At 67.7% G+C, this 55819-nt stretch carries 50 protein-coding genes, 2 tRNA genes and 3 pseudogenes (1 of these 55 cut by a window edge); 30 read left to right on the top strand and 25 right to left on the bottom strand.

Annotated elements, in window-relative coordinates; translation table 11 throughout:
• A protein-coding gene (locus tag OX89_RS02415; protein WP_234305475.1) for a DUF5666 domain-containing protein crosses the window boundary here: on the top strand, positions 1-1136 show its 3' portion. The gene continues 7 nt to the left of window position 1, outside the view; only the last 1136 of its 1143 coding nucleotides appear in the window; the start codon falls outside the window, past its left edge; it ends in the stop codon at positions 1134-1136.
• 74 nt (positions 1137-1210) lie between these two features.
• Positions 1211-2920 (top strand): MFS transporter, encoded by a 1710-nt coding sequence (locus tag OX89_RS02410; RefSeq protein WP_047349415.1) that lies wholly within the window; start codon positions 1211-1213, stop codon positions 2918-2920.
• A gap of 108 nt (positions 2921-3028) precedes the next feature.
• Here the strand turns inward: OX89_RS02410 and OX89_RS02405 are convergent, their stop codons facing one another.
• On the bottom strand, positions 3029-4237 hold the full coding sequence (locus OX89_RS02405; RefSeq protein WP_162844526.1) for a murein transglycosylase A: 1209 nt from the start codon (positions 4235-4237) through the stop codon (positions 3029-3031).
• On the opposite strand from OX89_RS02405, the gene OX89_RS18795 reads away from it, so the two are divergent.
• Positions 4170-4316 carry a hypothetical protein gene (locus OX89_RS18795; RefSeq protein WP_172208921.1) on the top strand — a complete coding sequence of 49 codons (147 nt, stop codon included), beginning with the start codon at positions 4170-4172 and terminating at the stop codon, positions 4314-4316. The two genes, OX89_RS02405 and OX89_RS18795, sit on opposite strands and share 68 nt — an antisense overlap.
• 190 nt (positions 4317-4506) lie before the next feature.
• Positions 4507-5157 (top strand): OmpA family protein, encoded by a 651-nt coding sequence (locus OX89_RS02400; RefSeq protein WP_011807097.1) that lies wholly within the window; start codon positions 4507-4509, stop codon positions 5155-5157.
• Positions 5158-5247: 90 nt separating this feature from the next.
• Here the strand turns inward: OX89_RS02400 and OX89_RS02395 are convergent, their stop codons facing one another.
• The 4 genes from OX89_RS02395 to OX89_RS02380 are packed head-to-tail and all read right to left on the bottom strand — an operon-like array spanning position 5248 to position 12978.
• Positions 5248-5898: a response regulator transcription factor gene (locus tag OX89_RS02395; RefSeq protein ID WP_047349414.1), complete on the bottom strand. Its 651-nt coding sequence runs from the start codon at positions 5896-5898 to the stop codon at positions 5248-5250.
• On the bottom strand, positions 5898-8048 hold the full coding sequence (locus OX89_RS02390) for a nitrogen regulation protein NR(II) (RefSeq protein WP_047349413.1): 2151 nt from the start codon (positions 8046-8048) through the stop codon (positions 5898-5900). The genes OX89_RS02395 and OX89_RS02390 overlap by 1 nt, the downstream gene beginning before the upstream one ends.
• Positions 8048-8863 (bottom strand): carbon-nitrogen hydrolase family protein, encoded by an 816-nt coding sequence (locus OX89_RS02385; RefSeq protein ID WP_047349412.1) that lies wholly within the window; start codon positions 8861-8863, stop codon positions 8048-8050. The genes OX89_RS02390 and OX89_RS02385 overlap by 1 nt, the downstream gene beginning before the upstream one ends.
• Positions 8860-12978 (bottom strand): YhdP family protein, encoded by a 4119-nt coding sequence (locus OX89_RS02380; RefSeq protein WP_047349411.1) that lies wholly within the window; start codon positions 12976-12978, stop codon positions 8860-8862. Before OX89_RS02380 ends, OX89_RS02385 begins: the two co-directional genes overlap by 4 nt.
• A 122-nt stretch (positions 12979-13100) precedes the next feature.
• Here OX89_RS02380 and glnE point away from each other — a divergent pair, with 122 nt between their 5' ends.
• The 6 genes from glnE (at position 13101) to OX89_RS02350 (ending at position 23580) form a co-directional block, all read left to right on the top strand.
• Positions 13101-15839 (top strand): bifunctional [glutamate--ammonia ligase]-adenylyl-L-tyrosine phosphorylase/[glutamate--ammonia-ligase] adenylyltransferase, encoded by a 2739-nt coding sequence (glnE, locus tag OX89_RS02375; protein ID WP_047349410.1) that lies wholly within the window; start codon positions 13101-13103, stop codon positions 15837-15839.
• 240 nt (positions 15840-16079) lie between these two features.
• Positions 16080-16766, top strand: coding sequence for a CerR family C-terminal domain-containing protein (locus tag OX89_RS02370; protein WP_052952225.1), 687 nt, complete (start codon positions 16080-16082; stop codon positions 16764-16766).
• Positions 16763-18217, top strand: coding sequence for an efflux transporter outer membrane subunit (locus tag OX89_RS02365; protein ID WP_047349409.1), 1455 nt, complete (start codon positions 16763-16765; stop codon positions 18215-18217). The genes OX89_RS02370 and OX89_RS02365 overlap by 4 nt, the downstream gene beginning before the upstream one ends.
• 16 nt (positions 18218-18233) lie before the next feature.
• Positions 18234-19406 (top strand): efflux RND transporter periplasmic adaptor subunit, encoded by a 1173-nt coding sequence (locus OX89_RS02360; protein ID WP_047349408.1) that lies wholly within the window; start codon positions 18234-18236, stop codon positions 19404-19406.
• 9 nt (positions 19407-19415) lie between these two features.
• Positions 19416-22511, top strand: a complete 3096-nt coding sequence (locus OX89_RS02355) for an efflux RND transporter permease subunit (protein WP_047349407.1) — start codon at positions 19416-19418, stop codon at positions 22509-22511.
• A 481-nt stretch (positions 22512-22992) separates the two neighbouring features.
• Positions 22993-23580, top strand: coding sequence for a glutathione peroxidase (locus tag OX89_RS02350; RefSeq protein WP_047349406.1), 588 nt, complete (start codon positions 22993-22995; stop codon positions 23578-23580).
• Positions 23581-23872: 292 nt separating this feature from the next.
• Here the strand turns inward: OX89_RS02350 and OX89_RS02345 are convergent, their stop codons facing one another.
• Positions 23873-24487: a glutathione S-transferase family protein gene (locus OX89_RS02345; RefSeq protein WP_047349405.1), complete on the bottom strand. Its 615-nt coding sequence runs from the start codon at positions 24485-24487 to the stop codon at positions 23873-23875.
• A gap of 117 nt (positions 24488-24604) precedes the next feature.
• On the opposite strand from OX89_RS02345, the gene purB reads away from it, so the two are divergent.
• Both purB and OX89_RS02335 read left to right on the top strand, forming a co-directional pair.
• Positions 24605-25984 carry an adenylosuccinate lyase gene (purB, locus tag OX89_RS02340; protein ID WP_047349404.1) on the top strand — a complete coding sequence of 460 codons (1380 nt, stop codon included), beginning with the start codon at positions 24605-24607 and terminating at the stop codon, positions 25982-25984.
• Between the two features lie 76 nt (positions 25985-26060).
• A complete protein-coding gene (locus tag OX89_RS02335; RefSeq protein WP_011807110.1) occupies positions 26061-26621 on the top strand; it encodes a YaeQ family protein in 561 nt (186 codons plus the stop codon).
• Positions 26622-26694: 73 nt separating this feature from the next.
• On the opposite strand, the gene OX89_RS02330 is transcribed toward OX89_RS02335, so the two are convergent.
• Complete coding sequence (locus OX89_RS02330) at positions 26695-27000, bottom strand: putative signal transducing protein (protein WP_011807111.1); 306 nt, start codon at positions 26998-27000, stop codon at positions 26695-26697.
• A gap of 40 nt (positions 27001-27040) precedes the next feature.
• Positions 27041-27484: a DUF3717 domain-containing protein gene (locus OX89_RS02325; RefSeq protein WP_047349420.1), complete on the bottom strand. Its 444-nt coding sequence runs from the start codon at positions 27482-27484 to the stop codon at positions 27041-27043.
• 514 nt (positions 27485-27998) lie between these two features.
• Here OX89_RS02325 and OX89_RS02320 point away from each other — a divergent pair.
• The 3 genes from OX89_RS02320 (at position 27999) to OX89_RS02310 (ending at position 29750) form a co-directional block, all read left to right on the top strand.
• Positions 27999-28730 carry a TerC family protein gene (locus OX89_RS02320; RefSeq protein WP_011807113.1) on the top strand — a complete coding sequence of 244 codons (732 nt, stop codon included), beginning with the start codon at positions 27999-28001 and terminating at the stop codon, positions 28728-28730.
• A gap of 48 nt (positions 28731-28778) precedes the next feature.
• Positions 28779-29252 (top strand): hypothetical protein, encoded by a 474-nt coding sequence (locus OX89_RS02315; RefSeq protein ID WP_047349403.1) that lies wholly within the window; start codon positions 28779-28781, stop codon positions 29250-29252.
• A 141-nt stretch (positions 29253-29393) separates the two neighbouring features.
• Positions 29394-29750, top strand: a complete 357-nt coding sequence (locus tag OX89_RS02310) for a phage holin family protein (protein ID WP_041836445.1) — start codon at positions 29394-29396, stop codon at positions 29748-29750.
• Here OX89_RS02310 and OX89_RS02305 read toward each other — a convergent pair.
• Positions 29718-31053, bottom strand: a pseudogene (locus OX89_RS02305) (M48 family metallopeptidase); the annotation flags it as partial. The gene OX89_RS02310 and the pseudogene OX89_RS02305 sit on opposite strands and share 33 nt — an antisense overlap.
• A gap of 210 nt (positions 31054-31263) precedes the next feature.
• Here OX89_RS02305 and moaC (OX89_RS02300) point away from each other — a divergent pair.
• Both moaC (OX89_RS02300) and OX89_RS02295 read left to right on the top strand, forming a co-directional pair.
• Positions 31264-31764 carry a cyclic pyranopterin monophosphate synthase MoaC gene (moaC, locus tag OX89_RS02300; RefSeq protein ID WP_047349402.1) on the top strand — a complete coding sequence of 167 codons (501 nt, stop codon included), beginning with the start codon at positions 31264-31266 and terminating at the stop codon, positions 31762-31764.
• Between the two features lie 60 nt (positions 31765-31824).
• Positions 31825-32430, top strand: a complete 606-nt coding sequence (locus OX89_RS02295; RefSeq protein WP_047349401.1) for a Uma2 family endonuclease — start codon at positions 31825-31827, stop codon at positions 32428-32430.
• Here the strand turns inward: OX89_RS02295 and OX89_RS02290 are convergent.
• Positions 32387-33172, bottom strand: a complete 786-nt coding sequence (locus OX89_RS02290; protein ID WP_084001966.1) for a Wzy polymerase domain-containing protein — start codon at positions 33170-33172, stop codon at positions 32387-32389. The genes OX89_RS02295 and OX89_RS02290 overlap by 44 nt on opposite strands.
• A gap of 118 nt (positions 33173-33290) precedes the next feature.
• Here OX89_RS02290 and moaC (OX89_RS02285) point away from each other — a divergent pair, with 118 nt between their 5' ends.
• Positions 33291-33776: a cyclic pyranopterin monophosphate synthase MoaC gene (moaC, locus tag OX89_RS02285; protein WP_047349400.1), complete on the top strand. Its 486-nt coding sequence runs from the start codon at positions 33291-33293 to the stop codon at positions 33774-33776.
• A gap of 25 nt (positions 33777-33801) precedes the next feature.
• Here the strand turns inward: moaC (OX89_RS02285) and OX89_RS02280 are convergent.
• From OX89_RS02280 to OX89_RS02265, 4 genes and pseudogenes are all read right to left on the bottom strand, one after another.
• Positions 33802-33878 (bottom strand) — tRNA-Arg (locus tag OX89_RS02280).
• A gap of 59 nt (positions 33879-33937) precedes the next feature.
• A complete protein-coding gene (locus OX89_RS02275; RefSeq protein WP_011807118.1) occupies positions 33938-34249 on the bottom strand; it encodes a nucleotidyltransferase family protein in 312 nt (103 codons plus the stop codon).
• Entirely contained in the window at positions 34246-34695 is a 450-nt protein-coding gene (locus OX89_RS17890; protein WP_011807119.1) for an HI0074 family nucleotidyltransferase substrate-binding subunit, read from the bottom strand. The genes OX89_RS02275 and OX89_RS17890 overlap by 4 nt, the downstream gene beginning before the upstream one ends.
• 260 nt (positions 34696-34955) lie before the next feature.
• Positions 34956-35203, bottom strand: a pseudogene (locus OX89_RS02265) (peptidase M48); the annotation flags it as partial.
• A gap of 1 nt (position 35204) precedes the next feature.
• On the opposite strand from OX89_RS02265, the gene moaC (OX89_RS02260) reads away from it, so the two are divergent.
• The coding region (gene moaC / locus OX89_RS02260; protein ID WP_234305474.1) for a cyclic pyranopterin monophosphate synthase MoaC at positions 35205-35707 on the top strand (503 nt) is incomplete at its 5' end.
• A 62-nt stretch (positions 35708-35769) separates the two neighbouring features.
• Here the strand turns inward: moaC (OX89_RS02260) and OX89_RS02255 are convergent.
• The 8 genes from OX89_RS02255 to sucC form a co-directional block, all read right to left on the bottom strand.
• Positions 35770-35841, bottom strand: a tRNA-Arg gene (locus OX89_RS02255).
• A gap of 353 nt (positions 35842-36194) precedes the next feature.
• A complete protein-coding gene (gene tfpZ / locus OX89_RS02250) occupies positions 36195-36986 on the bottom strand; it encodes a TfpX/TfpZ family type IV pilin accessory protein (RefSeq protein WP_047349397.1) in 792 nt (263 codons plus the stop codon).
• A gap of 60 nt (positions 36987-37046) precedes the next feature.
• A complete protein-coding gene (locus OX89_RS02245) occupies positions 37047-37634 on the bottom strand; it encodes a pilin (RefSeq protein WP_047349396.1) in 588 nt (195 codons plus the stop codon).
• Positions 37635-37977: 343 nt separating this feature from the next.
• The gene (locus OX89_RS02240; RefSeq protein WP_047349395.1) at positions 37978-38613 is read right to left on the bottom strand and encodes an FHA domain-containing protein; all 636 of its coding nucleotides are present in this window, start codon (positions 38611-38613) and stop codon (positions 37978-37980) included.
• Positions 38614-38717: 104 nt separating this feature from the next.
• Positions 38718-39533 (bottom strand): Stp1/IreP family PP2C-type Ser/Thr phosphatase, encoded by an 816-nt coding sequence (locus OX89_RS02235; RefSeq protein WP_047349394.1) that lies wholly within the window; start codon positions 39531-39533, stop codon positions 38718-38720.
• A gap of 282 nt (positions 39534-39815) precedes the next feature.
• On the bottom strand, positions 39816-40499 hold the full coding sequence (locus OX89_RS02230; RefSeq protein ID WP_047349393.1) for a TerC family protein: 684 nt from the start codon (positions 40497-40499) through the stop codon (positions 39816-39818).
• 155 nt (positions 40500-40654) lie between these two features.
• A complete protein-coding gene (gene sucD, locus OX89_RS02225) occupies positions 40655-41548 on the bottom strand; it encodes a succinate--CoA ligase subunit alpha (protein WP_015914606.1) in 894 nt (297 codons plus the stop codon).
• 19 nt (positions 41549-41567) lie between these two features.
• The gene (gene sucC / locus OX89_RS02220; protein WP_011807128.1) at positions 41568-42728 is read right to left on the bottom strand and encodes an ADP-forming succinate--CoA ligase subunit beta; all 1161 of its coding nucleotides are present in this window, start codon (positions 42726-42728) and stop codon (positions 41568-41570) included.
• A gap of 176 nt (positions 42729-42904) precedes the next feature.
• On the opposite strand from sucC, the gene argC reads away from it, so the two are divergent.
• Positions 42905-43837, top strand: a complete 933-nt coding sequence (gene argC, locus OX89_RS02215) for an N-acetyl-gamma-glutamyl-phosphate reductase (protein WP_047349392.1) — start codon at positions 42905-42907, stop codon at positions 43835-43837.
• Between the two features lie 210 nt (positions 43838-44047).
• On the opposite strand, the gene dprA is transcribed toward argC, so the two are convergent.
• Together dprA and OX89_RS02205 are read right to left on the bottom strand one after the other, a co-directional pair.
• Positions 44048-45208 (bottom strand): DNA-processing protein DprA, encoded by a 1161-nt coding sequence (gene dprA, locus OX89_RS02210; protein ID WP_047349391.1) that lies wholly within the window; start codon positions 45206-45208, stop codon positions 44048-44050.
• A 52-nt stretch (positions 45209-45260) separates the two neighbouring features.
• Positions 45261-46520, bottom strand: a complete 1260-nt coding sequence (locus tag OX89_RS02205; RefSeq protein WP_234305473.1) for a LysM peptidoglycan-binding domain-containing protein — start codon at positions 46518-46520, stop codon at positions 45261-45263.
• 202 nt (positions 46521-46722) lie between these two features.
• On the opposite strand from OX89_RS02205, the gene def reads away from it, so the two are divergent.
• From def to OX89_RS02175, 6 genes are all read left to right on the top strand, one after another.
• A complete protein-coding gene (def, locus tag OX89_RS02200; RefSeq protein ID WP_047349389.1) occupies positions 46723-47235 on the top strand; it encodes a peptide deformylase in 513 nt (170 codons plus the stop codon).
• Positions 47232-47747, top strand: coding sequence for a hypothetical protein (locus tag OX89_RS02195; RefSeq protein WP_047349388.1), 516 nt, complete (start codon positions 47232-47234; stop codon positions 47745-47747). Before def ends, OX89_RS02195 begins: the two co-directional genes overlap by 4 nt.
• A 33-nt stretch (positions 47748-47780) precedes the next feature.
• Complete coding sequence (fmt, locus tag OX89_RS02190) at positions 47781-48836, top strand: methionyl-tRNA formyltransferase (protein ID WP_047349387.1); 1056 nt, start codon at positions 47781-47783, stop codon at positions 48834-48836.
• Positions 48833-49582: an AzlC family ABC transporter permease gene (locus OX89_RS02185; RefSeq protein ID WP_047349386.1), complete on the top strand. Its 750-nt coding sequence runs from the start codon at positions 48833-48835 to the stop codon at positions 49580-49582. The genes fmt and OX89_RS02185 overlap by 4 nt, the downstream gene beginning before the upstream one ends.
• Positions 49579-49914, top strand: coding sequence for an AzlD domain-containing protein (locus OX89_RS02180; RefSeq protein WP_047349385.1), 336 nt, complete (start codon positions 49579-49581; stop codon positions 49912-49914). The genes OX89_RS02185 and OX89_RS02180 overlap by 4 nt, the downstream gene beginning before the upstream one ends.
• Positions 49915-50003: 89 nt before the next feature.
• Positions 50004-51209, top strand: a complete 1206-nt coding sequence (locus OX89_RS02175) for a phosphoglycerate kinase (protein WP_047349384.1) — start codon at positions 50004-50006, stop codon at positions 51207-51209.
• Positions 51210-51276: 67 nt separating this feature from the next.
• Here OX89_RS02175 and OX89_RS02170 read toward each other — a convergent pair whose 3' ends face one another.
• The gene (locus OX89_RS02170; RefSeq protein ID WP_015914614.1) at positions 51277-52176 is read right to left on the bottom strand and encodes a DMT family transporter; all 900 of its coding nucleotides are present in this window, start codon (positions 52174-52176) and stop codon (positions 51277-51279) included.
• Between the two features lie 107 nt (positions 52177-52283).
• Here OX89_RS02170 and pyrF point away from each other — a divergent pair, with 107 nt between their 5' ends.
• From pyrF to OX89_RS02150, 4 genes and pseudogenes are all read left to right on the top strand, one after another.
• Positions 52284-53108: an orotidine-5'-phosphate decarboxylase gene (pyrF, locus tag OX89_RS02165; RefSeq protein ID WP_041839097.1), complete on the top strand. Its 825-nt coding sequence runs from the start codon at positions 52284-52286 to the stop codon at positions 53106-53108.
• Between the two features lie 3 nt (positions 53109-53111).
• A pseudogene (locus OX89_RS02160) lies at positions 53112-53411 on the top strand (LysR substrate-binding domain-containing protein); the annotation flags it as partial.
• A gap of 121 nt (positions 53412-53532) precedes the next feature.
• Entirely contained in the window at positions 53533-54525 is a 993-nt protein-coding gene (locus OX89_RS02155) for a tripartite tricarboxylate transporter substrate binding protein (protein WP_047349417.1), read from the top strand.
• Positions 54522-55496, top strand: a complete 975-nt coding sequence (locus OX89_RS02150; protein WP_047349383.1) for a succinylglutamate desuccinylase/aspartoacylase family protein — start codon at positions 54522-54524, stop codon at positions 55494-55496. Before OX89_RS02155 ends, OX89_RS02150 begins: the two co-directional genes overlap by 4 nt.
• Positions 55497-55819: the final 323 nt, after the last annotated feature.

Genomic DNA, 55819 nt, shown 5'->3' with positions numbered 1-55819 from the left:
CGCTGGGGCTGGTGCTCGCAGCCTGTGGAGGCGGCGACGGCGTGGGCTCGGGCGGCACCGGCATCGCCATGTCTTCCGTGGCCATTGGCAGCGTCGACAGCCTCGGCGAATCACCCAGCGGGTCGTACATGGTTGTGAACGGCGTGCGCTTCGATATCAGCCACGCCCAGGTGGAAGTGGAAGGCGTCTCGCAGGAAGACGCCAACGGTCAGCAAAGCCTGAAGAGCGGCCAGAGCAGCCTGAAACCTGGCATGACCGTGCAAGTGAACGGCACCCTCGATACCGGATTCAGCACGGGTACGGCCGCGCCGGTACTGTCGATACCGGAGCTACGGGGGGCGGTGGATGCCGTGGACGCGGCGCTGGGGCGCATCGAGGTAATGGGTGCGCGGGTATATGTCGATGACGAGACCGTGCTCGACGGGCTGTCCGGCTTGGCCGCCTTGCAAGTCGGCCAGATCGTGCAGGTACATGCGTTGCCCACCAGCAGTGGGCTGATGCGCGCGACCCGGCTGCAGCTGACCACCGCCACGCTCCCCTCGGTACAGCCCGTGCTGTGGGGCAGCGTGCAGGCCCTCGATACGGTGGCCCGCCGGTTCCAGTTGGGCACCATGCAGATCCAGTATGCACAGGCTGCCTTTTTGAACGGTCTGGAGGCGGGCATGCTGGACAACGGCATGCCGCTGTATGTGCATGCAGCCCAGGCACCGTCCGGCAACGTGCTCGTGGCCCGCGTGCTGCGGCCAGCGCACAGCCTCTCACGCCAGGCAGACACGCCCGTCGTGCTGGAAGGTGTGGTGACGAACTTCGCCTCTGCACAATCCTTTGCGCTGCAAGGCACGGATATCGATGGCTCGGGCGCGCAAATAACCGGGGGGCGGGCTGATGACATCCGCAACGGCGCAACGCTGGAAGTGGCGGGCAGGATGTCTGCCAACGGCGTGCTGGTCGCGCAGCGGATACGCGTGCGGCAAAGGGCTGTAGTTGACCCTCCATCCGCGTTGCCTCCTCCCGCAAACACCAACGGCAACGGGAACGGGAATGCCGGAGGCAACGGCAACGGCAACGGGAATGCCGGGGGCAACGGCAACGGCAACGCCGGAGGCAACGGCAACGGCAATTCCAACAGAGGCTGAACACCGTTTCGCGCCCGCCGAGATTGCGGCCCCGGCGCAGCAAGCGCGCCGCATTCCCGTCACAATGGCCGCACATGCCGCCCCAGCCCCTCCATGACAGCGGACCGCTGAGTTCACCACCCACACCGCCAGGCCCCGACGCGGCCTCCGCCGCCGCCCACACCGCCGAGGCCGCCGCCACAGCCGAGTTGCGGCACAGCGCGGCGCAGCGTGCGCCGCAGTCGCCCTTCGCGCCGCTGTCGGTGCCGGTGTTCCGCATGCTGTGGCTCACCTGGCTGGCGGCCAACACCTGCATGTGGATGAACGACGTGGCCACGGCCTGGCTGATGACCACGCTGACCGATTCGCCTGCCCTGGTGGCGCTGGTGCAGACGGCCTCGACGCTGCCCGTGTTCCTGCTGGGCCTGCCCAGCGGCGCGCTGGCCGACATCCTGGACCGGCGGCGCTACTTCATGGTCACGCAGTTCTGGGTGGCGGCCGTGGCGGTGGTGCTGTGCGTGGCCATCCTCTGGGGTGGGCTCAACCCCTACCTGCTGCTGGCGCTGACCTTCGCCAACGGCATCGGGCTGGCGATGCGCTGGCCGGTGTTTGCGGCCATCGTGCCGGAGCTGGTGAACCGCCAACAGTTGCCCGCGGCGCTGGCGCTCAATGGCGTGGCCATGAACGCCTCGCGCATCATTGGCCCGCTGGTGGCCGGCGCCATCATCGCCAGCGCGGGCAGCGCCTGGGTGTTCGTGCTGAATGCCGCGCTGTCGCTGGTGGCGGGTTTCACCATCATGCGCTGGCGGCGCCAGCCCATGCCCAACCCGCTGGGGCGCGAGCGCCTGACCAGTGCCATGCGCGTGGGTCTGCAGTTCGTGCGCGAGTCGCCCCCGATGCGCGCCGTGCTGTGGCGCATCTCCATCTTCTTCCTGCATGCCACGGCGCTGCTGGCGCTGCTGCCGTTGGTGGCGCGCGACCTGCAGGGCGGCGGCGCGGGCACCTTCACGCTGCTGCTGGCCTCCATGGGCGCGGGCGCCGTGAGCGCTGCCATGTTCCTGCCGCGCCTGCGCCAGATGATGTCGCTGGACCAGCTGGTGGCGCGCGGCACGCTGCTGCAGGCGCTGGCCACGGCCGTGGTCGCCATTGCGCCCAACGTGTACGTGGCGGTGCCGGCCATGCTGGTGGGCGGGGCGGCGTGGATCACCACCGCCAATTCGCTCACGGTGGCCGCACAGCTGGCGCTGCCCAACTGGGTGCGCGCGCGCGGCATGTCCATCTACCAGATGTCCATCATGGGCGCCACGGCCGTGGGCGCGGCGCTGTGGGGGCAGGTCGCCGCACTCTCCAGCGTGCACATGAGCCTGGCATTGGCGGCACTCACCGGGGTGCTGGTGATGGCGCTGGTACAGCGCCTGGTGAGCAACCGCCATGGCGAGGAGGACCTGAGCGCCTCGCGCGCCTTCCAGGCACCGCGGGCCGACAGCCCGCCCGCCGCCGGCCTGCGGCTGGTGGTCAGCATCGAATACTTCATCAACCCCGCGCGGGCGGCAGAATTCCGCGCCGTGATGCAGGAAAGCCGCCGCGCGCGCCTGCGCCAGGGCGCCTTGAGCTGGGAGCTGCAGCACGACATCGCCGACCCGCGCCGCTACGTGGAGCGCGTGGTGGACGAATCCTGGACGGAGCACCTGCGGCGCTTTGACCGCGTCACCGCCTCCGACGTGGCGCTGCGCGACCGGCGCTTTGCCTTCCACGTGGGCGACGCGCCGCCCGTGGTGTCGCGCTACGTGGTCGAGGGCGAATGAATCACTACCATATTGATAGCTTTCAGCGCTTGCCTTACGGGCATTTCAGCATTAATTTGTATTGAAAGCGCCATAAATCAAGCGCGAACAGCTTCCAAATCAATAGCATTACCGCGGCCACAACGCCCACAGGCGCAGGCCCTGCTTCAGGCGCCCGGCAATCTCGCCCGCCTCGGGGCCCCAGCCGGTGAAGTAATCCGCGCGCACCGCGCCCAGGATGGCGCTGCCCGTGTCCTGCGCCAGCACCAGGCGCGACAACTGCGCCGTGGGGCCGCTGGAGGCCAGCCACACCGGCGTGCCGTAGGGGATGCTCTGGCGGTCCACGGCGATCGAGCGCCCCGGCGTGAGCGGCACGCCCTGCGCGCCCTTGGGCCCGAAGGCGGCGTCCAGCGCGTCCAGCGGCTCCTCGCGGAAGAACACGTAGCGCGGGTTGGACCACAGCATCTCGTTCACGCGCTGCGGATTGGCCCGCACCCAGGCGGTGATGCCGGGCCAGGTGGCGTCGCGCACCAGGCCCTGGTCCAGCAGCCACTTGCCCACGCTCTTGTACGGCTGGTCGTTGGTGCCCGCGAAGGCCAGGCGCACCAGGCGCACGCTGCCGTCCGCCTCCTGCACGCGCAGCCGGCCCGAGCCCTGGATGTGCAGCACCATGGCTTCCACCGGGTCGCGCACCCAGGCGATGGCGCGGCCGGCCAGGGCGGCCTGGGCCTGCGGCAGGGTGTCGATCTGCTGGCGCGTGTACCAGGGCTTGCGCGCCGCCAGATCGGCCGGGGGTGCATACAAAGGCACGCTGAAGCCGTTGCCCGGTTGGCGCGCGGCGTCCAGATAGGGCTCAAAGTAGCCCGTGAGCAGGCCGTCGGCCGCTCCGTCCAGCGACTCGACGCGGTAGGGCTGCAGGCGCTGCATCATCCAGCCGCGCTGCTCCTCGGGCGACGCGATGCTCAGGCGGCGCACATCGCCGCACAGCGGCGCGAACGCCGGCGCGGGGCGCTCGCAGCTGCGCAGCCAGGCGTTCCAGGCCTCGTGCAGCGCATCGCCCTCAAAGCCCGGCAACTCGCCCCAGCCCACGGGCACCCAGCGGCTCTTGGACTGCGTGAGCGTGCCCGGCACAGGCACCGGTACAGTGGGCGCGGCGGGTGGCTGCACGGACGGCACGCTGGGCGTCACGGGCGCCGGAGGACGGGTGGAGCACGCGGCCAGCGTTCCTACAATCAGCGCCGATACCACCAGGCGCAGGAGACGAAGATTCATGGGGCTGATTTTGCTTGAAGCATTGCTTGCACTGGTGCTCCTCGTGGGCATTGTCTGGTGGACCATGTTCAGCGGCCGCAAGGGCGGCGAGCCGCCAGCGGCCCCCAGCGAGCCCCCACGGGGCGACGCCCCGCCGCACGACTGAGAGCGCTCGCGGATTCTGGCCGGGAATGAGCGCGGCCCATTGAACGCAGGCCCATCGGCCACGGGTCGCGCACGCGCGTTGCGCCGCGTCCTACAGACGAGGCACCGCTGGATTGCTACGCTGCTCGCACTGGCCCAGCCGCCCGCTGGAGGGCTGCGAGCCGACCGAGCAACAACAAAGGAGTTCTCTCATGCGCAAACCTCTCCTCATCGGCAGTCTCGCGGTGGTCATGCTGGCCACGGGCTGTGCCAACATGACCGACACCCAGCGCCGCACCGCCACCGGCGCCGGCGTGGGTGCGCTGGGCGGCGCAGCCATCGGCGCCATGACGGGCGGCCATGCGGCGCAGGGCGCCGTGATCGGCGCGGGCGTGGGCGCCCTGGGCACCTACATCTGGTCCCAGCACATGGAGCGCCAAAAGCAGGACATGCAGGCCGCCACCCAGGGCACCGGTGTGACGGTGACGCAGACGCCGGACAACCAGCTCAAGCTGGACATCCCGAGCGATATCTCGTTCGCCACCAACCGTTCGGACATCCAGCCCAACTTCCGCCCCATTCTGGACCGCTTTGCCGAGGGCCTGCGCAACAATCCGAACACCGAGGTGCGCATCGTCGGCCACACCGACTCCACCGGCAGCGATGCGATCAACAACCCGTTGTCGCTGGACCGCGCCGAGAGCACGCGCAACTACCTCACGGCGCGTGGCGTGAACGGCAACCGCATCCACGTGGAAGGCCGTGGCTCGCGTGAACCTGTGGCCTCCAACGACACCTCCGACGGGCGCGCCCGCAACCGCCGCGTGGAGATCTATGTGGGCGAGCGCCAGGGCCGCGGCTGATCTGCGGCGGGCCGTCGGCGCGGCAATCCTGCCCGCGCCGACGATGTGAAGACGAAGACGACGCGTGCCCGCAAGGGCCCGCGTCTTTTTTTACGCCGGTGGCGCGGCGCGCAGCAGGTTGGCGAGTTCCACCGCCGACTTGACCTGCATCTTGTCGAACACGCGCGCGCGGTGCACCTCCACCGTGCGCACGCTGATGTCAAGCTGATCGGCGATGAGCTTGTTGGGCAGGCCTTCGACCACCAACCGCATCACATCGCGCTCGCGGTCGGTCAGGTCGGACAGCCGGTCCTGCAGTTCGTGGCGCGCGCGGCAGGCCTCGATGTGCCGGGCCGACAGCTCCAGCGCTGCTTGTATGCGGTCCACGAGCTGATTGTCGGAAAACGGCTTCTCGCAGAAGTCGAACGCGCCGCGCTTGACCGTGGCCACGGCGGTGGGCACGTCGGCGTGGCCCGTGAGGAAGATCACCGGCATGCCCGCGGTGTCGCCGCGCTCCACCATCTTGTCGAACAGCGCCAGGCCGCTCATGCCGCCCGGCATGCGCACGTCCAGCAGCAGGCAGCAGGGCTGGCGCTGCATGAGGCCGCTGGCGGTGCGCTCGGCCAGCATGGTCTCGAACGCTTCGGCGCTGGCGAACGCCTCGCTGAGCACACGGCGCGAGCGCAGCAGCCAAGCCAGTGCCTCGCGCACCTCGGCGTCGTCGTCCACGATGTACACAGTGGCGTTGGAGGCGGGTTCCATCAGGGGTCGGCTTTCTGAAATGCGGGCAGGGTGAAAGTGAATACCGTACCACGCGGCTCACGCGCCGCATGGTCCAGAAAGCCCCCATGCTGCTCCACCACGGTGCGGCACAGGCTCAGCCCCAGGCCCATGCCCTCGACGCGCGTGGTGTAGAACGGCGTGAACAGGCGCTCGGCCACGTCCTCGGGAATGCCCATGCCCATGTCGGCCACCGAGAACTCCAGCCAGCTGTTGGACGCATTGGAGGCCGCGCGCCGCACCCGCAGGTCGAGGATGCGCGGATGGATCTGCGGGTCGTCCATGGACTGCATGGCGTTGCGCGTGAGGTTCAACAGCACCTGCTCGACCATGGTGCGGTCGCACAGCGCGGGCGGCAGGCCGTCCTCGATCGACAGCACCACGCGCACGCCCAGCTTGCGCGCCTGCAGCCGGATGATGGGCAGCACCGCATCGAACAGGTCCTGCGCGGTGACCGGCTCGCGGGTCTGGTCGCGGCGCCGCACGAAGTCGTGCACGCTCTTGATCACGCGGCCCGCGCGCTCGGCCTGCGCTGCAATGCGCTGCACGCCCACGCGCACGTCCTGCAGGTCCTGGGGCGACGGCAACTCGGCGCCCGGCGCCGGCTCCAGCAGGTTAAGCGAGCCGTTGGCATAGCTGGAGATGGCCGCCAGCGGCTGGTTCAGTTCATGGCTCAGCAGCGATGCCATCTCCCCCACCGTGGCCAGGCGTGCCGTGGCCTGCAGGCGCTCCAGCGACGTGCGCGACAGCTCCTCCACGCGCCGCTGCTCGCTCACGTCGAGAAACGAGCCCATCCACCCCGTGTGCAGACCCTGTGCGTTGATCAACGGCGCTTCGTAGATCATGACGGGAAAGCGCGTGCCGTCCCTGCGCATGAAGGTGGATTCGTACCCTTCGCGCGGCGGGTCGAGCCGGCCCGACATACGCACCACCTGCCGCTCCGCATATTCCTGCGCGTGCTCGGGCGGCCAGTAGGGCAGCGGCGACGTCTGGCCCACCAACTCGGATGCGGGAAAGCCCACCATGTCGCAGAACGCCGGGTTCACATAGGTGATGCGGCCGTTGAGGTCGCGCGCACGCAGCCCCGTGACCAGCGAGTCCTCCATCGCCTTGCGAAAAGCCAGCGCGTCGCCCAGGTCGCGCTCGGCGCGCAGGCGGCGCCGGTTGTCGCGCACCAGCACCACCAGCACCGACACCAGCGCGATCGACATGGCCGTGACCAGGGCCGTGAGGACGTTGGGAAACACGCTGGGCGCGGCGTGCCAGCCGTCCATGCGCAGCACCAGGGTGTTGCCCGGCAGGTCGAACAGCTGCTGCGCCGTGAACATGCGCGAGCCCCGGCGCAGCGCGCCCACCAGCGCCAGCCGCGTGCCGTCGGCCTCGGTGAACGACACCTCCTGCGTGCGCTGCAGGCTGGGCGCCACCAAGTCCTGCAGCACGGTCTGCAGCGCGTAGGTGGCCACCAGGAAGCCGCGCACGCGTCCGTCCTGGATCAACGGCAGGCAGACCTCCATCATCTCGGCGCCCATGCCGTCGGGCAGGGGCTGGAAATAGCTGCTGGAGTACGACGGGCCGGTGATGCGCCGGGCGTTGGTACAGGCCAGCATGGTCTCCGAATGCGTGCCGCTGCGCGTGGTGGCGTCCCACGGCAGGGGGCGATAGGGCGACTCCGCATGTGCGCGCAGCAGCAGCTGCGTGTCCCGCCATTCGATGCGCACCAGCTCGCGGCGCGTGCTCAGCAGCTCGGCAGCGCGCGCCTCCCACGTGGCCAGGTCGGGGTCGCCCGCCTGCAGCGCCTGCAGGTTCTGCAGGTTGTGCGCGAAGGCGTTGCGGATGTCGGCCACGGCGTCGGCAGTGTCGCGTTCCAGGCGGCTTTGCACCTGGCTGGCCTCGTAGCGGCCAGCCAGCCATACCTGGGTGACCAGCATGCCCGCCACCAGCGCCACCAGCAGCGTCCACAGGGACCAGCGCCGCCACGCACCCACCCAGCGGCGCCACCGGCGGGGTACCTTGTCCTGGAGCCCGTCTTCTGGCGCCGAAGGGGGCAGCAGCGACTGCGGGCCCTGCTGCGGGCCCGCAGCACCCCTGTCCCGTCCGCCCGCCGGTCCGCCGTGCTCCACGGTGCCGCCCATCAGAGCACGCAATGCTCAAGCGCCGGCAGCTGGCGGCGCACCTGGCGCAGATGCGCCGCATCCAGCGTACCCAGGACCACGCCCGCGCCCTCGGGCTGCTGGGCCAGCACGCTGCCCCAGGGGTCCACCAGCATGCTGTGGCCCCAGGTGCGCCGGCCGTTCTCGTGCGTTCCGCCCTGCGCCGGCGCCAGCACATAGGCCAGGTTCTCCACGGCGCGCGCACGCAGCAGCACCTCCCAGTGGGCCCGGCCGGTGGTGTAGGTGAAGGCGCTGGGCACCAGCAGCAGGTCGGCACCCGCGCGCGCGTGCTGGCGGTACAGCTCGGGGAAGCGCAGGTCGTAGCACACCGACAACCCCACGCGCCACACGTTGCCATCCCGCGCCGGCAAGGCAAAGCGCACGCTCTCGCGCCCGGCCTGGATCACGCGCGCCTCATCGAAGCATTCAGTGCCGTTGTCGAAGCGGAACAGGTGGATCTTGTCGTAACGCGCCACGCAGTCGCCCGCGGGCGAGAACACCAGCGTGGTGTTGTGCACGCGCTCTTCGCTGTCGCACACCAGCGGCAGCGTGCCGCCCACCACCCACAGGCCCAGCTCGCGCGCCGCTTGCGCCAGAAACCGCTGGACCACGCCGTCGCCCATGGTCTCGCGCAGCGCCAGCTTGTCCGCATCGGCCAAGCCCATGGCGCAGAAATACTCGGGCAGCACCGCCAGCTCCGCGCCCGCCTGCGCCGCCTGCTCCAGCAGATGGCGCGCCTGCGCCAGGTTGGCCTGCAGCGCGATGCCCGAGACCAGTTGCAAGGCTGCGACTTTCATGGTTTGTCTCCTGATGCCGGTGGAACGGTAGGGCTCGCTGCGCCTTCCGGCGCAGCGCTCTTGCGGCGCTGGATGCGATCCACACGCGGTTCTGACCAGGTGCCGTCGATGCGGAATTCCTGCGTGGCGGCCTGGATCAGCGGGCCGCGCAGGAAAACCTGCGCGAGGAAACTGCCCAGGCCAATGACGGGGTTGATCGCCGTGGCCACGAGGGAAGCCGTCATGGCGTTGATTTCGGGCACGACCACCACGTGCAGGTCCTGCGTCTCGCGTTCGATGTCGGCGCTGCCTTCCATGAGCACGGCGGCATTCACGCCCTTCATCTGCAGATTGTTGGTGGTGGCCACACCGTTTTCGATGCGCATGTCGCCACGCACGAAGTCGAATGCGAAGCCTTCGCTGAACACGTCGCGGAAGTCCAGCGCGAAGCGCCGCGGCAGGGATTGCAGGCTCAACACGCTCAGCAGCTTGGCCAGTCCCGGGTCGGCCTGGAGGAACTGGCCTGCCTCCACGTTCACATTTATCTGGCCGCTCATGGTGCGGTAGTCGGGTGACAACGGCGAGCCCAGCCAACCCACCTGGCCCCCGATGCGTCCCTTGCCGTGGCGCACCACGCCATCCATGCCAAAGCGTGCCAGCAAGGCGCCGCAATCGCGGATGTCCAGCTCGAAGTCCATCACCGTGCGCCGTTGCGCCTGCTCCCCGCTGCCCACCAGCGCCCAGTGGCCCTGCGAGGTCAGCACGGCCTCGGGGGCGGTCAGATTGAACTTGGACAGGCGCCACTCGCGCTGGCCGCCCTCCGTGCCGCGGTTGCGCGCCTCGATCTCGATGCGCCCCAGGCGCCGTCCGCGCAACTCGAAATCCTCCACCACGATGTCCAGCGCCGGCAGCGTGCCCGGTTCGCGCGCATCGAGCAGCGCGTTGACCTGCGTCTCGGCCATCTGCGGAATGGCCAGCCGCGCCAGCCGGGCGTGCAGCAGCCCCTGGGCCGCATCGGCACGCGGCGCGGACGCGCCGGCAGGGCGGTACTCCAGGTACCCGTCCAGCTCATCGGCATCCACGTTGGCGCGCCACACGGCGCCCTGCCGCGACGCGCCCACCACCACGTCGTGCAGCGTGCGCCCATGCAGCGTAAGCGTGGCGGCACGCACGGCCAGGCTGGTGGGCAGGTAATCGGTGGTCAGCGCCTCCCCGGAGGGCACGGGTGCCGGTACTACTGCCTGTGCCTGTGCTGACGGTGCCGAGGGCTCTTGCAACAGCGCCGTCCACGCATCCACGTCCAGCGCACCCAACACGGCGTGTGCCGCGACACCCTGGGGGGGAGGCGCGGGCATCTGCGCCGGCGGCACGCCGATGGCGAGCGCGCCGCGCAGCACGCGCGCCTGCGGCCCGTCCAGTGCGCGCAGGTAGTTGAGCCTGCCCACGTCGCCCAACTCCAGCGTCAATTCGTCCTGCAAGGGCGCGGTATCCGAGGCTGCGGCCTCGGGCGTCAAGCGGTTCTCGAAGCGCACGGGCAACGGGGCCTGCGCTGCCTTGCCCAGTGGCGCGGGCGCCGTCAGCGAAAGACCGACGAGGTCGCTGGCCACCTGCAGTTCGGCCACTCCCCGCCGCACCCCCACGGCCACCGTGTAGGCGGCGCTGCCACTGGCGCCGCGCACCAGCCGCGACACCAGGCCCAGCTGCTGTGCCTCGCGCAGACCCTGGGCGGTGGCTGTGCCGCGCGCACGCACGCGCACCGAGGACTCTCCAGCCCCCGCCGGCGCCGCATTCATGCCGCCTTCCAGCCGTACCTCGCCCCCCAGGGCGCGTCCCTGCACGCCAACCAGCGTGAAACCGCTCTGGCTGAACTGCACCACGCCCCGGGCCGCGTTCACCAGGGGCGCCTCGGGCACAAAGTGCACGTCGTTGCCCGCCAGGGTGACGCTGCCGCGCACGGTGGACTGGTTGATACGGCTGATGGGCAGCGTCAGGCCCAGCTGCAGTTCGGCCACGCCGGTGGCGGCTGCCCGGTCCAGCGCCCCCTGCGTAAGCCGGGAGATAGGCGAGGCGCTCACCAGCGCCAGCATGTCGGGCAGCGGGCCGCGCACGTCGGCCCCGACCACCACTTCGGTGTGCTGCAGGTCCGCGATCTTCGCGTTCACTTTCTGCACCCGCAGCGCGGGATACCCGGCAAAGCGCCCCGTGGCGTTGCGCACTTCCATGCCCGCGCGATCAAACACCAGCTCCCCCGACAGCGCCGTGAGAGCCGGCCAGGGCCGGTCGCCCGCGTGCAACAGCGCCGGTGGCACGTAGCCGTACGTCACGTCCTTGACACGCGCTGCGATGTGGAATTCGCCCTCGCGCGGAACATGGCCATAGGGAAAGTCGTGCAGATCGCCCTTCACGCGGAACTGCACCTGGCTGGCGGTCCCCGCGAGGATGGCGTCGCGCACATAGTGCCGCGACTCCGCTGGCACGGTGAGCGGCAGGTAGCGATGCACGCGCGTGCCATCGGCCCGCGACAGCGTGCCCGACAGGTCCAGCACCCCCGGAAAGCGCGCGCGCGCAGGCGACGCCGCAGGGTCGCCCGTGTGCCAGCTCAGCCGCGCCTCGCCCTGGGCGTCCGCATTGGCAAAGCGCAGCTGGCTGGTCTGGACCGCGATGCGCTCGCCCTCGATCTGCCAGCGCACCCCCGCTTCCAGCCGCTGCACGGGCACCACGGGCTCCTCAAACACGCCGGGCAGGCGCAGCGTCCCGTCGGCCATGGCCAACTCGGCCTGCCCACCCGCCTGGGTGAGATCGAAAGACACCTGCGCACCACTGAGGCCGGCGACGGTAGGCACGGCGTCGTCCGCCGCCAGCGCCAACCCTGCGACCTTGCCGCGAACCTGGTACTTCTGCGGCTGCGCCAGCGGCCCTTGCCATTCGGCCCGCAACTGCTCCACCAGACCACGCGGCGCATAGTCGCGCACCGCGCCGTGCACGGTGTCGCCCAGCGGCAGCCGGCTCGCGATCTGCGCCAGGGCAGCCAGGTCCAGCCGGTCGGCCTGCAGTTCGCCACGCTCTCGGCCTGCCTGGCCCTGTCCGCTGTGGCGCAGCGCCAGATTGCCGCCGGGCCAGCGCAGGCCATCGTCGGCCACGAACTGCAGATTCTGGGTGGACAGCTCAAAGCCGTCGTCCAGCCAGCGACCGCCCACCCGCCCCGTCACTGTGCGCAGCGCCAGTGGGCGCAGGTTCTTGCCCAGGGTAGCGTTGACCTCGTCGAGTGCCATGTCCACCGTGCCGCCGCCGATCTGGCCGCGCTGCACATCCACCCACGCGCGCACGGCGCCCCGGCCCTGCGCGACCTGCAGCCCCTCCAGATCGGCATGCCGGTGCAGGCGCGACACGTCCACGCGCGGGAAGTGGGCGAACAGCTCGCCGCTCCAGCGCTGCCAGTCGCCGCTGTGCGTGGACAGCAGCGGCTGGCGGAACTGGCCGCGCAAGGTAAAGGGTGCGCCCCATTCGGCGGGCGGCGTGGCGTCCAGGCGCACCTGGTGGCGGCGCGCGCTGTTGCGCAGCACCACGCTCACCTCGGTGAGCGCCAGCGGCTCGGCGCTACGCTGCTCGTCGGTCCAGCGCAGCGTGCCGGCGCGAATCGCCACCTCGGCCTGGGAGAACAGCCAGTCGGCCGCCGCACTGTCGCCCTCGGCGCTGTCGCGGAAGGCCAGGCCCGCGATAACGATGCGCCCGTCGCGCTCACGGCGCATGTCCAGCTCGGGGCCTTCGATATAGATCTGCTCGAACCCAAAGCGCAGCAGCGAGCGCGGCGACAGCGCCACCACCACGCGCGGCAGGCGCAGCGCCTCGCGCCCCTGGGCGTCCAGCAGGGCCACGTCCTTCAGCTCCACCGAGGGGATCAGCCCCTCGCTGCGCGCGCTGATGGAATGGATGCGCACAGGTACCCCCAGTGCGCGTTGGGCCTGCTGTTCCAGCTGCGGACGGAAGTCCCCGATACGCGGCACAATCCAGCCATGCAGCCCCCCCCAGGCGGCCGCCAGCAGCAACCAGAAGGTCACCAAGGCGACCAATCCCCATCGCGCACAGCCCGCCACGAGTTTGAGAAGGCGGGAGGGATGGGGCGGAGACTCTGTCATGGCGGGCGAAACGATGGCAGGAATTATGACCCGCACATCCCCTGAGGGTTCAGCACCCCACGGTGTCGTTATGTACGGCCGCGCCCCGGCGTGGCCCGCGAGCGCACCGAGCAGCCCTTGCCATGCAGATGCCTTCGACTGATCCCGTGACCGCCGGCAGCCCGCCGTCGGAATACTCGCGCTTCCACCAGCGCCTGCACCGCCGTTACCAGGCCGAGCTGGCGCTGCTGCCCCCGGGCGTGCCCACCCGCGAGACCATGGCCCAGGCCTGCGACGCCCTGCTGGCGCGCGGCCACGACCTGGGCGCGGCGCTGCGCATCCTGCGCCAACTGGTGATGGAGCGGCTGATCACGCTGGACTGCGACCAGGCCGCACCGCTGTCCGACATCACCCTGGCCGTGACCCGGCTGGCAGAGTTGGCACTGGACCGCGCCTGCCGGCACGCCCGCGCCGAGCTGGACGCGCGCCACGGCGCGCCGCTGGGGCCCCAGGGCCAGCCCGTGCAGCTGTGGATCGTGGGCATGGGCAAGCTCGGCGCGCGCGAGCTGAACGTCTCCAGCGACATCGACCTGATCTACGTCTACGAACACGAGGGCGAAACCGCCGGCCAGCCCGACGGGCGCGGCAAGCTCTCCAACCACGAATACTTCGCCCGCGCGGTCAAGGCCATCTACAGCCTGCTGGGCGACACCACCGAGCACGGCTTCGTGTTCCGCGTGGACCTGGCCCTGCGCCCGCACGGCAACTCGGGGCCACCAGCCGTGTCGCTGGCGTCGCTGGAGGAATACCTGCTGGTGCATGGCCGCGAATGGGAACGCTTTGCCTGGCTCAAGAGCCGCGTGGTGGCGCCGCTGGACTGCCTGGGCATGCCGAACGTGCAGGCGCTGCGCGGCGTGGTGCTGCCCTTCGTCTTCCGCCGCTACCTGGACTACAGCGTGTTCGATGCACTGCGTTCGCTGCACCGCCAGATCCGCGACCATGCCGCCAAGCGCAGCGCCGGCCACCCCGAGCGCGCCAATGACGTGAAGCTCTCGCGCGGCGGCATCCGCGAGATCGAGTTCACCGTGCAACTGCTGCAGGTGGTGCGCGGCGGCCAGTTCCCCGAACTGCGCTGCCGTCCCACGCTGGAGGCCCTGGAACGCCTGGCCCGTGCCGGCCTCATGCCGCAGGAGACGGCCGAGCAGCTGGCGGCCGCCTATACCTTCCTGCGCCGCGTGGAGCACCGCATCCAGTACCTGGACGACCAGCAGACCCATGTGCTGCCCACGCGCGACGATGATCTGGCCTGGATCGCACGCACCCTGGGCCTGAACTGCTGCGACTTCCTGCGCGCGCTGGACACGCACCGCGAACTGGTGGCCCAGGAGTTCGACATCCTGCTCGGCGGCACGGGCCACAAGCAATGCAGCAATGGCGGATGCGGCGGCCCGCGCGCCGCAGCGGCTGCGTCGCCCGCCCCCGACCTGGAGGCGCTGCTGGAGCAACTGCCCGCCAAGGTGCGCGAGCGCGTGGCCGAGTGGCGCACCCATCCGCGCGTGCAGGGGCTGCGCGATGAGGCGCGCGCACGGCTGTTTCGCATCGTGCAACGCACCGGGCGCTGGCTGGCCGAGGGCCAGGTCAACGAGGACGCCGCGGTGCGCCTGGTGGGCTGGCTGGAGCCACTGCTGCGCCGCGAGAGCTACCTGGCGCTGCTGCTGGAGCGCCCCTCGGTGCACGAGCATCTGCTGCACCTGCTGGGCGCGGCCAAGTGGCCCGCGCGCTACATGCTGCAGCACCCCGGGGTGATCGACGAGCTGGCGGGCGACGCCCTGCTGTCCGAGCGCTTCGTGCCCGCCGACTTCGAACGCGAACTGGGACTGCGCCTGGCCGCGCTGCAGTCCACGGGTGAGGACGACGACGAGAACCTGCTCGACCTGCTGCGCCGCGCCCACCATGCCGAGACCTTCCGCACGCTGGCGCGCGACGTGGAGCGGCGCATCACCGTGGAGCAGGTGGCGGACGACCTGTCCGCGCTGGCCGACAGCGTGCTGCGCGTCACGGCCGAGTGGTGCTGGGGCCGGCTGCGCAACCGCCACCGTGAGCAGCCGCAGTTCGCCATCATTGGCTACGGCAAGCTGGGGGGCAAGGAACTGGGCTACGGCAGCGACCTGGACATCGTCTTCGTGTTCGACGACGACGACGAGCGTGCCCCCGAGGTCTACGCCGCCTTCGCGCGCAAGCTCATCAACTGGCTCACCGTGAAGACCGGCGAGGGCGACCTGTTCGAGATCGACACCGCCCTGCGGCCCAACGGCAATTCGGGCCTGCTGGTGACCAGCTTCCAGGCCTATGCCGACTACCAGCAGCAGCGCGGCAGCAACACCGCCTGGACCTGGGAGCACCAGGCCATGACGCGCGCGCGTTTCGTGATGGGCAGCGAAGGCCTGCACGCGCGCTTCGACGCCGTGCGCCAGGCCGTGATCACCGCGCCGCGGGATGCCGCCGCGCTGCGCAGCGAGATCGTCGCCATGCGCGAGCGCGTGCGCAGCGCCCACCCGGCGCCTGCGGACCAGTTCGACGTGAAGCACAGCCCCGGCGGCATGGTGGATGCCGAGTTCGCCGTGCAGTACCTGGTGCTGGCGCACTCCGCGGCGCACCCCGAGCTGCAGGGCAACGTGGGCAACATCGCGCTGCTGCAGCGCGCCGAGGCCGCCGGCCTGTTGCCTGCGGGCGTGGGCCGCGCCGCCGCCGACGCCTACCGCACGCTGCGCCACGTGCAGCACCGCGCGCGGCTCAACGAAGAGCCCACCCGCGTGCCGCCCGAGACGCTGGCCGCCGAGCAAGGCGCCGTGCGCGCGCTGTGGCGCGCCGTGTTCGGCTGAGTCGGCTACGGCATTTAGCTATATTTTTCATAGCTATTAGCGCTTACCCATAAAGCGCAAGGGGCACTTTTGATACATGGAATTTCCATTCGTGCGCAGATGTAGCGCCCCGTAAAAATCAAACAAACGTTTGATTCATCGCGGTCTAATGCGCCGCGATGACGAGGCCCGCCCCCCTCTCGCCCCCCCCGCCCCGGCGCCCCCGGCGACAGCCCGCCGCCGGCGCGCACCCGGCTGCTGATGGCGGCGCTCAAACTGTTTTCCGAACAGGGCTACGCCAAGACCTCAATCCGCGCGATCGCCGCCGAGGCCCAGGTCAACGTGGCCTCGGTGAGCTACTACTTCGGCGACAAGGCCGCGCTGTACGCGGCGCTGTTTTCCGCGCCCTTCGGCTCGCTGCAATCGCTGGTGCCCGACTTCATGCGCCCCGGCCTGTCCCTGCGCGCCGCGCTGCACTGCTTCTACCAGGGCGCGCTGGGGCCGCTGCACGACGGCGAGATGGCACGCCAGGTAGTGCGGCTGCACATCCGTGAAATGCTGGAGCCCACGGCGCAGTGGCAGATCGAGCTGGAAAAAGACGTGCGCGCACCCAACGAGGCCATGGCCGCGCTGCTGTGCCGGCACCTGGGGCTGCCGCAGGCCGACGACGACCTGCACCGCCTCACGCTCACCGTCACCGGACTGGCCTTTCAGCTGTGGAGCCATCAGGAAGTGGTGTGCGCCATGCAGCCACAGCTGCTCGCATCCCCGGCGGCCGTGGACCAGTGGGCGGAACGCCTGGCCGACTACGCCATGGCCATGGTGGCCACCGAGCGGCGCCGGCGCACGCGCTCTCAGCCTGCCGCCCCTTCGGCCCCGGCCTCGCCCTCCCCTTCGACCTCTTCCACCCCCCGCCGGCGCACCGCCCGCAGGTCTACCGCACCATGAAGCGCCCCGTCCTCCAGCGCCTTGCGCTTTCCACCCTGCCCCTGGCACTGGCCGCCTGCGCCGTGCAAGGCCCGCCCGCGGCCGTGCAGGCACCCGCACCCGCCGCCTGGCACGCACCGCTGCCCCACCAAGGCAGCGTGGCCGATCTGGCCGACTGGTGGCAGCGCCACAGCGACCCGCTGCTGGGCGCGCTGATCGTGGACGCACAGGCCCTCAGCCCCACGGTGGCCGAGGCCGGCGCCCGTCTGGCACAGGCCCGCGCGCAGCAGACGGCCGCACGCGCGGCGCTGCTGCCCAGCCTGGACGCGCAGGCCAGCGCCAGCCGCGGCTTCAACGAGCAGGTGCGCGGCGTGGCCACCACCGCGCAGGCGGGGCTGCAGGCCGGCTGGGAGATCGACCTGTTCGGCCGCAACGCCGCCGTGGCGGACGCCGCGCGCGAGCGCCTGGCCGGTGCGCAGGCGCAGTGGCACGAGGCCCGCGTTTCCGTGGCGGCCGAGACGGCTCTGCAGTACAGCAATTGGCACCACTGCGCGCGCCAGTTGCAAGTGGCGCAGGCGGATGCGCGCTCGCGCGGCGAAACGGCCCGCCTCACGCGCGAGAGCGAACGCGCCGGCTTCACCGCCCCCGCCACTGCCGCGCTGGCCACGGCCAGCCAGGCCGACAGCGCGGTGCGCGCCGAGCAGCAGCGCCTGCAGTGCGAGGTGATCGTCAAGACACTGGTGGCCCTCACCGGGCGCGACGAGCCCCTGCTGCGCACGCAGCTGGCTGCCGCGCCGCCGCTGCACCCGCCCGAGCAGCTGTTCAGCATCGACGGCCTGCCCGCGCAGACGCTGGCGCAGCGGCCCGACGTCTACGCCGCCGAGCGCGAGGTGGCGGCCGCCAGTGCCGAGGTGGGCGACGCCCAGGCGCAGCGCTACCCGCGCCTCACGCTCAGCGGCACCATTGGCCGCGGGTTGGTGCGCACCGCGGGGGTGCAGGCCACCAGCAACACCTGGTCCATCGGCCCGCTGGCCGTCACGCTGCCGCTGTTCGACGGCGGTCGCCGCGCCGCGCAGGTGGATGCCGCCCGTGCGCGCTACGACAGCGCCGCGCAGGCCTACCGCGCGCAGGTGCGCCAGGCCGTGAGCGAGGTGGAGCAGGCCCTGGCGCGGCTGGACAGCACCGCGCGCCGCAGCACCGACGCCCGGCGCGCCGCCGAGGACTACCGCCGCTCCTTCACCGCCACGCAGGAGCGCTGGCGCGCTGGCCTGGCGAGCCTGGTGGAACTGGAGGACGCCCGCCGCACCGCCCTCGCCTCGGACACCGCCGTGGTCGCGCTGGAGCAAGAGCGCATGGCCGCCTGGGTGGCGCTGTACCGCGCGGCCGGCGGCGGCTGGACGCCCGAGGTCGACGCGCCGGCGGCCCAGACTTCCACGCAGGCGGCCACCACCCCCCCTTCTTCTTCGCACTAAATCCTTTTCGACCGCCATGCCGCGCCTGACACCGACCCGCACCCTGATCGCCCTGGCTTTGCTGGGGCTTGCCGCGACCACCGCCGTCCTGCTGGGCAGCGGCCCCACCCATGCCGAGGACTCCGCACAGGCCGAGGGGCCGCGCCCCGCCCTCACCGTGGCCACCACCCAGCCGCAGCGCGGCAACGTGACCCAGCGCCTGCCGGCCAACGGCAACGTGGCCGCGTGGCAGGAGGCCAGCATTGGCGCCGAGGTGAGCGGCCTGCGGCTGACCGACGTGCGCGTGAACGTGGGCGACACGGTGCGCGCCGGCCAGGTGCTGGCCACCTTCGCGCCCGAGACCATCGAGGCCGACGTGGCCCAGGCCCGCGCCAGCCTGCTGGAGGCCCGCGCCGCCCAGGCCGAGGCGCAGGCCAACGCCGACCGCGCCAACACCCTGAGCGCCTCGGGTGCGCTGAGCCAGCAGCAGATCCAGCAATACGCCACCGGCGCGCAGACTGCACAGGCCCGCGTGGCGGCGGCACAGGCGGCGCTCAACGCCCAGCAGCTGCGCCTGAAACACACCCAGGTATTGGCGCCCGACAGTGGCGTGATCTCCGCGCGCACGGCCACCGTGGGCGCGGTGGTGGGTGCAGGCACCGAGCTGTTTCGCATGGTGCGCAAGGGCCGGCTGGAGTGGCGCGCGGAGGTCACCTCCAGCGAGCTGCCCCGCATCCGTCCCGGTGCCAAGGCGGTGGTGACGGCCGCCAGCGGCGCGCAGGTGGAAGGCACGGTGCGCATGCTGGCCCCGACGGTGGACCCGCAGACGCGCAATGCGCTGGTGTACGTGGACCTGCCGGCGCACCCCGAGATAAGGGCGGGCATGTTCGCGCGCGGCGAGTTCCTGCTGGGCGAGCGCGACGCGCTGCTGGTGCCCCTGTCGGCCGTGGTGGTGCGCGACGGCTTCTCGCACGTGTTCGAGGTAGGCACGGACTCGCGCGTGGCCATGCACCGCGTGCAGACCGGTGCGCGCAGCGGCGAGCGCGTGGCCATCACCTCGGGCCTGGCGCCCCAGGCGCGCATCGTGGCGCGCGGCGGCGCCTTCCTGAACGACGGCGACTTGGTGCGCGTGCAGGCTGCGCCTGCCGCAGATCCAGCACCAAAAGAGGCTGCAGCGCCCGTCCCTCAAGCGCAAGCAGCTAGCAAATAAGGAGCGACCATGAACCTCTCCGCCTGGTCGATCCGCAACCCCATCCCGGCGGCCATGCTGTTCGTGCTGCTCACGCTGGCCGGACTGCTGGCCTTCCGGTCCATGAAGGTGCAGAACTTTCCCGACATGGACCTGCCCGTGGTCATGGTCACGGCCTCCCTGCCCGGCGCCGCGCCGGGGCAGCTGGAGAGCGACGTGGCGCGCAAGATCGAGAACGCCATCGCCACCACCCAGGGGCTCAAGCACATCACCTCCACGCTGACCGACGGCACAGCCACCATCGCGGCCGAGTTCCAGCTTGAAAAACCCGTGCAGGAGGCGGTGGACGACGTGCGCTCGGCCGTCTCGCGCGTGCGCTCGGACTTGCCCGCGGACCTGCGCGACCCCATCATCACCAAGCTGGAACTGTCCAGCCAGCCCATCCTGGCATTCGCCATCGCCTCGAACCAGCTGGACGACGAGGCGCTGTCCTGGTTCGTGGACGACACCCTCACGCGCCGGCTGCTGGCCGTGCCCGGCGTGGGCGCGGTCAACCGCGTGGGCGGCGTGGCGCGCGAGGTGCGCGTGGCGCTGGACCCGCTCAAGCTGCAGGCGCTGGGCGCCACCGCGGCCGAAGTCTCGCGCCAGCTGCGCCAGGTGCAGGTGGAAAGCGCGGGCGGCCGCGCCGAGCTGGGCGGGGCCGAGCAGCCGCTGCGCACGCTGGCCACGGTGCAGACGGCGCAGGAGATCGCGGCGCTGGAGATCGCGCTGTCCGGCGGCCGCCATGTCCGCCTGGACCAGGTGGCCACCGTGACCGACACCGTGGCCGAGCCACGCACCGCCGCGCTGCTGGGCGACAAACCGGTCATCGGCTTCGAGGTCTCGCGCAGCCGCGGCGCCAGCGAGGTGGAGGTGGGCGCGGGCGTGCAGCGCGCGCTGGACCAGTTGATGGCCGAGCACCCGCACCTGCAGCTCACGCGCACGGTGGATTTCGTGGACATCGCACAGGACGAGTACGACAGCTCGATGAAGCTGCTGTACGAGGGCGCCATCCTCGCGGTGGTGGTGGTGTGGCTGTTCCTGCGCGACTGGCGCGCCACCATCGTGTCCGCCGTGGCGCTGCCGCTGTCGGTGATACCGGCCTTCATCGGCATGCACCTGCTGGGCTTTTCCATCAACATCATCACGCTGCTGGCGCTGTCGCTGGTGGTGGGCATCCTGGTGGACGATGCCATCGTGGAGGTGGAGAACATCGTGCGCCACCTGCGCATGGGCAAGACGCCGTACCAGGCGGCCATGGAGGCCGCCGACGAGATCGGCCTGGCCGTGATCGCCACCACCTTCACGCTGATCGCCGTGTTCCTGCCCACCGCGTTCATGAGCGGCATCGCCGGGCGGTTCTTCAAGCAGTTCGGCTGGACGGCGGCGCTGGCGGTGTTCGCCTCGCTGGTCGTGGCGCGCCTGCTCACGCCGATGATGGCCGCCTACATCATGAAGCCCATGGTGGACCACGAGAAGGAGCCGCGCTGGCTGGCCGCGTACATGCGTGCCTCGCACTGGTGCCTGAAGCACCGCGTCCTCACGCTACTGGGCGCGCTGCTGTTCTTCGTGGGCTCGCTGGCGCTGATCCCGCTGCTGCCCTCGGGTTTCATCCCGGCGGACGACAACGCCCAGACCCAGGTCACGCTGGAGCTGCCGCCCGGCGCCAAGCTGGCCGACACGCGCGCCGTGGTGGCCCTGGCCACCGAGCGCGCCATGGGCGTGGGCCATGTGGAGAGCATCTACACCACGATCGGCGGCGGCTCGGCCGGGGCCGACCCGTTCGCCGGCGCGGGCGCGGGCGACCCGCGCAAGGCCACGCTCACGCTGCGCATGACGCCGCGGGGCGAGCGCCCGCGCAAGCAGGAGATCGAGCAGCGCCTGCGCGCCGCCATGCAAGAGCTGCCCGGCGTGCGCGTGAAGGTGGGCCTGGGCGGCTCCAACGACAAGTACATCCTGGCGCTGGCCAGCGAAGACCCGCAGGCGCTCGCGGCCGCCGCCCGCGCGGTGGAGCGGGACATCCGCACCATCGCGGGCATTGGCGGCGTGAGCTCCACGGCCAGCCTGGTGCGCCCGGAGATCGCCGTGCGACCCGACTTCGCCCGCGCCGCCGACCTGGGGGTCACCAGCAGCGCCATCGCCGAGACGCTGCGCGTGGCCACCGTGGGCGACTACGACCAGTACCTGCCCAAGCTCAACCTGGCGCAGCGGCAGGTGCCCATCGTCGTGCGCCTGGAGGATGCTGCGCGCGAAGACCTGTCGGTGCTGGAGCGCCTCACGCTGCCCGGCGCGCACGGCCCGGTGCGCCTGGGCGAGGTGGCCGAGCTGTCGCTGGCCGGCGGCCCCGCGGTCATCAGCCGCTACGACCGCTCGCGCAACGTGAACTTCGAGATCGAGCTGGGCGAGCGCGGCCTGGGCGAGGTGACCGAGGCCGTGCGCCAGCTGCCCGCCGTACGGGGCCTGCCCGCCAGCGTGCGCCTGATCGACGTGGGCGACGCCGAGATGATGGGCGAGCTGTTCGCCAGCTTCGGCCTGGCCATGCTCACCGGCGTGGTGTGCATCTATATCGTGCTGGTGCTGCTGTTCAAGGACTTCCTGCAGCCGGTCACCATCCTCGCGGCGCTGCCGCTGTCGCTGGGCGGGGCGTTCGTCGCGCTGCTGCTGGCCGGCAAGAGCTTCTCCATGCCGTCGCTCATCGGGCTCATCATGCTCATGGGCATCGCCACGAAGAACTCCATCCTGCTCGTGGAATACGCCATCGTGGCGCGGCGCCACGGCATGAGCCGCATGGACGCGCTGCTGGACGCCTGCCACAAGCGCGCGCGCCCCATCATCATGACCACGCTGGCCATGGGCGCCGGCATGATGCCCATTGCCCTGGCGCTGGGCGGCGCGGACATGAGCTTCCGCTCCCCCATGGCCGTGGCCGTGATCGGCGGCCTCATCACCTCCACGGTGCTCAGCCTGCTGGTGGTGCCGGCGGTGTTCACCTATGTGGACGATTTCGAGCAATGGCTGCGCCACCGGGTACTGCGTCGTCCCCATGCGCGCGAGGCGCAGGCAGGCGAGGCGCGGGTACCCAGCTAGGGTCTAGGGCCTGTTCACACTATTTTTGCCAGATGCGTTGCGATCAAAAAGGGCCAGGCGCAAGGCGCCAAACGAAGCTGGGGTGCTACCCCAGCGAGGCTTGGCAACGCCGCGAATGGCCCTTTTTGATCGCAACCCGGAGGGAACGGAGTGAGAACCGCGCCATTCGTCGTTGCCCTCCTAGCCAAGGCCCCGGCCTTGGCGTCGTCACGCGCCTAGATTGGCGCGGTTTTCACGCCATTCGCACTGGCAAAAATAGTGTGAACAGGCCCTAGCATGTTTTAGGGCTCCAGCGCTTTGACAGCAAGCGCTAGAAGCTATATTTTTAATAGCAATTACGCGGCACCGAGGGCGGTCAGATCACAACAAGGCGAAACCCATGCTTTCAGCATGGTCGATAGCCAAAAACTTTTTCGCCGCCTGCAGACATGGTGCAATGGCGGCGTGTACGGGCTTTTGCCCTCCCCGCCATCCCTGCACCATGCCACGCCTGACCTTGCCGCTGCTCCTATGCGCCACGCTGCTGGGCCCCGCCGCCCAGGCGGCGGATGTTGCGGCGACTCCCGCAGTAGATGCCCAGGCCTGCCCCGCTCTGCTGCAGCACACCGTGCCGCGCCTGCAGGACGAGGCGCCGCAGGCCTTGTGCCAATACGCCGGCAAGGTGCTGCTGGTGGTCAACACGGCCAGCTACTGCGGCTTTACCGGCCAATACCAGGGCCTGGAAGAGCTGTACGCGCGCTACCGCGACCAAGGGCTGGTGGTGCTGGGCTTTCCGTCGAACGACTTTGCACAAGAAACCGGCAGTAACACCGAGATCGCCCAGTTCTGCGAAAACACGTTTGGCGTGCGCTTCCCGATGTTTGCCAAGAGCCACGTGAAGGGCAGCGAAGCTCTGCCGCTGTACCGCCAGCTCGCCGCAGCGTCCGCGGGCCAGGCGCCACGCTGGAACTTCCACAAGTACCTGGTCAGCCGTTCGGGCAAGGTGGTGGGAAGCTACGGAAGTTCGGTGGAACCCCACAGCAAAGCGCTGATCCAGGCCATCGAGCAGCAACTGGCGGCGCCGCGTTGAGGCTTGGTGAAAATTTTTTGAATTTTTTATGGGTGAGATCTGGAACTTTTTATCATCCCCCCCACTCTAGGAGCTAACCGCGGCCGCGAGTCCATCGCGGCGTGATCTGTTAACCGTTTTTAACGTTGCGAAGCCTTCCAGGCCCGGCCTGGCTGCAACCCTGGGGCGCTTCTCCTCCCTCCCTCTCTTCATTCGTTTCGGGGCGCTTCGCAACTTTTTTTATTCCGCAGCAAAAAGCGCGCACTTCCTCACGGAAGGCGCGCTTTTTCTTTAGGCCCAGCGGGTCGGCGGTTCAGCGCGGCTGGGTGTCGATGAAACTCTGGCGCTGCATCAGCTTGTCCATCAGGCGGGCCAGGTTGGGGTGGTCCGTGCGCCAGGCGATGTCAGGAAACCGGAACTCCAGCCACCCGAGCGCGCTGCCGACGGCAATGTCCGACAGCGTAGGGTGGATGCCGCTGCAATAAGGCTTGTCGCCCAGCCCCTTGCTCATGGACTGCAGGCTGGCGCGCGCCTTGGCGAGCTGCCGGTCGATCCACGCCTGGCTGCGCTCACCGTCCTGACGGCCGGCCCAGGTGGCCTCCAGGCGCGCGAGGATGGCGGCGTCCAGCAGGCCGTCGGCCAGCGCCTCCCAGGTCTTGACCTCGGCGCGCTCGCGCCCCAGGGCGGGAATGAGCTTGCCCACGGGGGACAGCGTGTCCAGGTATTCCACGATCACGCGCGAATCGAACACCGCCTCACCGCCCTCCATGATCAGGCAGGGCACCTTGCCCAGCGGGTTGGACGTGCTGATGGCCGTGTCGTCGGCCCACACGTTCTCCTCGACGAACTGGTAATCCAGCTTTTTCTCGGCCAGCACCACGCGCACCTTGCGCACGTAGGGGCTCGTATTCGATCCGATCAGTTTCATGGTGGTGTGCAGCGGCTGGGGGAATGGGGTTGGTCGGGTGAGCGCGATTCTAGGGGCGAGCGCGCCGGCCGGCCGCGGCCCTTCGGCATTCCAGGCGCCCACCTACAATGACGGCCCATGAGCCTGTCCACCATCACCGCCCTGTCGCCCCTTGACGGCCGCTACGCCGCCAAACTCTCCGCCCTGCGTCCCATCATGAGCGAGCACGGCTACATGCACCGCCGCGTGCAGGTGGAGGTGGCCTGGTTCATCGCGCTGTCGGACGCGGGATTTGCGGAGTTCAAGCCACTGTCCACCGGCGCGCGCGCCTACCTGCTGGGCCTGGTGAAGAACTTCTCCGAGGCCGACGCGAGCGCCATCAAGGACATCGAGAAGACCACCAACCACGACGTGAAGGCCGTGGAATACTGGATCAAGTCCAAGTTCGAGGCCCGACCCGAACTGGAAAAGGCTGCCGAGTTCGTGCACTTCGCCTGCACCAGCGAGGACATCAACAACACCAGCCATGCGCTGCAGATCCGCTCGGGCCGCGACCAGGTCATCCTGCCGGGCCTGGACCGCATCGTGCTCAAGCTGCGCGAGATGGCCCACCGGTTTGCCGACGTGCCCATGCTCAGCCGCACCCACGGCCAGACCGCCAGCCCCACCACGGTGGGCAAGGAGCTGGCCAACGTGGTCGTGCGCCTGCAGGCGGCCTGCGAGCGCATCGCGGCGGTGAAGATCCTGGGCAAGATGAACGGCGCCGTGGGCAACTACAACGCCCACCTGTCGGCCTGGCCCGACTTCGACTGGGAAGCCTTCAGCCGCAAGGTCGTGGAGACGCCCGAGCCGCTGGGCCTGGGCCTCACCTTCCAGCCCTACAGCATCCAGATCGAGCCGCACGACTACATGGCCGAGCTGTTCGACGCCATCGCCCGCGCCAACACCATCCTGGTGGACCTCTCGCGCGACATCTGGGGCTACGTGAGCCTGGGCTACTTCAAGCAAAAGCTCAAGGCGGGCGAGATCGGCTCGTCCACCATGCCCCACAAAGTCAATCCCATCGACTTCGAGAACGCCGAGGGCAACCTGGGCCTGGCCAATGCGCTGCTCAGGCACCTGTCCGAAAAGCTGCCCATCAGCCGCTGGCAGCGCGACCTCACCGACAGCACCGTGCTGCGCAACATCGGCGTGGCGCTGGGCTACGCCGCGCTGGCCTATACCTCGCTGATGACCGGCCTGAACAAGCTGGAGCTGAACGAAGAAGCCCTGGCCGACGACCTCAACACCAGCTGGGAAGTGCTGGCCGAGCCCATCCAGACCGTGATGCGCCGCTACGGCGTGCAGGGCGCGTACGAGAAGCTCAAGGAAGTCACGCGCGGCAAGACCGTGACGGCCGAGGCGCTGCACGCGCTGATCAACGGCCTGGAGATCCCCCAAGCCGACAAGGACCGCCTGCTGGCCATGACGCCGGGCAGCTACACCGGCAAGGCGGCCGAGCTGGCGCGCCGCGTCTGATCCAGCCGGTTTGAGCCTTTTTGCCTGCCCGCGCTTGCCAGCCAAGCGCGGGCAGCTCTCATTTTGAAAGCATCCCATGGCCCTCAAGTCCACCATCTTCAAGGCGAACCTGCAAATCGCGGACATCGACCACGGCTACTACGCCGACCATGCACTCACCCTGGCGCGCCACCCCAGCGAAACCGACGAGCGCATGATGGTGCGGCTGGCCGCCTTGGCGCTGCAGGCCCATGAACTGCAGGACACCTGCCAGGGCGATGGCACGCTGGCGTTCGGCGCGGGCCTGTCCGATCCGGAGGACCCGGACGTATCGCTGACCGACTTCACGGGTCGTAAGCGGTTGTGGATCGAGGTCGGGCAGCCCGAGGACAAGCCGCTGACCAAGGCCTGCAGCAAATCCGATGCGGTCATCGTTTATTGTTTTCACCACGCAGCCGAGGTGTGGTGGAAGGGCATCGAGAACAAGCTCACGCGGCTGGACAAGCTGCAGGTCTGGCGCCTGCCCGCCGACGCCGCCCAGCAACTGGCGACACTGGCCGAGCGCAGCATGCAGTTGCAGGCGACGGTGCAGGAAGGCGGCCTCACGCTGAGCAGCACCCTGGGCAGCGTGCATGTGGAACCGCTGCGCTGGAAGTAACGTGGCGTTTTGAGCAAAAAACACCTCTAGCGCCCGACCAACAAACGCCACCAGCTCCTGAATAAATAGCAATCTACTGCGGCATCAAGGCGCCGCAATTCCAGCACTGCTCGAAGCCGCCCTCGATCGCCTCACCGCACGCGTGGCAGCGCCACTGGCGCTGCGGTAGATGCTGGAACTCCCGCAGCAGCGCACGGGCGCGTTCTGCATGTTCGGGGTACGTCAGCCAGATCTCGGGCAGGCACTCCCCTGGCGGCAGGTGGCCCGCCGCCGCGCCCAGATGCTGGCGCTGCACGCTGGCGGGCATGCCGGCTTCGCACAGCAGGTCGCGCCACAGCGTGGCCATGGCGATATCGGGGGCCTGGGTCAAACGCAGCATGCGGCCACCTTAGCCGGCGCGCGCCCCGCCGTAAAGCCGGTCAACCAGCGCCGGGAGCGCCGCCGGCGCAATCGGCGGGGCGCTCGGCCGCACGTTCGGCATAGCGCGTGAAGCGCAGCGCCGTGCCCTCGCGGGTGATGCGCCGCCACACGGCGCGCTTGTCCATCGGGCTCATCGCCAACCAGTGCTGCACCTCGGCAAAGCTGCGCCCGCAGCCCTTGCACCATTCATCCCCCTGGCTGGTGGAGCAGATGGCGATACACGGTGTGTCGGGTGTGGTCTCGTACCAGGCTAGCCACGCCGCCAGCGCCGCGGCGGGCATCTGCTGCGGCGCCACGTCCTCGGCCCGCGCAAACACCATGCGGCCATACACATCGGCCAGCGCCTCGATTTCCGGCGCCAGCCCCACGCCATCGGGCGATGGGGCGCGGGTGCGCCAATGGTTGATGGCGGCTTCGATATCGGCGATGTGGATGCAGGACATGGCGGGTAAGGGCGCGCCGATGATACCGCCCGTCCCGGTGTGTTCCATGCGCATGGCGGCGGGGCCGCCAGGGCCATTCGCTATGTTTTAAATAGCATGGCAGACATATTCCGTCGCGCGTCTGGCAACATTTTCTTCAAACCGCCTTGCGCAAAAAACGCCTGCCGCTTGCGCGCCGCCCTCGTGCCATGTTCCAATCGCAGGTTCGAAGGGGAGTAGCTCCTGACCTCCAAGTCCTGACGGCCATCGGCCTCGGGGTGCGGAGGCTCTCGGTCTGTCGTCAGTACGAAGCGCACCGCTTCCGGCAGCCCGGGCCCGGCATGCGCCACGCATCGCACGCGGGCTGAGCAAGACCTTTGATGGCCCTGCGGGGCTGATCAAGACCTCTTCGCGCGTCGCAACCCACGCGGGTGGACGAGTCCCTGGTCACCGTGCAGTGTCTCTCTTGCGGAGCCGCCCACCGCCACCTACAGTGGCTGCGGGCCTCCTTTCGGTTACTGATAACGAGGACTTTATGGAATTTCTGACTTCACCCGAGTTCTGGGTTGCACTGGGGCAGATCATCATCATCGACATCCTGCTCGGTGGTGACAACGCCGTGGTGATCGCCCTGGCCTGCCGCAAGCTGCCGCCCGCGCAGCGCACCAAGGGCATCATCTGGGGCACGGCGGGCGCCATCATCCTGCGCGTGGTCCTGATTGCCTTCGCGATGACGCTGTTGAACCTGCCCTTCCTGAAAGTGGTGGGCGCCATCCTGCTGGTGTGGATCGGCGTGAAGCTGCTGGCCCCCGACGAGGACGGCCACGGCAGCGTGGCCGAGAGCGACAAGCTGCTGGCCGCCATCAAGACCATCATCGTGGCCGACCTGGTGATGAGCGTGGACAACGTGATCGCCATTGCCGGCGCCGCGCAGAACGCGGGCGACCACTCGCTGCTGCTGGTGGTGCTGGGCCTGCTGATCTCCATCCCGATCATCGTGTGGGGCAGCCAACTGGTCATCAAGCTCATGGAGCGCTTCCCGGTCATCATCACCGCCGGCGGCATGCTGCTGGGCTGGATCGCCGGCGGCATGCTGGTCTCCGACCCCGCGCTGGCCAACCCCGACAAGTGGCAGTGGATGTTCAAGCTGGAGCAGTCCGACACCCTGAAGTACGCCGCCAGCGTGGCCGGCGCCCTGCTGGTGCTGGTGGTCGGCAAGGCCATCGTCGCGCAGCGCGGCAAGACGGCCCCTGCACAGCACGGCTGAAACAGGCCTTCCTGCACACGCACCCATAGGCCCGACAGGAGATCCGCCATGGACAAGGTCATCGTGTATGTGGACGACGCAGGCTACGCGCGGCAAGTCCTGGAGCCGCTGGCGGCCCCCGCCACTGCGGGCACGATCCACTGGGTGCTGGTGGCCTGCGCACCGCGCATGACGCACCGCATCAGCAAATGGGTGAGCCATAGCGCACGCGAGAACTGGCGCGCCAAATGGGCGGACAAGCTGTTTGCCCAGCTGCAACCCTGGCTGCGGGCGGAGGGTGCGCCCATCAGCACGGTACTGGCCAAGGGGCCGCTGCCCGAGCTGCTGGCGCAGCTGCAGGCTGAGCATGGCGCGTGCAGGGTGGTAGACGCCCGTCGCCCCAAACTGGAACAGGAGGTGAACACCCCGACCGACGCAGCGCCCGCCGCCGCGCCGGTCATCGTGCGCAAACCGCCACGGCGCTGGACGGTGCCCGGCTCGCTCGCCAGCCTGGGCCTACTGTTCATGCTGGCCGCCGACTGATCGGCACGGCAGGACTCGGCAAAACCACTGTTCAGCCCAGCCGGCCCATCGCGTGCAAGCGCAGATGGGCCGGCTTTTTTACACGCTCTCATGCCACATGCGGCGCGGCGCATTCACCGGCCCGGTGCTATGCTGCGCGCCATGCGACTACTGCTCAAATGGCTGCTGAGCGCGGCCGCCCTGCTTTGCGTGGCCTACCTCTACAGCGGCGTGGAGGTGCGCAGCTTCGGCGCTGCGCTGATCGCGGCCTTTGTGATCGGCCTGTTCAACGTGGTGCTGCGCCCGGTCCTCGTGGTGCTGACGCTGCCGGTGACCATCGTCACCATCGGGCTGTTCCTCTTCGTGATCAACGCGCTCATGTTCTGGGCCGCCGCGTCGGTGCTGGGCGACGGTTTCCAGGTACACGGCTTTACCGCCGCGCTGATCGGTTCGCTGATCTACTCTCTGCTGGGCATGCTGATCGAATCAGCGCTCGGCGGCCTGTTCCTTAAGAAGTGACTCCACGGCACGCAGGCGCGTGTCGATGATCGACGCTTCGATGTAATCCCCCGCCGCGCTGCTGCGCCGCGCAAGGTCCTGCCCCGCCTTGAAACGATCCACCGCGGCCGCGTAGTCATAGCGTGCGGCGTGTGCCTCGGCCTCGGCGCGCACGGCGCGCAGGGGCTGCCCCTGCTGTTGCCATACCTGCGCCAGCGCCTGCCAGACGGTCGCGTCCCGAGGATGCGTGGCCACCCAGGTCTGCAAGGGCCCCGCCATCTCGCCTGCCGCGCCCGTGCGCAGCAGGGCCTGGGTGCGCAGCAGCATCTCTGGCCGTGCGGGCGCGGGCGCGCTGGGCACACCGCTGCCTTCCGTGACGACGCTGCCCTGCAGGTACGTCAGCGCCGCGGGCGCATCGCCCGCAGCCAGCTCCAGCTCGGCACCCAGCAGGCGCGCCTGGCGCAACGCGGCAGCATCGGTACCTGCGCTGGACTGCAGCGCACGCAACGCCTTGCGCGCAGCCGCCATGTCGCCCAACTGCACCGCGCTGAGGGTGGCCGCATACCAGGCCGCCACCCGCTGCGGTGCGGGCCGTGCGGCAAAGCCGGCGTCCTGCGGCTCGGCAACCCACTGTCGCCAAGCGTCGACACCGGGGCGCATCAGCACGCGCGCGCGCGCAGCCATCATCAGGTGCTCCAGCGTAGCCCGCGCGGGCTGCGCCGCACCCGGCGGAATGCGGCTGTGCATGTCCGCAATGCGCTGCGTGGTCAAGGGGTGGCTGCGCAGGTAGGGCCAACTGCCGTTGTCGTTGATGCGGTTGGCCTGCTGCAGCTTGTCGAACATGCCCACGAAGCCCTGCGGCGCAAAACCGGCGGGCGCCATCAGGCCGTAGCCCACACGGTCGGCCTCGCGCTCCATGTCGCGCGAGAAGTTCAGCTGGCTCTGCACGGCCAGCGCCTGCCCACCCACCATCAGGGCCTGGGCCGCATCGGGGCTGCGGCTCGCAGCCAGCGCGCCGAGGATCAGCGCACCCAGCATCAGCGGCGTCTGCCGCCCCTGCTGCGCGATCAGGCGTGAAATATGGCGCTGGGTGACATGGCTGAGTTCGTGCGCCAGCACCGACGCGAGTTCGTCGCGCGTGCTCACCACGCCGATCAGCCCGAGATGCACGCCGAAGTAGCCGCCCGGCAGGGCAAATGCGTTCACCGTACGGTCTCGACCCAGCAAGATCTCCCAGGCAAAGCGTTCCTCGAGTTCGGGCGACAATTCCCCCCGCGCCTTGGCGGCCTGCACCAGTGGCAGGAACAGGCTCTGCACATACTCGNACAGCCGGTGCTTGCAGGGAGCCAAATGCTATAAAAAAAGAAGCTGCCAGCGCTTTCCAGCTGGGCGCTGGAAGCCAATTTTGTAGAGAACCTTGCACAACACTCCTTCACCCGCGCGAACGGGCCGGCCATCAATCGCGGCCATCTGCACATGGCCGTATGATGCCCCGGCCATTGGAATGTTTCGCACCCGGTTGTAAACCCGCCTTATGACAACGTCCCCCTCCCCCCTCACCCACTTCGACGCCCAAGGCCAGGCCCACATGGTCGACGTAGGTGCCAAAGCCGCCACCCACCGCGTGGCCGTGGCCAGCGGCCGCATCGAAATGTTGCCCGCCACGCTGGCGCTCATCGAGGCCGGCAACGCCAAGAAGGGGGATGTGCTGGGCATCGCCCGCATCGCCGGCATCCAGGGCGCCAAGAAGACCAGCGACCTCATCCCCCTGTGCCACCCCTTGGCACTGACCCGCGTGGCGCTGGACTTTGCCCCCGCCAGTGCACAGTACCCCGGCGCCACCGGCATTGCCTGCACCGCCACGGTGGAAACCGTGGGCCCCACGGGCGTGGAGATGGAGGCCCTCACCGCCGTGCAGGTGGCCCTGCTCACCATTTACGACATGTGCAAGGCGGCCGACCGCGGCATGTCCATCCACGACGTGCGCGTGCTGCAAAAGCACGGGGGCAAGTCGGGGAGTTATGTGGCGGACTGATGCACGATGCTCCTTGCCAGGCGCAGACTGCTACCATGACCACCTACCCCGGAGCGAGCCATGTCCCTACCCGCACCACAGCCGTTTTTTGATGCCCAGGCCTACCTTGCCTGGGAGGCCGAGCAAAGCACCAAGCACGAGTACCACGACGGTGAGGTATTTGCGATGGCGGGCGCGTCAGACGCCCATGTGACGGTGGCAGGCAATGTGTACATGGCCCTGCGCAACCACCTGCGCGGCAGCCCCTGCAGCGTGTTCATCTCTGACATGAAGCTGCGCGTGGAAGAAGACAACGCGTTTTTTTACCCCGATGTCTTCGTCACCTGCGCCGACAGCGACCGTGGGCAGAGCCACAGCAAGAGTGCCCCGGTGCTCGTGGTGGAAGTGCTGTCCCCCGCCACCAGCGCCTACGACCGTGGCGCCAAGTTTGCCGCCTACCGCAAGCTGCCCACACTGCGCGAATACGCCCTGATCGATCCCGAGCGCCTGAGCCTGGACTTATTCCGCCGCGATGGCGACAGCAAGCGCTGGGTGCTGCACCCCATCGAGGCTGGGGGCCACGTCGAATGGGCCAGTGTGGGCCTGCAAGTGCCGCTGGAGGCCCTGTACGAAGACGTGCCTATTACGACGGGGCCACAACCACACCCGGCGCCCGACCAGGCATAAGCGGCTCGCCCGACGCCCCGTTCTTCTTCTGCCAGCGCGCATGGTCTTTGGGGTACGCCACCCGGTAGCGCTGCAAATGGAACGCGGCTTCGTCGTCCAGGCCCAGCAGGGTGGCGCTTTCGATCAGGCGCTCGATCACGCGGGGCTCGGGTGAATAGTGCAGCATGCGCAGGGCCAGCGCCTGCCCGCCCACCATCAGGGCCTGGGCCGCATCGGGACTGCGACTGGCCGCCAGGGCGCCCAGGATCATGGTGCCCAGCATCAGCGGCGTCTGCCGCCCCTGCTGCGCGATCAGGCGTGAAATATGGCGCTGGGTGACATGGCTGAGTTCGTGCGCCAGCACCGACGCGAGCTCGTCGCGCGTACTCACCACGCCGATCAGCCCCAGGTGCACGCCGAAGTAGCCCCCAGGGAGGGCGAAAGCATTCACCGTCCGGTCCTTGCCCAACAGCACCTCCCAGGCAAAGCGCTCTTCCAGCTCGGGAGACAGCTCACCCCGCGCCTTAGCCGCCGAACGCAGCGACTGGAACAGTCCATCGACATATTCATGGAGAACCGCATCGTCGATGTAGTCCGGATCGCGATAGAGCTCACGAATGATGCTGTCGCCCAGCTTGCGCTCGGCGCTGGTCGTCATCTCCGCACCATCGCCCAGCATGGGCAAAGCGCTCTGCGCATGGACGCTCGGCGCCAGCAGACCTTCCAATGCTATTAAAAAAGAAGCTGCTAGCGCTTTACCCATCTGCCCTAGAGCCCAATTTGGCTTGAAGTTTCGCACAAGACTCCCCAGTCCAACCCTGCGGTACATCGCCGTATGATGCCCTCACTCCCTGATTGTTTCGCCCTGCTTGTAACCCGCCATGTCCACGCCTTTTCCCCCCCTCACCCATTTCGACGCCGAAGGCCGCGCCCATATGGTGGATGTGGGCGCCAAGCAGCACACCCATCGCATTGCCGTAGCGACCGGGCGCATCACCATGCTGCCCGCGACCCTGGAGCTCATTGCATCAGGCACTGCCAAGAAAGGAGATGTGCTCGGGGTGGCACGCATCGCCGGCATCATGGCTGCCAAGAAAACCAGCGAGCTGATCCCCCTGTGCCACCCGCTGGCCTTGACACGCGTAGCGGTGGAATTTGAACTGCTGCGCGCCGACAACGCCGTGCAGTGCAAAGCCACCGCAGAAACCGTGGGCCCGACCGGGGTGGAAATGGAAGCCCTCACCGCCGTGCAGATCGCGCTGCTGACCATCTACGACATGTGCAAGGCCGCAGACAAGCGCATGGTGATGACCGGCGTGCAGGTGCTGGAAAAGCATGGCGGCAAGTCGGGAAGCTTTGTGGCCTGAGGGAGCCACACCCTATGCCGTGAGATGGCCTGCCCGGAGGGACTCGAACCCCCGACCTATTGCTTAGAAGGCAATTGCTCTATCCGGTTGAGCTACGGGCAGCATGCGCAGGAAAGGGCGGATCATACGAGGAAACCCCCTCGGACTGGCGCTTGACGGGCTCAAAGAAGAACCTTCTCGCGCTCCACCCGCTGCAGGAAATCAGGCGGCAAACCCCGCCGCTCCACCACATCCACCCTGAAGGGCAAATCGCTTTGCTCGAACGCATCCTCCAGTGCCGCCCATTCATCCCAGGCCAGCGGCTGCCGGGTCTGCAGCAACAAATCCACGTCCGAGAAAGGGCGAGCCCTACCCGCCGCGCGCGATCCAAACACCCAGACCCGTGCCCCAGGCACCGCCGCATCTACGATGCGGCGGATTTCGCTGCGCTGGGCTGGGCTGAGCGCAAGGGAGGCAACAGGGCCGGTGCTCATGAGTCTGCCTGCTCGCGTGCGACAGCCCGCTCCAGCGCTTGCAGCAACGCCAGGGCATCGTGGCTGAACGCACCAATGGCAGCCGCCACTTGCGCCGCCTTGGCCTCATCGTAGGTGTGGCTGGTGGCATTGCGCATGGCACGCCAGCGGCGCCAAGCCTGCGGGTCTTGCAACAGCCCGGCATCCGCCCCCAACCTCACAAGGTCATTGAAAGACAAATCCTGAACCAGATCGGCAGCCAGAGACCGCTCAACCAGCACACGCCGCAGCATGCGCAGTGCGATCTCGTAGGTGTACTCGAAGGACTGGATCACCGCCGAGCGCAAATGCGGCTTGAATACCGAGCCCTCCGGCTGATCCTGCCAAAGCTGCAAAGCCTCCGCCATTTGCGCATACGACTTGCGCAGGGCTGTCAGGTCAATGCTGGGAGTCGATGAAACAGGCATGGCCGCATTGTGGCAGCGGAATAGGAGGCACGGCAAATGGACTGCTGGAACTTTGCCCCCAACGCATCTGCGTGATGTGGGCAAAGTCGTCGAAGCCGCGCCGGAGCGATGGGCCAATGCGGCCGCCACCCGTCCTGTAATGGACCCATGACCCTTCGTCTCTCGAAGAAAACTGCCCGCCGCGTCAGGCACACACTCGCCCTCTAATGCGCGCATGAGCGGCGATGCGCTGATCGTTCAATTCTGCACCTCAAATCCATCCCCCGGCAAAAAACGGCCTGCACCAGTGGCTGGAATAGGCCCTGCACATACTCATTCAGCACCGCGTCATCGATGTAATCCGGGTCGCGGTACAGCTCGCGGATGATGCGGTCGCCCAGCTTGCGCTCCGCACTGGTCGTCATCTCCAGGCCGTCTCCCAGTGTGGGCAGCGATGGCTGTGCCATCACAGCCGGTGCTTGCAGGGAGCCAAATGCTATAAAAAAAGAAGCTGTCAGCGCTTTCCAGTNTGACAACGTCCCCCTCCCCCCTCACCCACTTCGACGCCCAAGGCCAAGCCCACATGGTGGACGTCGGCGCCAAACCGGCCACGCACCGCGTGGCCATTGCCACGGGCCGCATCGAGATGCAGCCCGCCACACTGGCGCTGGTCGAGTCGGGCACCGCCAAGAAGGGCGACGTACTCGGCGTAGCGCGCATCGCCGGCATCATGGCCGCCAAGAAGACCAGCGAGCTGATCCCGCTATGCCACCCCTTGGCACTGACGCGGGTGGCGGTGGACTTCGTGCTGCACCCCGAAGACAGCGCCGTGCAGTGCTCCGCCACGGTGGAAACCGTGGGCCCCACAGGGGTGGAGATGGAGGCTTTGACGGCGGTGCAGGTAGCGCTGCTGACGGTTTACGACATGTGCAAGGCGGCTGATAAGCGCATGGTGATCACCGGCGTGCAGGTACTGGAAAAGCACGGGGGAAAGTCTGGGAGCTTCGTCCATCCCCCTGGAGGTGCGGGGTGATTTTGGGCGTAAAGCCAATCGCAGCAAGCGCTAGCAGCTATGTTTTTGGGAGCGCTGAGGCTGGCCCCCGGAGGGACTCGAACCCCCGACCTATTGCTTAGAAGGCAATTGCTCTATCCGGTTGAGCTACGGGCAGTGGCAGGGCCGGTGCGGGCCGCAAGGTCAGAAATCATAATGGCTCGCTGGGGCTTCCATGCCGCCCTATAGAAGAAAGCACTCTGACGCACGCCCATTGAACTGCAAAACGACCACCTTATCGCGTCCTGGAAAACGGGCATGCCGACAATCACAAGCCTGTTGAAGGCCGTTCATCTCGCGGCTGATGCGTCAAGCGCCATCCCAGGCGCTGTTGCGACGCTGGCGTGGGATGGGGTATTCGGTGATGCCTGTGGTCCAGCACAAGCGGTTGAACAGGCGCCCTTGCAACCGCATTGCTTTGTAGATGGCACCGTTGCCCGTGTCCAGTGCAAGGCAGTTGAATTTCCATTCAGGGAACTTCGAACCCGTCTCCCGGCAAGAAACCTAGAATAATGGCTGAATCATTGAGGATCGCGACCCATTCTTGTTTTTGTTGCACAGGAAGAAAAAATGCCTTCTCCATGGACGTCTGGGTTTTTTTGAGAATTTCTTGCAAATCTGCAGATTGCTTTGGATAGTGTGCCGCGAAGTTTTTCGCTGGCCTGGCACGGCGCAGCACCCGTTCTTTTTCTACCTCGTCGTACGGTATATAGAATTCTGGCCTCTGTGAATAATCACGCCCGCCGAATATGGATTCGAAGAGCACGCTCTGGCGTTCTTCGCGGGTATTCGGGATCCGGATTCCAACGGTGATGGGGCCCTTGTGCCACCGTGGTTGGAGGGAAGGCTCCAGTCCCTTCAATGCAGCCTTGACATCGTTTTCATTGCCAAAATCAGGCATGCCGATGGCTCGAAAACGGTCCACCTCATGCACCAGAAACAAGGGCCTGGCTTGGTAAGCAGTATGAATTCCGTAAGCCAGTGCCCCCACCTGAATCACGGCAATCAAGGCGAGATCTATCAAGAGCTCACGACGGCTTTTGGATGGATTAAAGACCACCAACGTGAGAAGCGGGCCACAAACAACATCCACCCCTACCACAATGAGAAAGAGCTTCAAGCCGCCGGAAAGGTTGTGGTAAGGCGCGGGATACCAAATGCCAAATACCACCGCTGCGACCGCAAAAGCAACCGCCACCGACACAAGAAAATGGCAGGCGGCGGCTTTGGCGGCTCGATGCATGCGCAGCGAAAAATCCATATTCAAATTTCCATATAAAAAAGAGCGCCTGAGCGCTCTTTTCAGATCATGCACCGAGGCTTAACGGCATTCGGAAGGCATGTACTTTGCGGGAACTGGTGTGGCCGGAACAGTTCTGTTATTCAGGCCACGCTGAGTCGCTGCCACGTTGGTGGCGCTGGTGCAGGCCCAGTCAACAGCGCCTTGGGCGCCAGCCACGGGAATGGCACCGTTCACGTTAGGAGCCAAGTTGAATGTACGACCGTTGAGGCCGGTAGGAATACCATTCCCGGCGGTGGCTGCAAGCGCGACCGACACCACCCAGTTGGTGGCAGGGTTCGGAAAGGCAGCACAGGCTGCAGCCGTCGGAGCACCACCTGCTGCCGCGTTGAATACGCAGTAGTTGAGGACGTACTTGGAAGACTTCTGGGCCGTAGGCGTGGCATTGATGGCCGTGGCTGCGGAGGTCAGGCCTGTCGTGCTATCAGACTGGAAGGCTTCGCTCAGCGCGCTCTTGGCAGAAGAGCCAGCAATGACCGCCTCGGACACCTTGGCACGCACGGTGTAGTCTTGGTAGGCAGGCAGGGCCACAGCCGCCAGAATGCCGATGATCGCCACCACGATCATCAGTTCGATCAGGGTGAAACCTTGTTGCAGGGTACGCTTCATAAATCCTCCTCGGAATTAGGTAATAGCCCCCGCAGAGGAATCCTGCGGGTTGAGAAAACTTGAGCAGCTTCTGTGCCAACATCAGAATGCAACCAAACGTTGCAGCGCGCGACATTTTTCACCCGTTTCCCAAACCCCGCAAAGGAAAAGTCTAACCAATCGGTCACACGTCGACACATTTGTCACCCCAAGGTGTTCTACGTGGAGAACTACGCAATTCGGTCTGTTAGAGGCAGCGCGGCATTCTGCGACCCGCGGCAGCACCCCTTCTCCCATCAGGCGCTAACGGCTTTTAAAAGCGAAGCGCTAATGATCGCCACACTAGCGTTGCCCTCTGCACGCTCTAGCCCTGCACAAACTCCATCTCGGTACTGGCCAGAGCGATGCGGTCACCATTCTTGAGAGTTATGGGGTCCACTCCAATGCGCGTACCGTTCAGCAACGGAAAGTCCCCCCCCTCCACATGGGCCAGCACAAAGCCGCTGTGCCGCTTGGTGATGGAGGCCACGGCCACGCCTGGCTTGCCAATGGTGGTAACCACTTTTGTCAGAGCCACCTCACGGCCGGCGGCGGGGCCGTTCATCACCCGCACGGCGGCGCTCAGCACGACTGGCGCAGGGGCCGCAGGCTTGCCCAGCGGCGGCAACATGCCGGGCTTGAAGACCATCGTCTTCTCATAGTCATGACCAGGCTCTTCGTGCAGGAAGCGGATCTTGTACTTCCCCAATTCCACCGTGTCGCCGTTGCGCAAAGGCTGTCGCTTGATGGCCTTGCCATTGACATAGGTGCCGTTGGTGCTACCCAGGTCCTCTACTTCCACATCATCCCCATTCATGAGGAAGACCGCATGTTCACCACTGACGGCAAGGTTGTCGATGACCACGTCGTTGTAGGGGCGGCGGCCTACCGTTGTGCGTTCCTTGGTGAAGGTAACTTCCTTGATGACAACTCCATCGATCGACACGACCATTCTGGGCATGATCACTTTTCCTTATCCAAACAACTTAGCTAGTAGAGGGAAGTAGCAATTTCCGGGCACAGGCAAATGAAGCCCTGGCGGTCGGGCTGAGCTTGGCGGAAAGGTCACGAGGTGCGCAGCAGGCGCGCCATGAGGCCGCCGCGTTTTTTGGCGTCCTGAGCGAGTTGCGTTTGCGCCAGCACTACGCTGATGTTGTCCCGCCCTCCCATGGCGTTGGCCATGGCCACCATGCGCGCCGCTTTATCTTGTAGCGCAATGGGCATCCGCGCCAGTTCGGCCAAATCTGCGTCACTCAACATATCCGTCAGGCCGTCGGAGCAAAGAATGAACAAGTCACCGGGCTCGACAGGAAATTCGTTGATTTCTATATGCACGGACACATCCACCCCCAGCGCCCGTGTCACCAGGTTGCGCTGCCCCGAAACGGCTGCTTGTGCCGGCGTGAGCAGTCCCAGGTCGATCTGCTCCTGCAACCACGAGTGGTCGCGCGTGATCTGCCGCAAGAGGCCCTCGCGCCACCGGTAGCAGCGCGAATCACCGATGTGGCCGAGAATGAGCCGGTCGTCACGGAACACGCCGACGACCAGCGTGGTACCCATTCCCAAGTACTGCGGGTTGGACATCGAGGCGCCGAGGATCGCGTGGTTCGCATTGTCCACACAGGCCTCTAGTGCATGCCGTACATCCGAAGGCGATGCCGCGGAGCCGTCGCCTTGCAGCCAGCGGACCATCTCGGTGCCGATGTAGGTGATCGCCATCCCGGCAGCCACCTCGCCCGCGTTGTAGCCCCCCATGCCGTCGGCCAGGATGACCATCTGCGCCGTCTCATGGATGGCCACAGCGTCTTCGTTGTTGGAGCGCACCCGCCCCGTGTCCGTCAACGCGCAGAATTCGTAGCTCAGCATCGGCAGAGGTTTCATAAGAGACTCCCGCGATACGCCTCACGCGAAGGCGCTTTACATGCGGTTGAGGAGGGCATCGCTGCATATCCCTCACAACCGGCATTGCGGGACTGCGCATCATAGTCGAGGCGCACGGGGCGACAGGTCCGTCATGATGTTGAACGCGTGCAAGCCAGGCCCGTTGACGTGTGTTGCAAAAGAGGCCCTACGCAGCCCTTCTTGGCTGCCATTTTTGCTACTTCATGGACATGTCCGTCAGGTCGCGGCACATTCCCGTCGCACTAACGCGCGCCAGACTTCTTAGGCCTGCCGAGGTTCGCCGCGGGATTGCATCAGCTTGCCCACCATCACCACCAGCACGGCGCCCGCTAGGGCGGCTACGTAGTGGAGCCACGGGTGACCCATCGCGTAATCGTGAAGCAAGTTGTCGTTGACGATGGTCTCGCCTCCCACCCAACCGATCAGCGCGGCCCCCAGCGTGACGATGACGGGAAAGCGTTCCATGAGCTTGATCATCAGGGTGGAGCCGAAGATCACCAGCGGTACGCTGATGGCCAGCCCCAGGACGAGCAGCACCATGTTCCCCTGGGCGGTCGCGGCGACGGCTATGACGTTGTCCAGGCTCATCACCAGGTCGGCAATCAGGATGGTGCGGATGGCCGCGAACATGCCCCCGGCGGATTTGGAAGCACCGTCATCTTCCTCTTCGCCCGTGAGGAGTTGATACCCAATCCACAGCAGCAGGCAGCCCCCGACGATCTGCAGGAAGGACAGCTCCAGCAGCTTGGCCGCCACTACCGTCAATACGATGCGCAACACCACCGCCGCGCCGGAGCCGAACATGACGGCCTTCTTCTGCTGCTGCGCAGGCAGCGAACGCGCCGCCAAGGCGATGACGACAGCGTTGTCGCCCGACAAAATGATGTTGATCCAGACGATCTTCACCAGGCCGATCCAGAAATCGGCATTGCTCAAGTACTCCATTGATGGCTCCAGTGTTATGAATCGAAAACGCCAGCCTGGGTCAACCAAGCTGGCGTTTCTTTTGTGTTGGAGCTGTCAGTGTAGAGAGGGTAGACCCTCTCGCGCGTGCGTAGTTTTGCGTAACCTGGCGCGCTACACCGCGCCAGGCTCGCGGATTACAGCAGGCCCTTGAGCAGGCGACCCATCTCGGAAGGATTGCGGGTAATGGTGAAACCGCACTCTTCCATGATGGCCAGCTTGGCGTCGGCTGTATCGGCGCCGCCGGAGATCAGCGCGCCCGCATGGCCCATGCGCTTGCCCGGAGGAGCGGTCACGCCTGCGATGAAGCCCACGATGGGCTTCTTCATATTGGCCTTGCACCAGCGCGCAGCTTCTGCCTCGTCGGGGCCGCCGATCTCGCCGATCATGATCACGGCGTCGGTGTCAGGATCGTCGTTGAAAGCCTTCATCACGTCGATGTGCTTGAGGCCATTGATCGGGTCGCCGCCGATGCCGACGGCGGACGACTGGCCGATGCCCAGTTCGGTCAACTGTGCCACGGCTTCGTAGGTCAGCGTGCCGGAACGGCTCACCACGCCCACACGGCCCTTCTTGTGGATGTGACCGGGCATGATGCCGATCTTGATCTCGTCCGGCGTGATCAGGCCAGGGCAGTTGGGGCCCAGCAGCAGCGTGCGCTTGCCGCCAGCGGCTTCCTTGGCCTTCATCTTGTTGCGCACTTCAAGCATGTCGCGCACGGGAATGCCTTCGGTGATGCAGATCGCCAGGTCCAGGTCGGCCTCGACGGCTTCCCAGATGGCGGCGGCCGCGCCTGCGGGCGGCACGTAGATCACGGAGACGGTAGCACCGGTTTCCTTGGCGGCGTCCTTGACCGACCCAAAGATTGGAATGTCAAAAATCTTCTCGCCGGCCTTCTTGGGGTTCACACCCGCCACGAAGCAGTTCTTGCCGTTGGCGTATTCCTGGCACTTTTCCGTGTGGAACTGACCGGTCTTGCCGGTGATGCCCTGGGTGATGACCTTGGTGTCTTTGTTGATGTAGATCGACATGTTTTATCTCCGGGCCTGCTTAACGGACGGCTTCGACAATCTTCGTGGCGGCTTCCGCCATGGTGTCGGCGCTGATGATGGGCAGGCCGGATTCGGCCAGCATCTTCTTGCCCAGCTCTTCGTTCGTGCCCTTCATGCGCACGACCAGCGGCACCTGCAGGTTCACGGCCTTGCAGGCGGTGATCACGCCGGTGGCGATGGTGTCGCACTTCATGATGCCGCCGAAGATGTTGACCAGAATGCCCTTGACCTTGGGGTTCTTGAGCATGATCTTGAAGGCTTCGGTGACCTTCTCGGGGGTGGCGCCGCCACCCACGTCCAGGAAGTTGGCCGGCTCGCCGCCAAACAGCTTGATGGTGTCCATGGTGGCCATGGCCAGGCCCGCGCCGTTCACCAGGCAGCCGATGTTGCCGTCCAGGGAGATGTAGGCCAGATCGAACTTGGAGGCCTCGACTTCCGCCGGATCTTCCTCGTCCAGGTCGCGCAGGGCCACGATTTCCGGGTGGCGGAACAGCGCGTTGGCGTCGAAGTTGAACTTCGCGTCCAGGGCCATCAGGTTGCCCTTGGAGTCGCAATTCAGCGGGTTGATCTCGACCAGGGACGCGTCGGTGTCCATGTAGCACTTGTACAGCTTGGCGAACAGATCCACGGCCTGGTCCACCGAAGCGCCCGTCAGGCCGATGGCTGCGGCCACCTTCTTGGACTGCTCGGGCGTGATGCCGGTCAAGGGGTCGATCATCTCGGTGATGATCTTCTCGGGCGTGGAGTGGGCCACTTCCTCGATGTCCATGCCGCCTTCGCTGGAAGCGATCAGCGCCACTTTCTGCGTGCCGCGGTCGGTCACCAGAGACACATACAGTTCGTTCTTGATGTCGGCGCCATCTTCAATGTACAGGCGGCGCACCTTTTGCCCTTCAGGGCCGGTCTGGTGCGTGACCAGCTGCATGCCCAGGATCTCGCTGGCGCGTGCCTTCACGTCATCAATGGTCTTGGCCACCTTCACGCCACCGCCCTTGCCACGGCCACCGGCGTGGATCTGGGCCTTCACGACCCACACGGGGCCGCCGAGCTTTTGTGCGGCTTCCACGGCTTCTTGCACCGTGAAAGCGGGGATGCCACGCGGGACGGGCACGCCGAAACTGCGCAAGATTTCCTTGCCTTGGTATTCGTGAATCTTCATGAGGTCTCTCTCAGGGGAAGGATGGTGTTTGTACCCGTTCTGCCGAAGAGCGGAAATACAGCCGCATGCTCGGGAATGGCAGCCGGTAAATGTATCATGCTGCGACGCACCATTGATGTGGATATAACTTACGCCCCCGGCCCCACCCCTGGGCCGGCCCTTGCAGGAGCTACTCGATGTCCAAGGTCTTTATTGATGGCGAGGCAGGCACCACCGGCCTGCAGATTCGTGAGCGCCTGCAGGCCATGCCCCAGGTGGAGTTGGTCAGCATCGCCCCCGAACTGCGCAAGGACGCCGCCGCCAAGCGCGCACTGATCGCCGGTGTGGACCTGGTCGTGCTGTGCCTGCACGACGATGCCGCGCGCGAAACGGTCGCGCTGGTGGACGCCATCACTGCCGAGACCGGCCGCGCCATCAAGATCATTGATGCCTCCACCGCCCACCGCACGGCGCCGGGCTGGGTGTTCGGTTTTCCCGAACTGGCGCCCGGCCAGTTGGAGGCCGTGCGCAACGCCACGCGCGTATCCAACCCCGGCTGCTATGCCACCGGCGCCATCGCCCTGCTGCGCCCGCTGGTCGACGCCGGCCTGGTGCCCGCCGACCACCCACTGGCGCTGCCGTCGGTGAGCGGCTACTCCGGCGGCGGCCGTACGATGATCGAGGCCTATGAGCAAGGCCATGCGGCGCCCTTTGAGCTGTATGCGCTGGGCCTGTCGCACAAGCACCTGCCCGAGATCCTGAAGTACACCGGGCTCACGCGCCGCCCGATCTTCATCCCCTCGGTGGGCAACTTCCGCCAGGGCATGCTGGTGCAACTGCCGCTGCATCTGGATCTGCTGCCCGGCCAGCCGAAGGCGGCGGACCTGCACGACGCACTGGCGGCCCATTACGCCAAGAGCAATACGCCCGAGCAGTGGGTGAAGGTGCTGCCGCCCACCGAGGACGGCAAACTCGATGCCCTGGCGCTCAACGACACCAACCAGTTGGAACTGCGCGTGTTCGCCAATGAGAGCTACCGCCACGCCGTGCTGGTGGCGCGCCTGGACAACCTGGGCAAGGGCGCGAGCGGCGCCGCGGTGCAGAACCTGCGGTTGATGCTCGGGCTATAACATCAAAAAACATAGCTGCCTGCGCTTATTCCATCCGGGTTTCAATGGAAGAATCCTTTGAAATGGATGTACAGAAAGCGCGAACAGCTCATTTTTATATAGCAAACGCGTGCCCGTACTACGCCGGCTGATATGCCGAGCGGTCAAGGCCGCGCGGCAAGCCCCCGCCCCGCAGGCGTGCGCCGCGAAGCGCGCACTGCCGTCGCTGCTTTAGGCCTGCCCCGTGCGCTGGAACAGCCCGCCGGGCAAGCGCGCCACCCGTCCCTCCAGTTCCAGCTCCAGCAGCCGTACTTGCAGCGTGGCGGCATCCAGCCCCGTGCGCGCCACCAGTGCATCCAGCCCCAGTGGATCGAACCCCAGCGCATCCAGCACACATTGATACGACGGCGCAAGGGGCTCCTCGGACGCGTCCTGTGCTGCGGGGATGGCGGCTGCCGGCGCATGCCAGCGCAGTTCTTCCAGCACATCCTGCGCCGACTCCACCAGCTTGGCGCCCTGGCGTATCAGCGCGTGGCATCCACGCGACTGGGGCGCGTGGATGGAGCCGGGTATGGCGAACACCTCGCGCCCCTGCTCGGCCGCGAGCCGCGCGGTGATCAGCGAGCCCGAGGCCAGCGCCGCCTCCACCACCAGGGTGCCCTGCGACAGGCCGGAGATGATGCGGTTGCGCTTGGGAAAGTTGGCCGGCAACGGCGGCGTGCCCAGCGGGTATTCGCTGACCAGCAAGCCGTGGCGCGCGATGCGGTGGGCCAGCTCCTTGTTGGCACGCGGGTACACCCGGTCCAGCCCGGTGCCCACGATGGCAATGGTGGCGGGCGCGGCACCGTCGGGCGGATCGATCAGCGCGCCCTCGTGCGCCGCCGCGTCGATGCCCAACGCCAGGCCCGAAACGATGCACAAACCCGCCTCCCGCAGAGCACGTGCGAACTGCCGCGCATGGTCCGCCCCCTGGGCCGTGGGGTTGCGGCTACCCACCATGGCCAGGCTGTGCGCCGGCGCGAACGGCGCGCCGCCCTGCACGAACTGCGGAGCACCCAGCAGGTACAGCAGCAGCGGCGGATCCTCGGTGGCCAGCAACGCAGGAGGATAGGCCTCGTCACCCAGCGTGACGATGCCGTGCGCCGGCTGCGCGGGCGCCCGCCCGTCCAGCAGCCACTGCCACGTCCGCTCGGTCAGCGCCTCCAGCTCCTCGGGCACGCGGGCGAGCGCGCGCGCCTGCGCCGTGGTGACGCAGGACTGCCAGGCCCTCTCGCCCTGCGCAAAGATGTTCTGGGGAAGGCCGAACGCGGCCAGCAGCCTGCGCGCGGCACCGTTGCCCACGCCAGGCGTGAGCGTCAGTCGCAGCCAGGCGGCCAGTTCGTCGCGTTGCATGCGCGGTGACAAGGCGGGGGAGCGGCCGCCCGCAGGTGACGGCGCCCGGGGCTTACTCGGGGTTGACCAAACGGTCGCCCACACGCACCGCCTGCTGCGACTGCAGGATCAGGGCGTAGGACACGCGGTCGAACGTGAGGAACACCATCGCCACGCCATTGCTCTCGCTGGGCAGGCGCACCATGGCGCGCTGCTCGTCGGTCTTGTCCTTGAAGCGCTCGCCCTTGGTGAGCAGCTGCAGCACATGGCCGGCTTCCATGCCGTCGCGCGTACCGCGGTTGATGGTGATTACCTGGTTCTGGCCGGCGTTGGCCACGGCCGCGCTGCCGTAGATCGACACCACGCTGGCATCCACGGGGCCCTGCGGTGCCCGCGGGGTGTAGCTGTTGAAGCTGCGCTGTGGTGCGGGCAGCAGGCGGTCGCCGGCGCGGATCTCTTCCTTCGCGCCCCTCAGGTCCACCGTGGCGGGAACGATGTCCACCGCTGTGCCGTGGGCTTGCCCCTCCAGCACTTCCCCCCGGCCCTCGCTGGAACTCTTGCCCCGCGCTACATCGCTCTGGGGCACGGGAGTGGTAGTTTCACTGCGCACCAGTTCGGCGCGGCCGACATACTGCGCTTCGTAGCCCAGCACCTCACCAGTGTGCGGATCCTTCAGCGGAATGGCGTTGCGGAACACGCGGTACTGGCGCGGCACGCCAGGCGCCATCACGAGGGGACTGCCTTCAGGGCCGCGCACGTAGGCGCGGTCGCCGTTGGCCATGATCATGCGTTCGTCGCGCGTGGCCACGATGCGCGGGGCCTGCTGCAGCGTGAGCTCGTCCACCACCAGAGGCTCGACGAGGAAGGGTTCGATCAGGTGCGGCTTGAGCGTGGGCAGCGCCGTGCCGGCCAGGCTGTCATACCGCGTGCGCGGCGACACGCGCACGGTCTCGGGCGCGCCTTTGCGGCTGGTGCTCAGGCGGGCATAGCCGTCCGCCTTTTCCAGGTACAGCGTCTGGCCCGGGAAAATCAGGTGCGGGTTGGGAATGGACTGCAGATTCATGCCCCACAGTTCCGGCCAGCGCCAGGGGCGCTTCAAATACATGCCGGAAATACCCCACAGCGTGTCTCCCCGTTTCACCACGTAGGTATCGGGCGCATTGGCGGCCAATTCGGAAAGGGGAACGCCGCGTGAAGCCACCTGCTGCGCGGTGGCGCGCTGCTCGGAAGTAATCGGGTAATTCTGGGCCTGCGCCGCCGGTGCCATGGCGGCACCCGCCAACAAAGCCAGTGCGCCGAGCGCCGTCACGCGCATACGGGCCTGAGCCGCCATATTGTTCCTCGTGTCATTCATTGGAAAAACGCCCCTCTCGCTGCGGTGCAGTTAATTGTTTTACAGAAGAAACTGCCGCGAATACATTACAAACCATTTGAGATTCTGTGCCCAAGCCCTTGATCGGGCAACGATTATTGTGATTGGGCGCCGCAATGGCGGGCAAAAGTGGCGAAAATAGCGACATATTGAGCGCTCTGCCATGGCAATTCTTCCGATTCTCTGTTACCCCGATCCTCGCCTGCACAAGGTCGCCCAGCCCGTGACGGCGGTGGATGAGCGCGTGCGCGCCATCGTGGACGATATGTTCGCCACCATGTACGACGCCCATGGCATCGGCCTGGCCGCCACGCAGGTCGATGTGCACGAGCGCATCGTGGTGATCGACGTCTCCGAAGATCGCGACACGCCGCTGGTGCTGATCAACCCCGAGATCACCTGGGCCAGTGCCGAGAAACAGGTGGGCGACGAGGGCTGCCTGTCGGTGCCTGGCATCTACGATGGCGTGGAGCGCTCCACTGCCGTGCACGTGCGCGCGCTGGACCGCGACGGCCAGCCGCGCGTGATCGAGGCCGAGGGCCTGCTGGCCGTGTGCATCCAGCACGAGATGGACCACCTGCTGGGCAAGGTGTTCGTGGAATACCTGTCGCCCTTGAAGCGCAACCGCATCAAGACCAAGCTGTTGAAGCAGCAAAAGCAGGCCGAACGCGCATGACCCCGCTGCCGGCGCACGCAACCGCACCGCGCCGGCTCCGCTGGAGCGCACTGCTGCTGGCTGTTTTTTTGGCGGCCTGCGCCGTACCCGAATGGCAGAAAGCAGGCACGCCGCGTGCGGACATCGAGCGCACCATGGGCGCACCCACGCTGACCGTAATGCTCCCTGAAGGCGGAGAACGGCTGGTCTACAGCCGCCAGCCCGCAGGCCAACAGGTCTACCACCTCGACTTTGACGCCCGGCAACGCCTGGTGCGGGTGGAGCAGGTACTGACGCTGGAGCGCTTCCATGCGCTGCGCAATGGCGTCGATACGCGCGCAGCCGTGCGACGCACCTTCGGCCCGCCTGCGCTGGTGGAGAAGGTGGCGCGCTTCAATGGCGATATCTGGACCTACCGCTTTCGTGACAATGGAGAGCCCCGCCAGGCCCATGTGCACATCGACCCGGCGGGCGTCGTGCAGCGCGTGATGTTCACGGACGAGCGGCTGAACGACAACGACCCCTTTCACTGAGCCCCACCCCGGGGCCGCTATTCCACGCGTTGTATGAGAGTCATTTTTGCCGGCACGCCCGAGTTTGCGCGCGTGGCCCTGGAGCGCCTGCTGGCCGCGGGATTCACCGTGCCCCTGGTGCTAACCCAGCCCGACCGCCCCGCGGGCCGCGGCATGAAACTGCAGGCTTCACCCGTCAAGCAGTGCGCGCTGCGGCACGGCATCGCCGTGGCGCAGCCGCTGAGCCTGCGCCTGGATGGCAAATACCCCGAGGACGCAGCGGCCGCCAAAGCCGCCATCGAGGCTGCGCAGGCCGATGTGATGGTGGTGGCCGCCTATGGGCTGATCCTGCCGCAGTGGGTGCTCAACACAATGAGCGCCGCACGGCCGCCCGAAGGCGAGAAGGCCCCCTTGGGGGGCAGCGAACCACGCGCAGCGGGGAGCGTGGGGGCAAAGAACGGCCTCGGCTGCCTGAACATCCACGCCAGCCTGCTGCCGCGCTGGCGCGGCGCGGCGCCCATCCACCGCGCCATCGAGGCCGGCGACGCGGAAACCGGCGTGACCATCATGCAGATGGACGCGGGCCTGGATACCGGCGACATGCTGTTGCTGGAAAAGACCGCCATCAGCCCCGCCGATACCACCGCCACGCTGCACGACCGGCTGGCGCAGCTGGGCGGGCAGCTGATCGTGGAGGCGCTGGAGCTGGCCGCCTGCGGGGGCCTCAAACCCACACCGCAGCCGGCCGAGGGCGTGACCTACGCGCACAAGATCGACAAGGCGGAAAGCACCATCGACTGGAACCAGCCGGCGGAGGTGATCGCCCGGCGCGTGCGTGCCTTCGACCCCTTCCCCGGCGCGGCCACCACGCTGGGGGCCGATGCCATCAAGGTATGGAGCTGCGAAATAGATAGCTGCTCGCGCACGCTGGATGCGGCCTGCGGCCAGATTTTGTCTATAGATGCCGACGGCATCGGCGTGGCCTGCGGCGCCGGCAGCCTGCTGCGCTTGACGGTGCTGCAACGCGCGGGCGGCAAGCGGCTGCCCGCCGCGGACTTCCTGCGCGGCTTCCCGCTGGCGCCAGGCATGGTGCTGGGCGCCGCCCCATGAGTCTGCCTTTCCTGCGCGCCCAGCTGCGCGACCCGGCCTTCCGCCAGGGCGCCGGTGACATGGCCGGCACCTGCCTGGGCATCGGCGCCTGGGGCCTGGTGACGGGCGTGGCCATGGCCAAGAGCGGCATGTCGCTGCCGATGGCGCTGTTCATGTCGCTGGCGGTGTATGCCGGCAGCGCACAGCTGGCCGTGCTGCCGCTGATGGTGGCGGGCGCACCGCTGTGGGTGGTGTGGCTCACGGCCACCTGCGTGAACCTGCGCTTCGTGATCTTCAGCAGCATGTGGCGCAGCTATTTCGCCCACCTGCCGCGCCGCCACCGGCTGGCGCTGGGCTACTTCAGCGGCGATGTGATCTTCGTGAGCTTCATGAAGCGCTTTCCCAAGCCCGTGCCTGCACCCGAGCAGGTGCCTTATTTCTGGGGCGCGGCCTCGGCCAACTGGCTGGCCTGGCAGGTGCCGTCCATTGCAGGCATCGTGCTGGCCAACGCCATCCCGCTGTCCTGGGGGCTGGGCTTTGCGGGCGTGCTGGCGCTGCTGGGCATCCTGCTGTCCATGCTGAACGACCGCGCCACCTGGCTCGCCACGGCCGTGGCCTGCACGGCGGCGGTGGCCACCTTCGCGCTGCCGCTCAAGCTCAACATCCTGGTGGCGATCGCCGCAGCCGTCACCGCAGGGCTGGCCGCCGAAGCGGCCGAGCGTGCGCTGCGGCGTGCGCGTACCCGCGCCGCGGGGGGCGACACATGAACGGTGCCTGGATCGAGCCGGCCATTGCCATCCTGGGGCTGGCGGGCATCACCCTGCTCACGCGCGCGTTCTTCATGATCCCCGAGCGCGACCTGCCGATGCCCGACTGGCTGCGCCGCGGCCTGAAGTACGCGCCGCTGGCCGCGCTGGCCGGGGTCATCGCGCCCGAGCTGGTCATGACCCAGGGCGCGCTGATCCAGACGCTGCAGGACGCACGACTGCCCGCCGTGGCCGCCGCCGCGGGCTACTACTTCTGGCGCCGCGGCATCCTGGGCACCATCGTCGTGGGCATGGCGGTGTACCTGCCGCTGCACATCGGGCTGGGCTGGTAGAGAGTTACGGCGCGGTTACCAGGCGCCTACAATCCGCGCAGTTTTCATGACCGCACCGTGACGGCGCGGCGCACTCACCCACTGTTCCCATGCACATCCTTCGCTTTTCCGACCTTTGCGCCCAGGGCCAGGCCCGTGGCCAGCGCGTGTTCATCCGTGCCGACCTGAACGTGCCGCAAGACGACGCCGGCCGCATCACCGAGGACACGCGCATCCGTGCCTCCGTGCCCTGCATCCAGATGGCGCTGGAAGCCGGCGCCGCCGTGATGGTGACCAGCCACCTGGGCCGCCCCACCGAGGGCGAGTTCAAGCCCGAGGATTCACTGGCCCCGGTGGCCCAGCGCCTGGGCGAGCTGCTGGGCCACCCGTACGAGAACGGCGTGCCGCTGGTGACCGACTGGGTGGACGGTGTGCAGGTGCAGCCCGGCCAGGTCGTGCTGCTGGAAAACTGCCGCTTGAACAAGGGCGAGAAGAAAAACGACCCCGAGCTGGCGAAGAAGATGGCCCAGCTGTGCGACATCTACGTGAACGACGCCTTCGGCACCGCCCACCGCGCCGAGGGCACGACCTACGGCATCGCCGAGTACGCGAAGGTGGCCTGCGCCGGCCCGCTGCTGGCCGCCGAGATCGACGCCATCCAGACCGCGCTGGCCCACCCGAAGCGCCCGCTGGTCGCCATCGTGGCCGGCTCCAAGGTCTCGACCAAGCTGACCATCCTGCAAAGCCTGTCCAAGAACGTGGACGGCCTGGTGGTGGGCGGCGGCATTGCCAACACCTTCATGCTGGCGGCCGGCCTGCCCATCGGCAAGAGCCTGGCCGAGCCCGACCTGGTGAACGAAGCCAAGGCCGTGATCGCCGCCATGGCCGCGCGCGGCGCCGAGGTGCCGATCCCCACCGATGTGGTGGTCGCCAAGGCCTTCGCGGCCGACGCACCCGCCACCGTGAAGAAGGCCAGCGAAGTGGCCGAGGACGACCTGATCCTGGACATCGGCCCCGAGACGGCGGCCCAACTGGCCGCGCAGCTCAAGGCCGCGGGCACCATCGTCTGGAACGGCCCCGTGGGCGTGTTCGAATTCGACCAGTTCGCGGGCGGCACCAAGGCCATCGCGCAGGCCATCGCCGAATCCAGCGCCTTCAGCATCGCCGGCGGCGGCGACACCCTGGCGGCGATTGCCAAGTACGGCATCGAGAAGGACGTGGGCTACATCTCCACCGGCGGTGGCGCGTTCCTGGAGGTGCTGGAGGGCAAGACCCTGCCGGCCATCGAAATACTGCAAAAGCGCGCGGCAGGCTGATCCCGCCCCAGAACGCTATAAAAATCAGAGCTGCTTGCGCTTATTGCATAAGCGCTAGCAGCTCTTTTTACTTGAACTCCTGCGCCTGCACGGCGCGGGCCGGCCACAGCACGGTGCCGATGGCCACGGCCATCAGGCCCACGGCGGTCCAGTCCTGCCAATGCAGCACCTCACCCAGCCACAGCGCGCCGCTGAACACGCCCAGCACCGGAATCATCATCACGCTGAGCGTGGAGGCCACGGGCGGCAGCGTGCGCACCAGGAAGAACCACGCCGTCTGCGCAAAGCCCAGCGCCAGCAGCCCGTTGTAGAGAATGGCGGCCCAGGCCTGGGCGTCGGGTGCCACCCAGCGCTCGCGCTCGAACGCCACCGCCAACACGGTGAGTACCACGCAGGTGATGGCCACCATCCAGAACGACAGCGTGAGCAGCGGCACCGGCACGGTCAGGCGCCGCAACAGCTGCGTGCCCATGGCCCAGCTCGCGGCAGACACCAGCATCAACGTCACGCCCAGGGGCCTGCCGCCCAGCGCGCCGATCTCATGCCACAGCAGCAGCACCACGCCCACCAGCGCCGCGCCCACGCCCACCCACGCGCGCCCGGCCAGGCGGTCGCCGAACACCAGCGCGCCCAGTACGGCCGAGAAGATGGGCATGGTGTAGCCCAGGATGGCCGCCCGCCCGCTGGACAGCTGCGGGATCGCCAGGATCATGAGCACGTGCCACAGCACCATGTTGGTCAGCGCCAGCAGCGCCACGCGGCCCCAGTGCGCGCGCGCAATAGTGAAGGGCAGCTTGCGCACCCCTATCACCGCGGCCAGGATGGGCAGGCCCAGCCACAGCGAGGCCATGCGGAAGGTGAGCGGCGGAAAGTGCGCCACACCCATCTTCATCACCGGCCAGTTGAGGCCCCACACCAGGGTCAACAGGGCAAGAACGACGAGCTGGCGGCGGGAAAGGGCAGGCATGGGCGGCGATTGTGCCGGGCAGGCGCCGTCCTTGCCGAAGCCGCCCGCGAAAACACCAGGACGCCATGGCGCACGGCAGCGGCATGGTGTTGCCTAAAATCACGGACATGACTTTTCTTGACATGCTGCGCGACGCCACCACGCGCAACGACTCCCTGCTGTGCGTGGGCCTGGACCCCGAACCCACGCGCTTTCCCGAGTCCGTGCGTGGCGAGGCGCACAAGATCTACGACTTCTGCGCCGCCATCGTGGACGCCACGGCCGACCTGGTGTGCGCCTTCAAGCCGCAGATCGCCTACTTCGCCGCGCACCGTGCCGAGGACCAGCTGGAGCGCCTGATGCAGCACATGCGCTGCAACGCCCCGCATGTGCCCGTGATCCTGGACGCCAAGCGCGGCGACATCGGCTCCACGGCCGAGCAATACGCCAAAGAGGCCTTCGAGCGCTACGGCGCGGATGCCGTGACGCTCTCGCCCTTCATGGGCTTTGACTCCATCGAGCCCTATCTGGCCTACCACGGCAAGGGTGCTTTCCTGCTGTGCCGCACCTCCAACCCCGGTGGCGATGACCTGCAGGCCCAGCGCCTGGCCAGCGTCGAAGGCCAGCCGCTGCTGTACGAGCACGTGGCCCGCCAGGCGCAGGGCCCCTGGAACAAGAACGGCCAGCTCGGCCTGGTGGTGGGCGCCACGTACCCACAAGAAATTGAGCGCGTGCGTGCGCTGGCACCCACGCTGCCGCTGTTGATCCCCGGCGTGGGCGCGCAGGGCGGCGACGCAGCCGCCACGGTGCGCGCCGGACTGCGCGCCGACGGGCCAATCATCGTGAACTCCTCGCGCGCCGTGCTCTATGCCTCGGGCGGTGCGGACTTTGCCGCGGCCGCACGCAACGCGGCCCAGGCCACGCGCGCCGCGCTCAACGCCGCGCGCGCCTAGCCCTCGCACACGCTGGCGCTCGGCCGGCTGGTGGAAGACCGCCTGGCGCATGACCCGCTGGCGCCGCGCCTGGCGCGCGTGGTGGAATGCGACTCGGCCGACGCGCAGTACGAGTACGTGCTGCGCGGCCTGGGCGTGGCCTGGCTGCCCTGGTCCATGGTGCATGCCGACTGCCAGTCCGGGCGGTTGGCCCGCGCGGGCGACGAGCGCATGCAGGTGCGCTTCGACGTGCGCATGTACCGGCCCAAGCGCCGGCTCTCGCCCTGGGCCGAGGCACTGTGGGCCACATTGGCGCGCCAGTGATCCCCGGATAAACCCGCGGGCCACGTGCCCACAATGCACGGCCTGGTGCCACTTCGGCACGACGCCGCCACGGTGCGCTTTCCACAATGGCACCCACCTCGACCTGCCTATGGAAAACGCCATGCACACTTCCCGCACCCCCGCCCCGTTGCGCCGCGCGCTGCTGGCCAGCGCCGCGCTGCTCGCCGCTGCCAGCCCTGCCGCTTTCGCGCAAGCGCCCGCCTACCCCAGCAAGCCCATCACCATCGTCGTGGGCTATCCGCCCGGCGGCAGTACCGACCTGACCGGCCGCGCCGTGGGCGCGGAGCTGTCCAACCGCCTGGGCGTGCCCGTGGTGATCGAGAACCTCGGCGGCGCGGGCGGCGCCATTGGCGCGCAGAAGGTGGCCAGCAGCGCGCCCGACGGCTACACGCTGCTGGTTGGCGCCAGCAACGAGATCGCCATCAACAAGCTGGTGACCAAGAAGGTCAAGTACGACATCAAGGACTTCACCGCCATCGGCCTCGTAGCCTCGCAGCCCCTGGTGCTGGTGGCCAGCACCGGCATCGGCGTGAAGAACCTGGCCGAATTCACCGAACGCGTGCGCAAGAACCCCGGCAAGCTCAGCTATGGCAGCTCGGGCGTGGGCACCTCGCTGCACCTGGCCGGCGAGATGATCAAGGAACAGGGCCAGCTGTTCATGACGCACATCCCCTACCGCGGCGTGGCGCCGCTCACCAACGACCTCGTGGGCAACAACCTGGAATTCGGCGTGTTCGTGCTCTCCAGCGGCCTGCCGCACATCAAGAGCGGCAAAGTGATCGCCCTGGGCACCACCGAGGCCAAGCGCTCGACCGTCGCGCCCGACATTCCCGCGCTGGCCGAATCGGCGCAGTACAAGAACGTGGACATCGGCACCTGGTTCGCCCTCATGGCGCCCGCCCACCTGCCCAAGCCCGTGGCCGAGCGGCTCAAGAAGGCGCTCAACGAGACGCTGGAGTCGCCGGACTTCCGCAAGCGAATGGAAGCCGCGGGCTCCACCGTGGCATCCCCCAGCCTGGACGTGGACAAGTTCCTCGCCGCAGAGGTCGCCAAGTACAAGAAGATCATCGAGTTCGCCAAGATCGAAGAATGATGAGCGCTCCCCTGCCTTTCACTTTGACCGCGCCCGACCTCGGCGCCTGGCGCGCCGGCAACACCGGCACCGAGGGCGTGTGGCGCTTCGACTCCGGCACGCCGGGCCGCCACGTGATGATCAGCGCCCTCGTGCACGGCAACGAGCTGTGCGGCGCCTGGGCGCTCAAGGGCCTGCTGGAAGCCGGCCTGCGCCCCGCGCGCGGCACGCTCACGCTGGCGCTGTGCAATCTGGCCGCGTTCGACCGGTTCGACCCCCACCACCACGACGCCGCCCGCTTCGTGGACGAAGACCTCAACCGCCAGTGGGTGGATGCGCGCATGGACGCCGGCGACACGCTGGAGCGCCGGCGCGCGGCCGCGCTGCGCCCCTTCGTGGCCGAAGCCGACTGGCTGCTGGACCTGCACTCCATGCACGAGCCCTGCGCGCCGCTGCTGCTCACCGGCATGCAGCCGCGCAACCTGCACCTCGCGCGCACCCTGGCCGCGCCCGAGCACATCGTGGTGGACGCGGGCCACAAGGACGGCACGCGCATGCGCGACTATGGCCGCTTCGGCCAGCCCGATGCCGAGGGCGGCGACACGCGCTCGCTGCTCGTTGAATGCGGCTTCCATGGCGACCCGGCCAGCCGCGCCGTGGCGCAGGACCAGTGCGTGCGCTTCCTGCAAGCGGCCGGCGTGGTGGATTCCGCCAGCCTGGCACGTGGGCTGCCCGGCTGGCGCCTGCCCGACGCGCCGCGCCAGTGGGCGCTGGAGGTCACCGGCCCGGTGGTCGCCAGGAGCGAGCGCTTTCGTTTCACCCAGCCCTTCACGGGCCTGGAGGTGATCCCCCAGGCCGGTACCGTCATCGGCGACAACGATGGCGAGCCCGTCACGACGCCGTACGACGACTGCGTGCTGGTCATGCCCAGCACCCGCCAGGCGCGCGCCGGCGTGACGGTGGTGCGCTTCGCCACGCGGCGGCCGCTGTAGGCGGCACGGCCAGCGGCCGGTGCTTCGCCCGCGCAGGGCAGGCCGCCCGCGTGGCAGCGTCTGGGGGCATGCGTAGGTTTCGCTTCCATACTGATAGCTGCTAGCGCCCGTATTTATTGGGCTAGGGGCCAAAAACCCCCTCAAACCCGTCGCAACACCTCTGTGACGGGATGAAGCCCCTGCGCGCCCAAAAAGCTGAACTCGTTCAAGGACAGGCCGGTTTTTGCCGAATAACATTACGTTACGCGTCCTTGACATCTCTTTGTCTCGCCCGCCCTCTAGGGCCTGTTCACACTATTTTTGCCAGTGCGAATGGCGTGAAA

The sequence above is a fragment of the Diaphorobacter sp. J5-51 genome (assembly GCF_001023515.1).
Lineage (GTDB): Bacteria > Pseudomonadota > Gammaproteobacteria > Burkholderiales > Burkholderiaceae_C > Diaphorobacter > Diaphorobacter nitroreducens.
The sequence above is the reverse complement of the archived record's forward strand: the minus strand, read 5'-3'. Positions and strand labels throughout refer to the sequence as shown.

Coding starts and splice junctions, on each gene's coding strand:
- pyrF (WP_041839097.1), top strand. CDS start 52,284: ATGACTTTTCTTGACATGCTGCGCGACGCCACCACGCGCAACGACTCC.
- OX89_RS02170 (WP_015914614.1), bottom strand. CDS start 52,176: ATGCCTGCCCTTTCCCGCCGCCAGCTCGTCGTTCTTGCCCTGTTGACC.
- OX89_RS02310 (WP_041836445.1), top strand. CDS start 29,394: ATGCGACTACTGCTCAAATGGCTGCTGAGCGCGGCCGCCCTGCTTTGC.
- OX89_RS02395 (WP_047349414.1), bottom strand. CDS start 5,898: ATGGAACCCGCCTCCAACGCCACTGTGTACATCGTGGACGACGACGCC.
- OX89_RS02350 (WP_047349406.1), top strand. CDS start 22,993: ATGCCACGCCTGACCTTGCCGCTGCTCCTATGCGCCACGCTGCTGGGC.
- OX89_RS02245 (WP_047349396.1), bottom strand. CDS start 37,634: ATGAAGCGTACCCTGCAACAAGGTTTCACCCTGATCGAACTGATGATC.
- OX89_RS02275 (WP_011807118.1), bottom strand. CDS start 34,249: ATGAGCACCGGCCCTGTTGCCTCCCTTGCGCTCAGCCCAGCCCAGCGC.
- OX89_RS02390 (WP_047349413.1), bottom strand. CDS start 8,048: ATGGGCGGCACCGTGGAGCACGGCGGACCGGCGGGCGGACGGGACAGG.
- OX89_RS02405 (WP_162844526.1), bottom strand. CDS start 4,237: ATGGTCCACCAGACAATGCCCACGAGGAGCACCAGTGCAAGCAATGCT.
- OX89_RS02195 (WP_047349388.1), top strand. CDS start 47,232: ATGACCCCGCTGCCGGCGCACGCAACCGCACCGCGCCGGCTCCGCTGG.
- OX89_RS02320 (WP_011807113.1), top strand. CDS start 27,999: ATGGAATTTCTGACTTCACCCGAGTTCTGGGTTGCACTGGGGCAGATC.
- OX89_RS02150 (WP_047349383.1), top strand. CDS start 54,522: ATGATGAGCGCTCCCCTGCCTTTCACTTTGACCGCGCCCGACCTCGGC.
- OX89_RS02295 (WP_047349401.1), top strand. CDS start 31,825: ATGTCCCTACCCGCACCACAGCCGTTTTTTGATGCCCAGGCCTACCTT.
- OX89_RS02360 (WP_047349408.1), top strand. CDS start 18,234: ATGCCGCGCCTGACACCGACCCGCACCCTGATCGCCCTGGCTTTGCTG.
- fmt (WP_047349387.1), top strand. CDS start 47,781: ATGAGAGTCATTTTTGCCGGCACGCCCGAGTTTGCGCGCGTGGCCCTG.
- sucC (WP_011807128.1), bottom strand. CDS start 42,728: ATGAAGATTCACGAATACCAAGGCAAGGAAATCTTGCGCAGTTTCGGC.
- moaC (WP_047349400.1), top strand. CDS start 33,291: ATGTCCACGCCTTTTCCCCCCCTCACCCATTTCGACGCCGAAGGCCGC.
- sucD (WP_015914606.1), bottom strand. CDS start 41,548: ATGTCGATCTACATCAACAAAGACACCAAGGTCATCACCCAGGGCATC.
- OX89_RS02180 (WP_047349385.1), top strand. CDS start 49,579: ATGAACGGTGCCTGGATCGAGCCGGCCATTGCCATCCTGGGGCTGGCG.
- OX89_RS02380 (WP_047349411.1), bottom strand. CDS start 12,978: ATGACAGAGTCTCCGCCCCATCCCTCCCGCCTTCTCAAACTCGTGGCG.
- OX89_RS02185 (WP_047349386.1), top strand. CDS start 48,833: ATGAGTCTGCCTTTCCTGCGCGCCCAGCTGCGCGACCCGGCCTTCCGC.
- OX89_RS18795 (WP_172208921.1), top strand. CDS start 4,170: ATGGGGCTGATTTTGCTTGAAGCATTGCTTGCACTGGTGCTCCTCGTG.
- moaC (WP_047349402.1), top strand. CDS start 31,264: ATGACAACGTCCCCCTCCCCCCTCACCCACTTCGACGCCCAAGGCCAG.
- OX89_RS02345 (WP_047349405.1), bottom strand. CDS start 24,487: ATGAAACTGATCGGATCGAATACGAGCCCCTACGTGCGCAAGGTGCGC.
- OX89_RS02315 (WP_047349403.1), top strand. CDS start 28,779: ATGGACAAGGTCATCGTGTATGTGGACGACGCAGGCTACGCGCGGCAA.
- glnE (WP_047349410.1), top strand. CDS start 13,101: ATGCAGATGCCTTCGACTGATCCCGTGACCGCCGGCAGCCCGCCGTCG.
- OX89_RS02370 (WP_052952225.1), top strand. CDS start 16,080: ATGGCGGCGCTCAAACTGTTTTCCGAACAGGGCTACGCCAAGACCTCA.
- OX89_RS02155 (WP_047349417.1), top strand. CDS start 53,533: ATGCACACTTCCCGCACCCCCGCCCCGTTGCGCCGCGCGCTGCTGGCC.
- OX89_RS02355 (WP_047349407.1), top strand. CDS start 19,416: ATGAACCTCTCCGCCTGGTCGATCCGCAACCCCATCCCGGCGGCCATG.
- purB (WP_047349404.1), top strand. CDS start 24,605: ATGAGCCTGTCCACCATCACCGCCCTGTCGCCCCTTGACGGCCGCTAC.
- OX89_RS17890 (WP_011807119.1), bottom strand. CDS start 34,695: ATGCCTGTTTCATCGACTCCCAGCATTGACCTGACAGCCCTGCGCAAG.
- OX89_RS02235 (WP_047349394.1), bottom strand. CDS start 39,533: ATGAAACCTCTGCCGATGCTGAGCTACGAATTCTGCGCGTTGACGGAC.
- dprA (WP_047349391.1), bottom strand. CDS start 45,208: ATGCAACGCGACGAACTGGCCGCCTGGCTGCGACTGACGCTCACGCCT.
- OX89_RS02240 (WP_047349395.1), bottom strand. CDS start 38,613: ATGCCCAGAATGGTCGTGTCGATCGATGGAGTTGTCATCAAGGAAGTT.
- OX89_RS02230 (WP_047349393.1), bottom strand. CDS start 40,499: ATGGAGTACTTGAGCAATGCCGATTTCTGGATCGGCCTGGTGAAGATC.
- OX89_RS02290 (WP_084001966.1), bottom strand. CDS start 33,172: ATGGGTAAAGCGCTAGCAGCTTCTTTTTTAATAGCATTGGAAGGTCTG.
- OX89_RS02175 (WP_047349384.1), top strand. CDS start 50,004: ATGCACATCCTTCGCTTTTCCGACCTTTGCGCCCAGGGCCAGGCCCGT.
- OX89_RS02365 (WP_047349409.1), top strand. CDS start 16,763: ATGAAGCGCCCCGTCCTCCAGCGCCTTGCGCTTTCCACCCTGCCCCTG.
- OX89_RS02410 (WP_047349415.1), top strand. CDS start 1,211: ATGCCGCCCCAGCCCCTCCATGACAGCGGACCGCTGAGTTCACCACCC.
- OX89_RS02385 (WP_047349412.1), bottom strand. CDS start 8,863: ATGAAAGTCGCAGCCTTGCAACTGGTCTCGGGCATCGCGCTGCAGGCC.
- OX89_RS02205 (WP_234305473.1), bottom strand. CDS start 46,520: ATGGCGGCTCAGGCCCGTATGCGCGTGACGGCGCTCGGCGCACTGGCT.
- OX89_RS02400 (WP_011807097.1), top strand. CDS start 4,507: ATGCGCAAACCTCTCCTCATCGGCAGTCTCGCGGTGGTCATGCTGGCC.
- argC (WP_047349392.1), top strand. CDS start 42,905: ATGTCCAAGGTCTTTATTGATGGCGAGGCAGGCACCACCGGCCTGCAG.
- OX89_RS02335 (WP_011807110.1), top strand. CDS start 26,061: ATGGCCCTCAAGTCCACCATCTTCAAGGCGAACCTGCAAATCGCGGAC.
- OX89_RS02330 (WP_011807111.1), bottom strand. CDS start 27,000: ATGCTGCGTTTGACCCAGGCCCCCGATATCGCCATGGCCACGCTGTGG.
- OX89_RS02325 (WP_047349420.1), bottom strand. CDS start 27,484: ATGTCCTGCATCCACATCGCCGATATCGAAGCCGCCATCAACCATTGG.
- tfpZ (WP_047349397.1), bottom strand. CDS start 36,986: ATGGATTTTTCGCTGCGCATGCATCGAGCCGCCAAAGCCGCCGCCTGC.
- def (WP_047349389.1), top strand. CDS start 46,723: ATGGCAATTCTTCCGATTCTCTGTTACCCCGATCCTCGCCTGCACAAG.